The 55,508-nt window shown below is 63.3% G+C and carries 57 protein-coding genes and 1 pseudogene (1 of these 58 running past the window's edge); 33 read left to right on the forward strand and 25 right to left on the reverse strand.

Translation table 11 applies throughout. The features are described from left to right. Positions 1-122: 122 nt before the first annotated feature. From tnpA to tnpC, 3 genes are all read left to right on the forward strand, one after another. A complete protein-coding gene (gene tnpA, locus AC1DW2_RS30140; RefSeq protein WP_144030647.1) occupies positions 123-575 on the forward strand; it encodes an IS66-like element accessory protein TnpA in 453 nt (150 codons plus the stop codon). Beyond that, on the forward strand, positions 572-928 hold the full coding sequence (tnpB, locus tag AC1DW2_RS30145; RefSeq protein WP_007606730.1) for an IS66 family insertion sequence element accessory protein TnpB: 357 nt from the start codon (positions 572-574) through the stop codon (positions 926-928). The genes tnpA and tnpB overlap by 4 nt, the downstream gene beginning before the upstream one ends. 69 nt (positions 929-997) lie before the next feature. Further along, positions 998-2,527 (forward strand): IS66 family transposase, encoded by a 1,530-nt coding sequence (gene tnpC / locus AC1DW2_RS30150; RefSeq protein WP_477007820.1) that lies wholly within the window; start codon positions 998-1,000, stop codon positions 2,525-2,527. A 630-nt stretch (positions 2,528-3,157) separates the two neighbouring features. Here tnpC and AC1DW2_RS30155 read toward each other — a convergent pair. Then, positions 3,158-3,583: a hypothetical protein gene (locus AC1DW2_RS30155; protein WP_283016706.1), complete on the reverse strand. Its 426-nt coding sequence runs from the start codon at positions 3,581-3,583 to the stop codon at positions 3,158-3,160. A 701-nt stretch (positions 3,584-4,284) separates the two neighbouring features. Here AC1DW2_RS30155 and AC1DW2_RS30160 point away from each other — a divergent pair. Beyond that, on the forward strand, positions 4,285-5,475 hold the full coding sequence (locus AC1DW2_RS30160) for a sensor histidine kinase (RefSeq protein ID WP_283016712.1): 1,191 nt from the start codon (positions 4,285-4,287) through the stop codon (positions 5,473-5,475). A 45-nt stretch (positions 5,476-5,520) separates the two neighbouring features. On the opposite strand, the pseudogene AC1DW2_RS30165 reads toward AC1DW2_RS30160, so the two are convergent. Continuing rightward, positions 5,521-6,222: pseudogene (locus tag AC1DW2_RS30165) on the reverse strand (sensor histidine kinase); the annotation flags it as partial. Here AC1DW2_RS30165 and AC1DW2_RS30170 point away from each other — a divergent pair. Then, the gene (locus AC1DW2_RS30170; protein ID WP_477007821.1) at positions 6,121-6,564 is read left to right on the forward strand and encodes a HEAT repeat domain-containing protein; all 444 of its coding nucleotides are present in this window, start codon (positions 6,121-6,123) and stop codon (positions 6,562-6,564) included. The pseudogene AC1DW2_RS30165 and the gene AC1DW2_RS30170 overlap by 102 nt on opposite strands. A 137-nt stretch (positions 6,565-6,701) precedes the next feature. Here the strand turns inward: AC1DW2_RS30170 and AC1DW2_RS30175 are convergent, their stop codons facing one another. Together AC1DW2_RS30175 and AC1DW2_RS30180 are read right to left on the reverse strand one after the other, a co-directional pair. Continuing rightward, positions 6,702-7,118 carry a hypothetical protein gene (locus AC1DW2_RS30175; protein ID WP_283016709.1) on the reverse strand — a complete coding sequence of 139 codons (417 nt, stop codon included), beginning with the start codon at positions 7,116-7,118 and terminating at the stop codon, positions 6,702-6,704. A gap of 7 nt (positions 7,119-7,125) precedes the next feature. Then, a complete protein-coding gene (locus AC1DW2_RS30180) occupies positions 7,126-7,401 on the reverse strand; it encodes a hypothetical protein (protein WP_477007822.1) in 276 nt (91 codons plus the stop codon). 624 nt (positions 7,402-8,025) lie between these two features. Here AC1DW2_RS30180 and AC1DW2_RS30185 point away from each other — a divergent pair. The 3 genes from AC1DW2_RS30185 to AC1DW2_RS30195 all read left to right on the forward strand — a co-directional run bounded on the left by AC1DW2_RS30185 (position 8,026) and on the right by AC1DW2_RS30195 (position 8,913). Beyond that, positions 8,026-8,154, forward strand: coding sequence for a hypothetical protein (locus tag AC1DW2_RS30185; protein ID WP_283016701.1), 129 nt, complete (start codon positions 8,026-8,028; stop codon positions 8,152-8,154). 140 nt (positions 8,155-8,294) lie between these two features. Next, positions 8,295-8,510, forward strand: a complete 216-nt coding sequence (locus AC1DW2_RS30190) for a hypothetical protein (RefSeq protein WP_208088241.1) — start codon at positions 8,295-8,297, stop codon at positions 8,508-8,510. A 154-nt stretch (positions 8,511-8,664) separates the two neighbouring features. Next, entirely contained in the window at positions 8,665-8,913 is a 249-nt protein-coding gene (locus AC1DW2_RS30195) for a hypothetical protein (protein WP_283016700.1), read from the forward strand. Positions 8,914-8,952: 39 nt separating this feature from the next. Here AC1DW2_RS30195 and AC1DW2_RS30200 read toward each other — a convergent pair whose 3' ends face one another. The 3 genes from AC1DW2_RS30200 to AC1DW2_RS30210 form a co-directional block, all read right to left on the reverse strand. Next, positions 8,953-10,194, reverse strand: coding sequence for a tyrosine-type recombinase/integrase (locus AC1DW2_RS30200; protein ID WP_477007823.1), 1,242 nt, complete (start codon positions 10,192-10,194; stop codon positions 8,953-8,955). A gap of 1,570 nt (positions 10,195-11,764) precedes the next feature. After that, positions 11,765-12,040: a hypothetical protein gene (locus AC1DW2_RS30205; RefSeq protein ID WP_244623311.1), complete on the reverse strand. Its 276-nt coding sequence runs from the start codon at positions 12,038-12,040 to the stop codon at positions 11,765-11,767. Between the two features lie 94 nt (positions 12,041-12,134). Continuing rightward, the gene (locus AC1DW2_RS30210) at positions 12,135-12,719 is read right to left on the reverse strand and encodes a TetR/AcrR family transcriptional regulator (protein ID WP_223154007.1); all 585 of its coding nucleotides are present in this window, start codon (positions 12,717-12,719) and stop codon (positions 12,135-12,137) included. Positions 12,720-12,883: 164 nt separating this feature from the next. Between AC1DW2_RS30210 and AC1DW2_RS30215 the strand changes: the two genes are divergently transcribed. Next, positions 12,884-13,858 (forward strand): alpha/beta fold hydrolase, encoded by a 975-nt coding sequence (locus tag AC1DW2_RS30215; protein ID WP_354123670.1) that lies wholly within the window; start codon positions 12,884-12,886, stop codon positions 13,856-13,858. A gap of 122 nt (positions 13,859-13,980) precedes the next feature. On the opposite strand, the gene AC1DW2_RS30220 is transcribed toward AC1DW2_RS30215, so the two are convergent. Beyond that, positions 13,981-14,220, reverse strand: a complete 240-nt coding sequence (locus tag AC1DW2_RS30220; RefSeq protein WP_028152628.1) for a hypothetical protein — start codon at positions 14,218-14,220, stop codon at positions 13,981-13,983. A 343-nt stretch (positions 14,221-14,563) separates the two neighbouring features. Here AC1DW2_RS30220 and AC1DW2_RS30225 point away from each other — a divergent pair, with 343 nt between their 5' ends. The 3 genes from AC1DW2_RS30225 to AC1DW2_RS30235 all read left to right on the forward strand — a co-directional run bounded on the left by AC1DW2_RS30225 (position 14,564) and on the right by AC1DW2_RS30235 (position 18,016). Next, positions 14,564-15,472, forward strand: a complete 909-nt coding sequence (locus AC1DW2_RS30225) for a dihydrodipicolinate synthase family protein (RefSeq protein ID WP_028152627.1) — start codon at positions 14,564-14,566, stop codon at positions 15,470-15,472. A gap of 144 nt (positions 15,473-15,616) precedes the next feature. After that, positions 15,617-16,588, forward strand: a complete 972-nt coding sequence (locus AC1DW2_RS30230) for an SDR family NAD(P)-dependent oxidoreductase (protein WP_071913278.1) — start codon at positions 15,617-15,619, stop codon at positions 16,586-16,588. 309 nt (positions 16,589-16,897) lie between these two features. Next, the gene (locus tag AC1DW2_RS30235) at positions 16,898-18,016 is read left to right on the forward strand and encodes an alpha/beta hydrolase family protein (protein WP_028152625.1); all 1,119 of its coding nucleotides are present in this window, start codon (positions 16,898-16,900) and stop codon (positions 18,014-18,016) included. 116 nt (positions 18,017-18,132) lie between these two features. On the opposite strand, the gene AC1DW2_RS30240 is transcribed toward AC1DW2_RS30235, so the two are convergent. Then, positions 18,133-18,639 (reverse strand): MarR family winged helix-turn-helix transcriptional regulator, encoded by a 507-nt coding sequence (locus AC1DW2_RS30240; protein WP_028152624.1) that lies wholly within the window; start codon positions 18,637-18,639, stop codon positions 18,133-18,135. Positions 18,640-19,046: 407 nt separating this feature from the next. Here AC1DW2_RS30240 and AC1DW2_RS30245 point away from each other — a divergent pair, with 407 nt between their 5' ends. Continuing rightward, complete coding sequence (locus AC1DW2_RS30245; protein WP_063982925.1) at positions 19,047-20,576, forward strand: porin; 1,530 nt, start codon at positions 19,047-19,049, stop codon at positions 20,574-20,576. Positions 20,577-20,844: 268 nt separating this feature from the next. On the opposite strand, the gene AC1DW2_RS30250 is transcribed toward AC1DW2_RS30245, so the two are convergent. The 3 genes from AC1DW2_RS30250 to AC1DW2_RS30260 all read right to left on the reverse strand — a co-directional run bounded on the left by AC1DW2_RS30250 (position 20,845) and on the right by AC1DW2_RS30260 (position 22,760). Further along, a complete protein-coding gene (locus AC1DW2_RS30250) occupies positions 20,845-21,348 on the reverse strand; it encodes a GcrA family cell cycle regulator (RefSeq protein WP_354123671.1) in 504 nt (167 codons plus the stop codon). 72 nt (positions 21,349-21,420) lie between these two features. Continuing rightward, positions 21,421-21,618, reverse strand: coding sequence for a hypothetical protein (locus tag AC1DW2_RS30255; RefSeq protein WP_007603456.1), 198 nt, complete (start codon positions 21,616-21,618; stop codon positions 21,421-21,423). Between the two features lie 200 nt (positions 21,619-21,818). After that, entirely contained in the window at positions 21,819-22,760 is a 942-nt protein-coding gene (locus tag AC1DW2_RS30260; RefSeq protein ID WP_085400755.1) for an acetamidase/formamidase family protein, read from the reverse strand. 232 nt (positions 22,761-22,992) lie between these two features. Here AC1DW2_RS30260 and AC1DW2_RS30265 point away from each other — a divergent pair, with 232 nt between their 5' ends. From AC1DW2_RS30265 to AC1DW2_RS30280, 4 genes are read left to right on the forward strand one after another with little or no spacing between them, the layout of a single operon-like run. Beyond that, entirely contained in the window at positions 22,993-23,709 is a 717-nt protein-coding gene (locus AC1DW2_RS30265) for a YdcF family protein (RefSeq protein WP_223154008.1), read from the forward strand. Between the two features lie 60 nt (positions 23,710-23,769). Next, positions 23,770-24,552 (forward strand): DUF169 domain-containing protein, encoded by a 783-nt coding sequence (locus AC1DW2_RS30270; protein WP_166342045.1) that lies wholly within the window; start codon positions 23,770-23,772, stop codon positions 24,550-24,552. A 9-nt stretch (positions 24,553-24,561) separates the two neighbouring features. Beyond that, positions 24,562-25,740 carry a saccharopine dehydrogenase family protein gene (locus tag AC1DW2_RS30275; RefSeq protein WP_135215973.1) on the forward strand — a complete coding sequence of 393 codons (1,179 nt, stop codon included), beginning with the start codon at positions 24,562-24,564 and terminating at the stop codon, positions 25,738-25,740. Between the two features lie 29 nt (positions 25,741-25,769). Further along, on the forward strand, positions 25,770-26,945 hold the full coding sequence (locus AC1DW2_RS30280; protein WP_354123673.1) for a saccharopine dehydrogenase family protein: 1,176 nt from the start codon (positions 25,770-25,772) through the stop codon (positions 26,943-26,945). Positions 26,946-27,085: 140 nt separating this feature from the next. Here the strand turns inward: AC1DW2_RS30280 and AC1DW2_RS30285 are convergent, their stop codons facing one another. Further along, the gene (locus tag AC1DW2_RS30285; protein ID WP_354123674.1) at positions 27,086-28,282 is read right to left on the reverse strand and encodes an FAD-dependent monooxygenase; all 1,197 of its coding nucleotides are present in this window, start codon (positions 28,280-28,282) and stop codon (positions 27,086-27,088) included. Positions 28,283-28,429: 147 nt separating this feature from the next. On the opposite strand from AC1DW2_RS30285, the gene AC1DW2_RS30290 reads away from it, so the two are divergent. Continuing rightward, positions 28,430-28,900 (forward strand): MarR family transcriptional regulator, encoded by a 471-nt coding sequence (locus tag AC1DW2_RS30290; RefSeq protein WP_049803079.1) that lies wholly within the window; start codon positions 28,430-28,432, stop codon positions 28,898-28,900. A 66-nt stretch (positions 28,901-28,966) separates the two neighbouring features. On the opposite strand, the gene AC1DW2_RS30295 is transcribed toward AC1DW2_RS30290, so the two are convergent. The 3 genes from AC1DW2_RS30295 to AC1DW2_RS30305 all read right to left on the reverse strand — a co-directional run bounded on the left by AC1DW2_RS30295 (position 28,967) and on the right by AC1DW2_RS30305 (position 33,198). Continuing rightward, the gene (locus tag AC1DW2_RS30295) at positions 28,967-30,229 is read right to left on the reverse strand and encodes an O-antigen ligase family protein (protein WP_354112942.1); all 1,263 of its coding nucleotides are present in this window, start codon (positions 30,227-30,229) and stop codon (positions 28,967-28,969) included. Between the two features lie 164 nt (positions 30,230-30,393). Next, complete coding sequence (locus tag AC1DW2_RS30300) at positions 30,394-31,944, reverse strand: undecaprenyl-phosphate glucose phosphotransferase (RefSeq protein ID WP_354234578.1); 1,551 nt, start codon at positions 31,942-31,944, stop codon at positions 30,394-30,396. Positions 31,945-32,064: 120 nt separating this feature from the next. Further along, positions 32,065-33,198, reverse strand: a complete 1,134-nt coding sequence (locus AC1DW2_RS30305) for a glycosyltransferase family 4 protein (RefSeq protein WP_354112940.1) — start codon at positions 33,196-33,198, stop codon at positions 32,065-32,067. A gap of 201 nt (positions 33,199-33,399) precedes the next feature. Between AC1DW2_RS30305 and AC1DW2_RS30310 the strand changes: the two genes are divergently transcribed. Further along, the gene (locus tag AC1DW2_RS30310; RefSeq protein WP_354123676.1) at positions 33,400-35,682 is read left to right on the forward strand and encodes a GumC family protein; all 2,283 of its coding nucleotides are present in this window, start codon (positions 33,400-33,402) and stop codon (positions 35,680-35,682) included. 193 nt (positions 35,683-35,875) lie between these two features. Here AC1DW2_RS30310 and AC1DW2_RS30315 read toward each other — a convergent pair whose 3' ends face one another. Continuing rightward, positions 35,876-37,057: a GNAT family N-acetyltransferase gene (locus AC1DW2_RS30315; protein ID WP_354112938.1), complete on the reverse strand. Its 1,182-nt coding sequence runs from the start codon at positions 37,055-37,057 to the stop codon at positions 35,876-35,878. A 112-nt stretch (positions 37,058-37,169) separates the two neighbouring features. Here AC1DW2_RS30315 and AC1DW2_RS30320 point away from each other — a divergent pair, with 112 nt between their 5' ends. Then, positions 37,170-38,213, forward strand: a complete 1,044-nt coding sequence (locus AC1DW2_RS30320) for a polysaccharide deacetylase family protein (protein WP_354112937.1) — start codon at positions 37,170-37,172, stop codon at positions 38,211-38,213. Here the strand turns inward: AC1DW2_RS30320 and AC1DW2_RS30325 are convergent. Further along, positions 38,210-38,425: a DUF2842 domain-containing protein gene (locus tag AC1DW2_RS30325; RefSeq protein ID WP_014494810.1), complete on the reverse strand. Its 216-nt coding sequence runs from the start codon at positions 38,423-38,425 to the stop codon at positions 38,210-38,212. The genes AC1DW2_RS30320 and AC1DW2_RS30325 overlap by 4 nt on opposite strands. 110 nt (positions 38,426-38,535) lie before the next feature. Between AC1DW2_RS30325 and AC1DW2_RS30330 the strand changes: the two genes are divergently transcribed. After that, positions 38,536-39,618, forward strand: a complete 1,083-nt coding sequence (locus AC1DW2_RS30330) for a COX15/CtaA family protein (RefSeq protein ID WP_354112936.1) — start codon at positions 38,536-38,538, stop codon at positions 39,616-39,618. Positions 39,619-39,623: 5 nt separating this feature from the next. Here AC1DW2_RS30330 and AC1DW2_RS30335 read toward each other — a convergent pair whose 3' ends face one another. From AC1DW2_RS30335 to AC1DW2_RS30350, 4 genes are all read right to left on the reverse strand, one after another. After that, the gene (locus AC1DW2_RS30335; protein ID WP_063982941.1) at positions 39,624-39,968 is read right to left on the reverse strand and encodes a hypothetical protein; all 345 of its coding nucleotides are present in this window, start codon (positions 39,966-39,968) and stop codon (positions 39,624-39,626) included. 118 nt (positions 39,969-40,086) lie between these two features. Continuing rightward, on the reverse strand, positions 40,087-41,367 hold the full coding sequence (locus AC1DW2_RS30340; protein ID WP_028149015.1) for an O-acetylhomoserine aminocarboxypropyltransferase: 1,281 nt from the start codon (positions 41,365-41,367) through the stop codon (positions 40,087-40,089). 127 nt (positions 41,368-41,494) lie between these two features. Continuing rightward, complete coding sequence (locus tag AC1DW2_RS30345; protein WP_135215985.1) at positions 41,495-42,079, reverse strand: CoA-binding protein; 585 nt, start codon at positions 42,077-42,079, stop codon at positions 41,495-41,497. 123 nt (positions 42,080-42,202) lie between these two features. After that, positions 42,203-43,027 (reverse strand): enoyl-CoA hydratase, encoded by an 825-nt coding sequence (locus tag AC1DW2_RS30350; protein ID WP_135215986.1) that lies wholly within the window; start codon positions 43,025-43,027, stop codon positions 42,203-42,205. A gap of 86 nt (positions 43,028-43,113) precedes the next feature. Between AC1DW2_RS30350 and AC1DW2_RS30355 the strand changes: the two genes are divergently transcribed. From AC1DW2_RS30355 to AC1DW2_RS30380, 6 genes are all read left to right on the forward strand, one after another. Further along, positions 43,114-43,542, forward strand: coding sequence for a PaaI family thioesterase (locus AC1DW2_RS30355; RefSeq protein ID WP_135215987.1), 429 nt, complete (start codon positions 43,114-43,116; stop codon positions 43,540-43,542). A gap of 158 nt (positions 43,543-43,700) precedes the next feature. Next, a complete protein-coding gene (gene rplM, locus AC1DW2_RS30360) occupies positions 43,701-44,165 on the forward strand; it encodes a 50S ribosomal protein L13 (RefSeq protein ID WP_008137961.1) in 465 nt (154 codons plus the stop codon). A gap of 1 nt (position 44,166) precedes the next feature. Further along, entirely contained in the window at positions 44,167-44,646 is a 480-nt protein-coding gene (rpsI, locus tag AC1DW2_RS30365; protein ID WP_007611021.1) for a 30S ribosomal protein S9, read from the forward strand. A 230-nt stretch (positions 44,647-44,876) separates the two neighbouring features. Next, positions 44,877-46,097 (forward strand): GGDEF domain-containing protein, encoded by a 1,221-nt coding sequence (locus AC1DW2_RS30370; protein WP_135215988.1) that lies wholly within the window; start codon positions 44,877-44,879, stop codon positions 46,095-46,097. Between the two features lie 70 nt (positions 46,098-46,167). Beyond that, on the forward strand, positions 46,168-46,404 hold the full coding sequence (locus AC1DW2_RS30375; RefSeq protein ID WP_014494818.1) for a hypothetical protein: 237 nt from the start codon (positions 46,168-46,170) through the stop codon (positions 46,402-46,404). 99 nt (positions 46,405-46,503) lie between these two features. Then, positions 46,504-46,800 (forward strand): antibiotic biosynthesis monooxygenase family protein, encoded by a 297-nt coding sequence (locus tag AC1DW2_RS30380; protein ID WP_028155908.1) that lies wholly within the window; start codon positions 46,504-46,506, stop codon positions 46,798-46,800. A 70-nt stretch (positions 46,801-46,870) separates the two neighbouring features. Here AC1DW2_RS30380 and AC1DW2_RS30385 read toward each other — a convergent pair whose 3' ends face one another. Then, the gene (locus AC1DW2_RS30385) at positions 46,871-48,004 is read right to left on the reverse strand and encodes an AI-2E family transporter (protein WP_354112935.1); all 1,134 of its coding nucleotides are present in this window, start codon (positions 48,002-48,004) and stop codon (positions 46,871-46,873) included. A 137-nt stretch (positions 48,005-48,141) separates the two neighbouring features. Here AC1DW2_RS30385 and AC1DW2_RS30390 point away from each other — a divergent pair, with 137 nt between their 5' ends. Then, the gene (locus AC1DW2_RS30390) at positions 48,142-48,858 is read left to right on the forward strand and encodes a hypothetical protein (protein WP_135215990.1); all 717 of its coding nucleotides are present in this window, start codon (positions 48,142-48,144) and stop codon (positions 48,856-48,858) included. A 90-nt stretch (positions 48,859-48,948) separates the two neighbouring features. Next, entirely contained in the window at positions 48,949-49,722 is a 774-nt protein-coding gene (locus tag AC1DW2_RS30395) for a gamma-glutamyl-gamma-aminobutyrate hydrolase family protein (RefSeq protein ID WP_071913319.1), read from the forward strand. 50 nt (positions 49,723-49,772) lie between these two features. On the opposite strand, the gene AC1DW2_RS30400 is transcribed toward AC1DW2_RS30395, so the two are convergent. Next, complete coding sequence (locus AC1DW2_RS30400) at positions 49,773-50,750, reverse strand: GlxA family transcriptional regulator (RefSeq protein WP_071913321.1); 978 nt, start codon at positions 50,748-50,750, stop codon at positions 49,773-49,775. A gap of 151 nt (positions 50,751-50,901) precedes the next feature. Between AC1DW2_RS30400 and AC1DW2_RS30405 the strand changes: the two genes are divergently transcribed. The 4 genes from AC1DW2_RS30405 (at position 50,902) to AC1DW2_RS30420 (ending at position 54,707) form a co-directional block, all read left to right on the forward strand. Beyond that, positions 50,902-51,159 (forward strand): tautomerase family protein, encoded by a 258-nt coding sequence (locus AC1DW2_RS30405; RefSeq protein ID WP_071913326.1) that lies wholly within the window; start codon positions 50,902-50,904, stop codon positions 51,157-51,159. 171 nt (positions 51,160-51,330) lie between these two features. Then, positions 51,331-52,734, forward strand: a complete 1,404-nt coding sequence (locus tag AC1DW2_RS30410) for an NfeD family protein (RefSeq protein ID WP_085400722.1) — start codon at positions 51,331-51,333, stop codon at positions 52,732-52,734. Beyond that, a complete protein-coding gene (locus AC1DW2_RS30415; protein ID WP_477007824.1) occupies positions 52,731-53,492 on the forward strand; it encodes a slipin family protein in 762 nt (253 codons plus the stop codon). The genes AC1DW2_RS30410 and AC1DW2_RS30415 overlap by 4 nt, the downstream gene beginning before the upstream one ends. A gap of 81 nt (positions 53,493-53,573) precedes the next feature. Beyond that, the gene (locus AC1DW2_RS30420) at positions 53,574-54,707 is read left to right on the forward strand and encodes an asparaginase (protein WP_135215991.1); all 1,134 of its coding nucleotides are present in this window, start codon (positions 53,574-53,576) and stop codon (positions 54,705-54,707) included. A gap of 114 nt (positions 54,708-54,821) precedes the next feature. On the opposite strand, the gene glnA is transcribed toward AC1DW2_RS30420, so the two are convergent. Next, positions 54,822-55,508: the final stretch of a type I glutamate--ammonia ligase gene (gene glnA, locus AC1DW2_RS30425; RefSeq protein WP_063982953.1), read on the reverse strand. It continues 723 nt past the right edge of the window; the window shows 687 of its 1,410 coding nt (coding positions 724-1,410); the start codon falls outside the window, past its right edge — the gene reads right to left on this strand; the stop codon is at positions 54,822-54,824.

Here is a 55,508-nt window from a genome sequence, read left to right on the forward strand (position 1 = left end):
GTAAGCGCTGTTTCGGTCCCACCTTCCATTGAAGGCGTCGAGCGAGGAAGCGCTGTTTCGGTCCCACCTTCCATTGAAGGCGTCGAGCGAGGAATGATCGATCTCTGATTGGAGATCGGCTTGTGTCTAAGCTTGAACATATGCTTGAGCCCAGGACCTCGGTTCGTCTGGTCGAGGTCATCACGGAGAGCGGCCGACGCCGGCAGTTCTCGGCCGACGACAAGGCGCGGTTCGTCGAGGAGACGCTGGCCCCGGGAGCCGTGGTATCGGAGGTCGCGCGGCGGCACGGATTGTCGCCGCAACAGCTGTTTACGTGGCGCCGGCAAATGCGACAGCCGGTTGCGATCCCTGTGGCTCCCGAGCCGCAGACGTTCGTGCCCGCTGTCGTTACCCCATCGTCCACGCCGCCGGAGCGCTCACCGCGGCAGCGCCGACGCCTCCGGAAGGCGCTCGAGGGCGCCGAGAACAGCAGCATCATCGAGCTCGAGATCAACGGCGTCGCGGTCCGGGTCGGCCGCGGCGCGGATGCCGCGACGATTGCGGCCGTGATCCATGCGCTGAAGACCTGCACGTGATCGGTCCGACGGGCGCGGTGCGGGTGATGGTGGCGACCAGGCCGGTCGACTTCCGCAAGGGTGCCGAAGGGCTCGCGGCCCTGGTGCGTGAGAGCATCCAGGCCGATCCGTTCTCCGGCGCCGTGTATGTGTTCCGCGCCAAGCGCGCCGACCGGGTAAAGCTGATCTATTGGGACGGCACGGGTGTGTGCCTGTTCGCCAAGCGGCTTGAGACCGGTTCGTTCTGCTGGCCCAACGTGCAGGACGGCGTCATTCGCCTGACCGCGGCGCAGCTGTCAGCCTTGCTCGAAGGACTAGACTGGAAGCGCGTCCACGCCGCGCGCGAGACACCGTCGCCGATCCAAGCGAGTTGAACTGCGGCACAGTGAATCAGTATGCATGTCGCGCTCGCGGGATGCCGCGACGCATGGTGTAATCGCATCATGGCGACGACGGCCGACACGCTTCCGGACGATCCCGGCACGCTCAAGGCGATGCTGCTGGCCGAACGGGCGCGCGCCGCGCGGCTCGAGCAGATCATCAAGGAGTTGCAGCGTCATCGCTTCGGCCGCCGGGCCGAGACGCTGCCGGAGGACCAGTTGCTGCTCGGCCTGGAGGAGGTCGAGCAGGTCGAGGCGAGCAGTGATGCGGCGACCGATGCAGCCAATGCTGCCGAGCGATCGAGCCGAGCCGCACGGCGCCGCAGGAACAGAGGAGCGTTGCCGGCGCATCTGCCGCGGGTCGAGATGCTGGTCGACCTCGACGATCACGCCTGCCCGTGCTGTCAGCAGGCGCTGCACCGGATCGGCGAGGATGTGAGCGAACGACTGGATATCGTCCCGGCCCAGTTCCGGGTCCTAGTCGTAAGGCGGCCGAAGTATGCCTGCCGGGCCTGCGAGACCATGGTACAGGCACCGGCGCCAGCGCGGCTGATCGAGGGCGGGCTACCGACCGAAGCCACCGTGGCGCAGGTACTCGTCGCCAAATATGCCGACCATCTGCCGCTGTATCGGCAGGCTCAAATTTACGCCCGCCAGGGCCTCGAGCTGGATCGCTCGACCCTGGCCGATTGGGTCGGGCGGGCAGCCTTCCTGTTGCGGCCGGTGCATGAGCGACTGCTCGCGAGGCTGAAGCAGTCGCCAAAACTGTTTGCCGACGAGACCACCGCCCCGGTGCTCGATCCCGGACGCGGCCGCACCAAGACCGGCCAGCTCTGGGCCTATGCCCGCGACGACCGGCCCTGGGGCGGCACGGACCCGCCCGCCGTCGCCTATGTCTACGCTCCCGATCGCAAGGCCGAACGGCCGATCGTCCACCTCGCGGGTTTTGCCGGCATCCTCCAGGTCGACGGCTATGCCGGCTATCGGGTCMTGGCCGAGCGCGGTGACGTAGAACTGGCGTTCTGCTGGTCCCATGTGCGCCGGCGCTTCTACGAACTCGCCGCGGCCGGTCCCGCACCGATCGCCAGCGAGGCACTCGAACGTATCGCCGGGCTCTACGTCATCGAAGCCGAGATCCGCGGCCGCACCGCCGACGAGCGTCGCGCCGTCCGCCAAGAGAAGAGCCGGCCGATCGCCGACGAGTTCGAACCCTGGMTGCGCGCCAAGCTTGGTCTGATTAGCCAGAAGACCAAACTCGCGGAGGCCGTCCGATATGCGCTGTCGCGTTGGGACGGGCTGACGCGCTTCATTGCCGACGGCCGCGTCGAGATCGATTCCAACGTCGTCGAGCGCGCTATCCGCCCAATCGCGCTCAACCGCAAGAACGCCCTGTTCGCTGGCTCGGACGGCGGCGGCGAACACTGGGCCGTCATCGCCTCACTGATCGAAACCTGCAARCTCATCGGCGTCGAACCCCACGCCTATCTCGCCGACGTCATCACCCGCATCGTCAACGACCACCCGAACAGCCAGATCGACGAACTGCTACCCTGGGCCTATCTCGCTACCCAAGAACGCTGGCGCGTGGCCTGAGAACATCGCTTACGATCATCAAATCGTCAAGGCTCGTTGTGTTGCGCGACGGAATTACGTTAGACGATCGTTTGGAGACAAATTCACCTAAGAGGGTTTCAGCAGACAAAATCGGTCAGCTCAATCAAGCTTAAGCGTCAGCTCGCAACGGCGACCTAGCAGGAAGCATCAAGAGCATCAGCGAGTCGAGCGGCGGTTTTGGGGTCAAGGCGGAACAGCTTTATAGCCTTTGCGACACGGGTCGTAGGCGGTCTCACTGCTAAACTTAGGCCTTAGGCTCGTCCGGAAAATCGAAGCTGAGAAAAATGAGGGTGACCGCTCCGACGATCAAGAGCACGACGCACAGCGCCGCGATTCCGTAGGGCCACACTTAGGTCTCCGTTGGAAAGAACGAAGCCGACGCGCCGAGTATAATGGCACGCCGGCGTCGCCATGCTGAATCCGGACAGGGCAACTCGTCCGGTGACGGCAGCGTAATCGGGCAACCGACGAGCGCAATCGAAGGCTGAAATTAAGCTTGAGCGGTAGGGTAAATGAGGGAGGAACTGCCCGACAAGCGAAGGCGTGTGCCCAGAGGAAGAAGCCGATGACCTGTTCGACTAACTTTCATGTCAAGACGCGAGGATCGGACTAGATCACAAACGTCGTACCAAGATTAAGGACCATCTTTACCATCCACTGGCCCCTGATCGTAAAGGTCATCGGGTTCGTGTTGGGTAAATCGAAATTAAAAAAGACGCTTCCACTCTTATTGAATGCCACGCCGGACAAGTCATCTGGTGAAAAGGACACGTTTTGCGTGACGTCACCGCGATGCCCCTTAATGTCCTTCAACGAAAATGGGCCGCTGAAGGTGCGCATAAGTTGCGTGTCTAATTGGAAGTCCGTGTCCGCAACACCACTTCCCGAGATTGGTCCGGAGCAACCCAACAGTGCTGCGATGTTAGCTACCCTGCTGCCAATCTTAAACGATATCGATGCGGTGCCCGACGACGTGCGTACCCTCAGCACGTGCGCAGCAATAAACCAGTCGTCCGCCTTTGTGTCTGCTGCCACGGCCGCCTCCCGCTGTAACTGAAACCTCTCGCCAGCGACTGGAGATTAACCGTCCTGATGTCATACCCATGTGAAGAGGTTCACACGACGTAAAACGACATCGGGTGATGCGCCCATTGTGTTGTTCAACAGAAAGGCCGCAGCGGCGAACCACTGCGGCCTGCTGCCGGGTTAAAATTTATAAGTGAAATATTGAGTCCAGCCCCGGCGAGATGAAGCCTACAGCGCGGGTGCCTGGGCGCAATGTCGTCGATGTTACACTGTGGGACAATTAAATGCGTCAGCTTCGCTGACTGAGGTGGGACTCGCCGGGGCTGGCGAAGGCGAGCCCTCAACCCCAAGGCCGCGAAAGCTAAAAGCTCCGGCTGCCTTGACGGACGCAGTAGTCTGCACCTGATCGGCGCAGATGCGAGCGTTAAAACAATATCGAAATTTGGCGGCTCCCTCAACGAAGCCAGCGTCAATTTACCGCTGATGCCCCAGGCCGATATCCGTCGCGCCCCTTGCCATAGCTCTATGGCGTGACCAGCCACCGGTGACAGGGGCTCATTAATCCTCCGGGCGCAGCGAATTAGCTCGCTATCCGTCCTCGAAAGGCGCAGCACTGCTCTAGCCATAATGCTCAGCGATGGCCGGATGACCCCGCAATTGCCGCCGTCACCCTTGCCTCGGCAATTTGGGGGCAGCTAGTGAGGCTATCCATGTCGACAGGTTCGATTCCCTTGCCGAACGTGCTTATCGTCGAAGACGAGATGGTCTTACGCATGCGCGCGGTAGACATCGTAGAAGATGCGGGGTTCAATCCCGTCGAAGCCGTCAATGCGGACCAGGCGATCTCTATTCTTGAGTCCCGCTCAGATATCTCCCTACTGTTTACCGATATTCAAATGCCCGGTAGCATCGACGGCTTGACACTCGCCCACGCCGTGCACAACCGCTGGCCAGCGATCAAGATCATCCTGGTTTCCGGTCAAGTGATGCCCACCGATTCGGAAAGGCCGGCGGACAGCCGATTCTTTGCCAAACCGCTCGCTGTCGACCAGATGATCACCGAATTGCAAGCAATGGTAGGTACAGGCGCCCTTTTGATTGTTCCTGACGCAACCGGATTGCCGGCAAACCAATCGCTTCCCGCCGCTCTGCCAACCACCCCGTCGTCGCGTTCCGCACAGGAGGTGGTTTTGTCGGCGGAGAACCACAGCCTTCGGTTACTGCTGGAGCAAGCCGGCATCGATGCGGAAACTCTGCTTGTCCAGGCAGGTATCGATGCCAAGGAGCGAGAGGTCGCCGACAAATTGCAGAAGCTGATTCTTGGCGAACTTCATCATCGCATCAAGAACACCCTTGCCACCGTGAGCGCGATCGCCTCGCAGAGCTTTCGCGCAGCTTCCAGTGTCGAGGACGGCCAAACGGCCATGGAGGGCCGGCTAGGCGCGTTGGGACGAGCCCACGACCTGCTGATGCAGGTGAACTGGGCAAGCGCGAGTCTTACCCAGACTTTCCAGAGTGCCACAGAGCCCTACGACAGCCAGGGAGCCAGGCGCTTCCACTTCAACGGGCCCGATCTGAGGATTACCTCAGGCGCGGTTATAGCGCTCGCTATGACTTTCAACGAATTGTGCACCAATACGACGAAATTCGGCGCTCTCTCTGGCCCGGCCGGTCGCGTTGAAATCGCGTGGACGATAGATGAGTTGAAGCAGAGGCTTTACTTGGTCTGGACCGAAAGCGGAGGTCCCGAGGTCGCGCACCCAACCCGACGAAGCTTTGGCACCCGCATGATGAAATCTCTAGGCCAGCAACTGAACGGCGAGGTGCAACTTGCTTACGAAACATCCGGTTTTAGATACTCGCTGGATGTGCCGCTTGGTTCCGTCGCGGCGCCCGCGTGAAGGAGGTGATCGTCCGCTCTTTGGTACCATTGAGACATGCAGCCTTTACCTTGTCAGGCGGTCTTTGACCATGTGAAGCGTGACGATCACGCCCTCCGCACTCCAATCGCACGAAATCGAGCCGCCAAGCTGGGCCGTCATGCTGCGATTGAGCAGCTTGCTTCCATATCCACCTTCACCAATCGGAGACGCGACGGGCGGGCCGCCGCGCTCGGTCCAGACGACTACCACCTCGGTATCATGCGCGGCGCAGGATATATCCAGTGTGCCGGTTGGTGAGGATAGCGCGCCATACTTCAGTGAATTGGTGGCCAGCTCATGGACAACGAGCGCGAGCGTTGTAGCCGCTTGCTCGCCGACGCCCATGCGGGGGACTGAGACGCGGACGCGACCGCTAAACGCTCCCAAGTCGTCATAAGGCGCAAGCAGTACGGTCAAAAGATCGCCTAACAGCGCCGCTTTTCCACCCTGACCGGGAAGGGGCCGGACAAGATCATGGGCGCGACCTAGCGCCGTCAGCCGATGCGTAAGTTCTTTCGCCATGTCGGCGGTCGTCTTGGCGGACCGCGAAGTGATGGCGGTGAGACCGGATGCAATGGCCAGTAGATTTTTCACCCGGTGGCTCATTTCGCCAGCGAGCAACTCATGGCCTTCCTCAGCTTGCTTGCGTCCCGTCACGTCGATGAAAATTCCGTACATGATGCGACCAACAATGCCCGCGTCATTTCCCTGGCCGCGAGCGGAAAGCTGAACGATGCCGATGAGCGCGTCAGGTGCTCAGCTTTGCACACGCTAGCATGCGACCGGTGTAAGGAAGGGGCCTGCAAGCCCGAGGAAGGTGAAGTGCTTCCCAAGGCAATAAGATTGCTTGCGCGCGACCCCGATGCGCACGTCCGCGCAATGGCGATAGAAGTGGTCGGACAATTCGTTCACACCAATGCTCTTGCCGCTGCGGCAGTCTCCGCTGCACAGCAAGATGATGAAAATTCAACCGTTCGCAAGAAAGCCGGATGGTATGTGCCGGGAGGTCCGATCTACAGGCGGACCAAGCCGAGGCTTGGTACAATAGGTGCTGAACAGTCTCGCTAAGTCGGCAACGGGTCAAAATGCGAAGCACTCAGCGTGAGCAAATCCAGTCCGTTCCGACCCACTAAGCGGACCTCAAAGAGAGGTGTCGGCACTTCGCATCTCGGCCATGAGTAGACATGCGCCGAGACTGGTTAGGATCAAGAGCTTCCGTCGTTGCCACGGAAGAAATAAACCCTGGTCAAAAAATACACCAAGCAGAGGAAGAAGCCCTCAAAAAACAGCAGCGTGGCTATGAATAAAATCGGCTCTCCGGATGGAACAATCGTTCTGGTGAAGCCCAGCTTTTCCCAGCCGATTGTCAGGCGTCCGAATAGATATGGATACAGCGCAACCGAGATCGCCCCCGCTGCAAGTCCTGCGATCGCAATCCACTTCTCCCATAGGGGCCGAGCAGCCAATCGCCTGAGATTCTCTGTTCTCATTTTCTGGCGTTCGGCATCGCTCATCAGCAAGACACGGCCGTCAAGAATACCGACGTTGGCCAGCCATCGTTTCCATCGCGACAAAGTTGCGAAGCGCTGAGCTTGGCTTTCTTCGAAGTCTGTTTCGTTCATAGCAGGCTTACGCGCGTGTTCCCATGTTGATCAAGGAAAGTGTTAGCTCTCCATAGCCGAGTTCTGAATACAATTCCGAGTCGACCGCAAAGGATGCGTAGGCGCCGACGTTACCGGCAAAACAACGCTTCGCAGTCGTCGAAACTCTCCGATAAATTTCTTGGTAGTTTTCGGGATATGTCTGGACGATCGGTGCAGCTTTAGCTTCGAGTTCGGCCGGTGTCGAAGAACAGCCCGCAAGTAGCAATGTGGCGCAAACCGCCACGATTCCCAAATTACGCATATTGGTCCCCCAGACCCAAGGCGCCACCATAGAGCGAGGGAGGTGGGGAGGGCAACCGCCTCGGATTGGACTTTAGACCGATTTGTTGCGCTAAGCTCGGCTCATGACCGCCCCTCCAGCCATCTGGAAGTGATGACGGTCCCAGAGACCACATAATCTCCGCATGCAGCGCAGTGAAAACCATCGCCGTCATGAGTTTTCGGTAGCGGCTCAGCAAGTTTCCCGCAGACTGCGCAACGCATCGCTTCACTCCAGTTTGAGTTGGCGAGACCAGGGCGCGCTAGAATCGGCGAGACCATTCGTCCAGCAGTCTTTCGATCTTGATCAATAGCGCCATTTCAGCCGCGCCAGCCTCGATCTTTTTCTTCGAACGTCGGAGAAACACCGTTAGATCATCAGCAAAGTCAAAGGGTCTACGTGGTGATGTGGATTTAGCCAACTTCCAATAGGGCAGTCAAATGAGCCGGACGACAGTGGAAGTAAATGACTGACTTAGATCTTAATGCTAGCGCGGGTATCGATCTCTCCACGCATTTCTGTGCAAAGACCTACTATACCGGCCTAAGAGACGCGGGCTGCGACCCCGTCGTTTACGCTCTTCACATCCATCTCGGGGAGTCCTCGGTGAGCAACCTCAACAAATGGGCTGCGCGGCACGATCCGGACGGCGCGCTGAGGCTGGAGTGTGCGCGCGCTGCGTGGGCCAAGCGGACTTCAGACGACGAGATCATTGCGCTCGGCATCCGTCAGTAGCTGAAAGGTCACTGGCCCGCCTCAGCGCAAGTTGGGGCGGGCTTATTGTGCTACTTAGCTTTGTCTTCTGCTGATATTGCGGATTCCATGCTAAAATCGAACAGCAATTTTTCAGTAAATATTTCAGGAGGGGTCCCGGAATGACTAAGCTGATTTTGATTGCTTTTGTTGCTTTGGTTCTGACCGCCGCCGTTGGACAGGCTCAGCAGGGCGCGCTTCGCAACCCGCAAAAATGGGAGAAGTGCCGGCAGCTCGCTACCGAACGCGGCTTTTCGAGCGCAGGCGGAATAATGAAGGGACAAGGTCGCGCCAAGAGAGAGTTTGTGCGAGCCTGCATGCAGGGGAAGCAAAGCTAACTGGCGATTGCTGCGCTAAACTATATCATCGGCGGCCGGTCGTACCTGACACCCATCGAGCCCGCGCCGCCGAGGCCCGCTCCAGTCGCGAAGCTGGGGCGGGCTACCGCTTTCCCCGGAAGCGCGCTAAGCGTGCACCAGCAGGGGACGTCACATGTCAGACAAGGCCCGCGAGTTTATCGATTTCTGGGCTGAGAACAGCATCCACGCTGTCGAGCAGTACCGGACTGCGGGCGCGTCGCAGGATGTGGCGGAACTAACGCGGCGTCTCATCGGAGCTGCCAAAGGGCAGGGCATTTCGGAGGCCGATTTGCGGGCGGCGATTGGCGACATCGCCGCCTACATCGAAGAGCTTCTGAGGGCTGCGAACACGGCTGAAAGCGAGCGACGTCAGTCTACGTAGGTGCGCCGCAACCCTTGCGGATGGTCAGTCTCCTTCGCGCTATTTCCCGTTCAGTGCAGCAGCGATCTTGCCGCCGATGGCCTCCACCGCCCGGCGCGCCGCCTCGTCAGCCAAGTGAGCGTAACGCTGCGTCGTGCTGGGATCGGCATGACCGAGGAGGGTACCGATAACCGGCAGGCCCATCTGGTCGCCGATTCCAACGCTGGCAAAGCTATGCCGCAAGTCGTGGATCCTGACGCCGCTCACACCAGCCCGCTTGCAAATGGCAGTCCATGGGCGCTTCAGGTCTGCGCGCGGTTTCTCATTCTTAGTCCCGGCCGATTCGCCGGCAATCACAAATGCGCCCAGCCTGGTCAGGGACTTGATGATGTCGAGAGCGGCGGTCGGTAGGTAAATCGATTTCTTGCCGGTTTTGCTGTCGGCCAACCGCAACACACCGCGGTCCAGATCAACTTCAACCCAGCGCAGGTGCAGAATTTCCCGCAAGCGAGCGCCCGTGAGCATGAGCAATCTGACGGCCGCGGTGGCATAAGGTGACATTTTCACAAGCTGCCCCACAGGTGCATGCTTGGCGTCCCCTGCATCTACCGGCAGGCCCACGGTCTCGGCCTCTATCATGGCGTTGCCGATCGCCAGCAGCTCGGCGGTAGTGAGGAAGCGTTCGCGACCCTCTTCCTCGTTTAACTTGACTCCGGACGCCGGGTTCATGCCTTCCGGCACGTGACCGTGGCGTGAGCCCCAGCCGTAGGCCGCAGACACCAGCTTGATTGCCCGATTGGCGGATACGCGGGCCTCGCGCGACATCAGGGCGTGCGCGCGTTGTACATCAACCCGTGTCAGCACCACTGCCTTGGTTGAGCCCATCCGAGGCTTAACGTGCTTCTTGTGCAGCATGCGGTAAAGGCCGGCGGTGGACGCTTTTTTGTGCTCGGCGACGTATTCCTCGATGTATTTTGAGACCAGTTCCTCAACCGTCAGGCTGGCCCGCTCGTCGCTTCGGTTTTGAGCAAGGTCCTTTCCCAGTGCAGCGTTAGCAATCGCCTTACGGGCCGCCTCGCGGGCCTCATTGGCCTTCAGGGTGCCGACCCGGCCCAGCTTCAATCGCTTCTTGCTGCCGCCGGCTACGGGGCGGAATTCGGCGAAATATGTGCCCGTGCCCGTGGTGGTGCGATAGAGCCCGAAGCCAGCCAGTTCATCGTCGAAGTAAAAGGTTGTTTTATTCGGGACCGCAGACTTCATCAGCGCGGCTACGCTATCGGTCGAAATCCTGATCTTGGCCATGCCCCACCAAATTTATAGCCAGTATGTAGCCAGCAGTCTGGCTATTGCTCCGAAAAAGGCAAGTGGTCATTGGTTTGATTGTGTTGGATTTGTAGGGGTTTTCTACGTTTCATCCAACGTCAGGAATGGCTATAAAACAGGTCGTTTATAACTGGGAGACTAGGGGTCGGAGGTTCAAATCCTCTCGCTCCGACCATTTTTTCCAACTCATCCGTGGATTGACCGTCGGCGTGGAGTCTGCTCCCGCTGCGTGACGCATGCGCGACGACCGGTAGCGGGCGGCTGCTTCTGGGGGCGGAAAATTAAAATGTCGAAAACAACCCCATGCACAGTAGCGAACCCATTGGCGAATTATGTTTTTCCGAAGTGGTTTGACGCGTCGGGCAAAACAGGGGCATGATGTCACCATGCCAGCCTGTTGGACGGGGGAATATTCACGGCAGCTGCTTCAATGCATTGCGTCGCAGGGACTTGGGAGGCGCGACGTCCGGAGCGGAGTTGTCTTCTCCCCGCGCTATGATGTGTAACCTGTCATGGCGGCAAGCAAGTAGCGTGCGCGCCGCGCGAGTTTCACGGTAGTCAACCTCCCGGTTGCGAAGGCGCTCGGCCTGGTGCTTCCAACTTCCGTTCTGAGCCGCGCAGACGAGGTGATTGAATGACATCTTGCTGATGAAGTTCACCAGGCCTCATGTCTTGCGTCGGGGGTTGCTAGGATGGGTAGGTAGCCCGCTGCCCTTGGCGAGGTCGCGGTCCAGTTTAAACGGTTTGGTAAGAATGGAGTCTTGATATTGGGACGGGCTTGGGGACTCACGGGGTCCCTTAGATGGAGCGTTCAGCGCGATCCAAACGAAAAGTAAGTCGAAAGCGCTGGGTTGTTTGTTACGGTAATTTTTCTATTGAATGTCGAGACGAAGATGGCGCGAAGAATTTGGCAGCCAAGCTCCGTAAGCGCCGATACCGTGTCACAGCCCGGACAGCCGATGGCGTCTCGCCTTCGTGGCGAGTAGAGCCAGACGAAATCGACGAGTGGATATCTTCACCCACGCGCCCTAGTCGCTCGCCGCGGGTTCGGCCTACGAAGAATCGATGATTTGCGAAACACTCGAGTTGGATCGCGGCTTCAGCACGTTGGTTTCGCCCGCGTCTAGTTCAACCTCGGACACACTCTAGCCCCGATTTGGCTGCTGGAATGCTGGCTCTCGCGACTCATCTGGAGTTGCAGCCAACTTGGGTCGAGATTGGTTCCGCAGGAGGAACGAGCGCTCCTGCAGCTATCCAGCGATCGGTCTTGCGTGTGATCCATCGCAAGGCCTGTGAAGGCCCCGGTCTTCCCCATTGGCTGGGGCCTTCCTTTTGCGCCAGATCACAAAAATATTGGCATCGCGGCGTCTGAGGAACGACTCTCCAAGGGAGAGATTGAAAAATCGGTCTGTGGCGAATCTGGACCTCCTCAAGGTCTCGCCATCCACCCGGAACGGCCCCACCGTCCGACGCGCGTTTGGCGATGGGCCGGTTTTCGTAGGTATTCACTCAACTCCCGCCGGCTCACAAAGTCGGCGGGGTTTTTGAGCTAGCCGTCTTGGCATCGGACTCCGAAGTTGTCGCAGGTGCGAGCGAAGGCATCTGCAGCATTTGCGTCTTCAAAGCAAAAAAGTGTGCCGACGTCGGCACGATCGATCCACCAGTCGACCTTGTTCGCCCTCGCAATGCGGGAAGCCTCTCCGCGCAGTAGGTCGAGCTGTCTTCCGGCGGCATGGACTATCAGGCAATTTTTCTTGGGCATATGTTTTGTCCTCAATAGGAAAGCTGAATTGATCGCCATCAAAAATGGAAAACTCATGGCCATGGGCTCGGCTCAATGCCGCCCGCAGATAAATCAACTGCTTAGCGGGATGCCCGCTCTCCCGCGTAGAGCGGGCATGAGGCGACGTTTTCGCAAACTACCTCAAATATCCCACCACCATCCGCGTTGTCTCGTCCACCAGCGTCCGCACCATCTTCTCCGAGAGCATCTCGGCCTGGTTCAGCACCGTGTTGTGCGCGACCGCCTCGATCGCACTGACGCAGATGAAGGTCGCCAGTCCCGGGTCGATCTTGCGCATCTCCTTGCGGCGGCTTTCGAGATAGGCGCGCACGAGGGTGTGGACCTCGCGGTTGAAGGCTTCGACGTCCTTGAGCTGGCCGGTGCGCGGGATCTGCTCGGCAAGCACCCGATGTAGTTTGGGATCGATACGGTGGGCTTCGATCGCGACGGTGACGAGGCGGCGCACGGCTTTGTCGATCGGCAGGTCGGCGACCTCGGTGAGGGCGGCACGGACGATGCCCATGATCTCCTCGTTGTGACGGTCGATCACGGCGGCGACGAGCGCCTCCTTGCTGGGAAAATACTGATAGAGCGAGCCGACGCTGACGCCGGCGATTTCGGCGATCCGGTTGGTGCTGGCTTTCTCAAAGCCTTCGCGGACCAGAATGCGAGCGGTTGCCTCGACCAGCGCGTCGACGGTGGCGCGCGATCGCGCTTGCAAGGCATTTTTCCGGGGTTTTGTTGGCGGTTTGCGCGCCATGGGCCTGCGATCCGAATGCGAGTAGGAAAAGCGAGCGAATGCTCGCATTATATCCGCATGTGGCGGCGGTCGACACAAGCCTTTTCGTCGCCCATACAGAGAGCCCGGTCTGGAGGAGACCTGACATGAGCGTTGCAAAGATCGCATCGGCCTTCCAGTTCTGTCCGGGCGGCCGGCTGTTGAGGATGCGGCCATCCGGCGATCCCGCGCCGAGCCTGCAGAGTCGTTGCTTCAACGCGCTGTTGCGGCAGCTTCCGTTCAAGAAGCACCTTGCCTCGGCCGAGGCCGTGCAGGCGCATGTGCAGAAACTCGCATTGCAGCCGGCCTCCTACGAGCCGACGGGTTTGGGCCGCGGCGTCGAGGTGACGTTGACCAAGATGGGCGGATGGCCGGTCTATTACACGGCGCCATCATCGGGCCATGAGGGCTGCAACCACGTCATGTTCCTGCACGGCGGTGGCTTCATCAACGAGATCGTGCCGGCGCATTGGCGCTTCGTCGGCCAGATGACGCGCAAGGCGCGCGTCGTCTGCGTCGTGCCGATCTATCCGCTTGCGCCGCATGCCACCGCCAAGGATCTCGTGCCGGCGACGGCCGAACTGTTGCGGATGCTGCTGGAGGATGTCGGGCCCGCAAAGGTCACGGTGGTCGGCAATTCCGCCGGCGCGGGACTGGCGCTCGCTGCCTGCCAGTGGCTGCGCGACCGCCGGCATCGGCAGCCGGGCCGGCTGATGCTGATCTCGCCGGCGGCCGATGCATCGGTCAGCCGTCCGGAGCAGGTCGAGATCGCAGGCCGCGATCCGATCCAGGACATTCCGGGGATCATTGAGGCGGGGCGGCTCTATGCCGGCGAGCTCGATGTCGGCCATCCCTTCGTCAGCCCGCTCAACGGCGCCTTCCGTTCGCTCGCGCCGATGACAATCTTCTCGGGCACGCGCGATCTGCTCTATCCCGATAGCGTCGATCTCGCGGAGCGCGCGAGGGCGGCGGGCGTGCCGGTCGAGCTGCATCTGCTCCGTGACCAGCCGCACAATTTCGCGCTGATGCCGACGCCGGAAGGGCGACAGGCGCGTGCGATCATTCTGCGTGCAGTGGCTTAAAGGGAAGGCGTGATCGTCGTCACAGGGGCGCGCCGCCGCAATGGGGTCTGGCGCTAGCGGTGCCCGCGCGGAGAGACCAGGCTACCTCCGGGGCGTTTCCTCATCCGTAGTCTTGCGGGGCCTTAGGCGTGGCCCTTGATCTCGTAGTGACCCGGCACGCATTTGTAGCGCTCGAGGCGCCAATTGGCGTGATAGATCGGATGCTCGCCCATCCATTTGGCAAGCGGGGCCTGTGCGCCGATCGCGCACTGCATCATCGACATCTCGGGCGTCATGTTGCTGTCGGTCACGATTTCCTCGATGCAACTGCCTGAGCTGGCTGCGCTCAGCCGGCAGAGCACGGCAACCACGGTCACGAACATTCCTGTCACCTCATCGGTAGTTTCAGACCACGAAGAGGATGCAAGCGGAGTGCCAGAGCCTGTGACACAAACAACACGCTGATCTGGCCGACTCGACCCAGCGTCCAACCTCATTTGATGATTCGGATTGTAAAAAAATTGCCCCTAAACCGAAGCCGGGCAAATACGGGGAATCCCCAAGGAAAAAGGGCGAGGAAGGATCGCAGGAATGAGCGATTGTGGGGGCAGCGCCGCGCGAACCGCCCCTTCACAAGGCCCGCGCAGCCGATAGGCTCGGAAGCGGGCGGATACTCGTCAAGAGAGCGGGACCGCCACAGGACCAAAGGAAACGCGAGGGCAGACCATGAAGGCACGACCGACCGGCGTGATCCCGCCGATGACGACGCCGTTCCGGAAGGACGGCGAGATCGATCTTGGGCTCGTGGCGCCCCAGGTCGACTGGATGATCGGCGCCGGCGCGCATGGCGTCGCGGCCGGCGGCTCGACCGGCGAGGGACACACGCTCGATCACGAGGAGTATCGCGACCTGATGGCCGCGACGGTCGAGGCGGTGAAGGGACGCATTCCCGTGATCGCCGGCATCATCGTGGACTCCACGCGCGATGCGATCCGCCGCGGCAAGCTCGTGCGCGACATGAATGTCGCAGCACTCCAGGTCACGCCGGTGCATTATCTGTTCAAGCCCGACGACGAGGCGATGGTCGCGCACTTCCGCGCCATGGCAGACGAGACCGGCATGCCCATCATCATCTACAACGTGGTGCCGTGGTCCTATCTGTCGCCGGCGCTGCTGGTGCGGATCATGACCGAGGTGCCGCTGGTGGTGGGCGTCAAGCAGAGCGCGGGCGATCTCAAGCTGTTCGCGGATCTCATGATGATGGCGCCGGACAAGCTGATCTACAGCGCGGTCGATGCCCTCATGTATCCGTCCTACACGCTCGGCGCCCATGGCTCGATCGCCGCGATCCTGACCGCGGCGCCGCATGCCTCCGTCGCGCTGTGGGATGCGGTGAAGGCGGGCGACCATCCGCGGGCGCTCGACCTGCACAAGAAGCTGTTGACGCTGTGGAACGCCGTTATCGCCGACAATCTGCCGGCCTGCACGCGTTACGCCCAGACGCTCCAGGGCTTGCCCAGGACCTATCCGCGCGCACCGATGCCGGAGGCCTCGCCGGCGCAGCAGGCCGCCACCCGCAAGGCGCTGGAGGCACTCGGCGCGTTGAACGGGGTGCGTGTCGAAGCGGCCGAATAGTCCGCCGGCCGAAATTATCGATGTCGAATGGCAGCGCCGATCCGCTTTTACCTGCGGATGCGGCGCTGCTACATTTTGCGCGCGCCGCGATGCGCGGCGCTAGCTGTGAAGAAACATACCGACAAGGGGAGGGACCGAAGTCCCATGAAGGATTTTGCAGGAAAGATCGCCGTCATCACCGGCGGCGGCACGGGGATGGGACGCGAGCTCGCACGGCAGCTCGTCGCGGAGGGCTGCAATGTCGCGATGTGCGACGTCTCGGAGGCCGCGATGGCCGAGACCAAGCGGCTCTGCGAGGTCGAGAAGCTGCCGCAGGGCCTGCGGGTCACGACCCATGTCGCCGACGTCTCGATCGAGGATCATCTCAAGCGGTTTCGCGATGAGCTCGCCGAGCAGCAGAAGACCGACCGGATCCATCTCCTGTTCAACAATGCCGGCATCGGTGGCGGCGGCAGCCTGTTCACCAACACGCGCGAGCAGTGGGAGCGTACCTTCAACATCTGCTGGGGCGGCGTCTATCTCGGCGTGCGCACCTTCCTGCCGATGTTGGTGGCGGCGGACGAGGCCCACATCGTCAACACCGCGAGCGTCAACGGCTTCTGGGCCTCGATCGGAATGGGGCAGGCGCACACCGCCTACAGCTCGGCGAAGTTCGCGGTGAAAGGATTTACCGAAGCGCTGATCAACGACCTTCGCCTGCACGCGCCGCATGTCAAATGTTCGGTGGTGATGCCCGGCCATATCGGCACCTCGATCGTCTCCAATTCGCGCAAGGTGCAGAGCGCCGACGGGTCGGAGCGGCTCAATGCCGATGAGGTCGCGCTGACCCGCAAGCGCATGGTCGCGGCCGGCGTGCCGGATGCTGACAAGATGTCGGACGAGGACATCCAGGCTGCGTTCGCCGAACGCGCCCGCAGCTTCCTCGAGGACGCGCCGACGACGGCTGCGCAGGCCGCGAAGATCATCCTCAACGGGGTCAAGGCGGACCGGTGGCGCATTCTTGTGGGCGAAGACGCAAAGCGCCTTGACGAACGCGTGCGCGCAACGCCGGAGCAGGCCTACGACCGCGCCTTCTATGAAAGCTTTACGCAGGAAGTTGGCTGGCGGCTCGGTTGATTCGGTTTGGCTGAGACTGTCAACGAACGTCCGCGTATGTAGGTATGACGACCATCATGGCAAGAGGTGCGGACGTATTATTACACAGATAATTTACATGTTACGCAGGTAACTTTACGTGCCACCTCTTGCCACTTTCCGACGCCTTATGACGATTTGGAATGTCACGCATGCGACATGCTCCGTCGTTCAAGCAATGTTCAAGCGATGGTGATGTGAAACGGGTCTCATTCGGCGCACGGCAGCTTGGTTGGTGAACCAAAATAGTTTAGTCGATCAGGGGTAACGCCATCATAAAGCGTAGCTCCGATGATACCCGCATGCCTCTCCGACGACTGGATCCTCTGCCCGGAGAGAGAGGATATTTCCGCTGAATTCACGCGGCTCCTCACCGCGGCGCAGGAGGGTGGCGCCACCATCGCAGAATGCCTGATGATCGCGCGGCAGCTCAAGCAGGGCGGTGAGCAGTCCTGGCACCGCGAATGGAAGCGGCTGGCGCAAGCCAACCGGCAGCGTGCCGAGGCGGCGTTCGCGGAAGGCCACATGGCGACCGCGCAGCGCAACTGGCTGCGGGCGATGAACTACTACGGCGCGGCCGCGATGCCGCTGGACCAGGCCGACGAGCGCCGCTGGGTCGCGGTGCTCGCCATGCAGGAATGCGCGCGCCGCTTCCTCACCGCGCGCGGTCCGGCTGGCGAGGTCGTCACGATTCCCTGGGCCGATGACGGACACGTTTTGCAAGGCTATTTCCTGCCTGCGTCCCCGGCCGGCAAGCGGGCTCCGACCGTGATCTGCATCGGCGAGCCCGGACACCGCAAGGAAGAATTCCTGTTCAAGCTCGCGCCGCATGCGCGCGAACGCGGACTGTCGATGCTCGCGCTGGACCTGCTCGGCGACCAGCGTGACGACTATACCGACACGCTCCTGCAGCGCCGCGACCTCGAGAGCTCGATTGCCAGCGTCATGGATTATCTGGAGACACGCGGCGACGTCGATTTCGATCGCGTCGCCATCGTGGCCGACGGGTGGGGCTCTTCCTTCGTCGCGCGCGCGGTGTTGCAGGAGCCGAGGCTCGCCGCGGCCGTCTGCGACGGCGGTCTGTGGGACCTGCACGAACGATCCTTCTTCGCCAGCCGCTTTGCGATGAGCGACCTCAGCATCGTCCCGGTGCCGTCGGCGCCGTTGATGGCCTCGAGCGTCGACTGTCCGGTGCTGATCACGCTCGGCGAGGACGGCTGGCTCAAGGCCGACCGGGCGCGCCAGATCGTGCAGAAGTCGCGACTCGGCAGCTCCGACATCGTGCTGAAGGTGTTCACCGCGCAGGAGACCGGCGCGGCGCAGGCCCATGCGGACAATCCCAGCCTTGCCAACGAATACATCTTCGACTGGCTGGAATCGCAACTGGGCGCCACGGGGCGGCGGATCTGAACGCCGCCTGCTGTCTTAAAGCGCGATGAGATTGGGATGAATCGTCATCGCGATTTAGGTTGTTGCTTGGGCATGATCCTTTCGGAAAACCGCTTCGCACTTTTCCGGATCATGTTTTAGTAGTCGAGGGATATCCTGACGCAGGCCTTTTCGAGCCGGGTCTTCAGCGTCGCCAGCTTGCCGGTGAATTCGGTCAGTTCGTTCTCGTCGAATTCCTGGAAGACGAATTCGCGGATCGTTTTGTACTGCTCGTTGAGGCTTGCGATGTGCTTCTGCGTCTTCTCGACCAGCGACAGCCGCACCACGCGGGCGTCGGTCGGCGAGGGCCGCCGCCGCAGCAGGCCCTTCTTCTCCAGCAGCTTGGACTGGGTGGTGACGAAGGACGGATCGACGTGGAGCAGCTTGGAGACCACGTTGACGGGCACGCCGTCGTCCTTGTCGAGGTCGGAGATCGCCATCAGGATCAGCCATTGCGGACCGCTGATGCCCAGCGTTCTCGCCCAGAACTGACGCAACTCCTCCAGATACATGTTGATCGACGAAATTTCCCAGGTGAAACGCCTGATGATATCGAGATTGCCGATGGAGCGGAGGCGCGCCCCTTCCTTCCTGGTCGCTGACACAGCGTCACTCCCGTGATCTGATTCTTTTCCGGCCGGTGTCTTGCACGGCCATAGTCCACGCAAGTCTGCCCTGACGCAAGTGCAGAGCAGGGTAATTTTGTCACTAAAACTACAAAGATGATCAGCTCAGCATATTCCCTCACTCGCGGTGTTGCGCGCGGGGCACAGGTTTAGTGAAACAACAAAGCTGACTAAATAAACTATTTTGATTAGCGGAACGGCGCAGGCATATTGGCCCGTGACGGTGGGGGGTACTCAATCGTCCCGTTGCAGGTGGTTCGCTCACGTCCCTCGCGTCGATGCGGGTGTGTCCAAAAGCGCGAAGCGGCCGAGCGGATTTGAAAAGACGGGGATCTGGGGGGCCTCACGGTCCGGTCTCCGTAAAATGAGCAACTTGGAGGTTTTATATGAAAGTGGTGAAGAGCCTTTTGCTCGGCACTGCGGCGGGTCTGATCGCCGTCGGCGGAGCACAAGCGGCCGATCTTCCGGTCAAGGCCAAGGCGGTCGAGTACGTCAAGATCTGCTCGCTCTACGGCGCGGGCTTCTACTACATCCCGGGCACCGACACCTGCATCAAGCTCGGCGGCTATCTGCGTGCTGAAGTCGCGCTCAATGCCGGCGGCAACTACAGCGCCGCCTACAACGGTGTTTCCGGCGCGAACAACCGCCTGTCGAACTACTATTTGGCGCGCGCTCGCGAGGACCTCAACATCGATACCCGTACCGCGACTGAGTACGGGGTGGTTCGCACTTACTTTGACGCGGTGTTCACCTGGACGACCGATAACTATACGGGAAGCGGCTCGGCAACAGGCGCGACCGTTTACTCGCAACTCGGAAGCACGGGCGTGTCTGCGCCGAACAACGCAAGCTCGGGCACGATCTCGGGTGGTACGCTCGGCGTCTACTATGCGTTCATCCAGTTCGCCGGCTTCACCATGGGTAAGTCCGTGTCGCAGTTCGACGCGCCCTGGACCAACTATCCCGGCAACAACTTCGACCAGCTCGTCGGTGGCAGCGGCTCCGTGAACGGCGTCGCCCAGTTCACCTACACGGCCGATTTCGGCCAGGGCGTGACCGCGACCGTTTCGGCGCAGGACCAGACCCAGTTCTTCACGACCAACATCTGGAACACCGCCGGCATGTCCACCAGCGGCGTCCTCGGCGGTGCTTACGGCTCGAACGATATCGGCGGCACTAGGTCGCCCGACATCGTCGGCATGGTTCGTGTCGACCAGGCCTGGGGCCTGTTCCAGGCGTCGGTGGCTGCGCACGACAACCACGTCGCCTACTACGGCGCGTCCGAAGTCACCGGTCATCCGGAAGACAAGTGGGGCTGGGCCGTTCAGCTAGCTCTGCAGATCAAGAACATCCCGACCGGTGCTGGCGACGTGATCAACATCTCGGGCGTCTATACCGACGGCGCGAGCCGCTACAACTTCCAGTCGCTGGCGGCGACCAGCTACTCGATGTTCGGCGGTTCGGGCAGCGCGTATCAGAGCATCGGCTTTGCCGGCGTGTCTGACGCGGTGTTCGGTCCCAACGGCCAGCTCGAGCTGACCAAGACCTACGGTTTCCGTGGTGCCTACACCCACAACTGGAACCCGTACTGGAATACGGCGCTCTACGGCGCGTGGGCTGCGGTCAACTACAGCGGCACGGCGAAGGGCCTGATCTGCGGCAGCGCTGCGTTCGCCTCGCTGACCGGCACCTGCAACCCGGACTTCAACATCGGCCAGATCGGCGTCATCACCCGCTGGACGCCGGTCAAGAACCTGACCTTCTCGGCTGACTTCGTCTACAGCCACCTCGACCAGAAGTACTCGGGCGTGATCACCACCCCGGCGCTGGCGTCGGTTGCCAAGCCTGCGGCAACCTACGAGCTGAAGGACCAGGACACCTACAGCCTGCTGCTGCGCGCCCAGCGCAACTGGTAAGCTGAAGACCGTTCCGATCTGATAGAGCCCCGGCGGGAAACCGCCGGGGCTTTTTCATGAAAATGGCCTTCGGAAAATCCGGCAACACGTTGCAAACGACGAAGACGAGCTATGCGAATCGATCGCCCTCAAACTTATTTACTTACCTGAGTAGATCAGCTATCTTGTTTTCAGCCGATTACGAAAGTCACGGCTCTTAGCTTCATGCTAAGCCTCCAGAAACCTCCGGTGATGCCCCGCCGGAGGTTTTTCGTTTTGCGGATTTCCTTCAGCCGCGCATCACACGGGCGCGCGAGTTCGGCCGGTAGGCGAGGCGGCTGTGGCCGACGCAGTAGGACTGGCCGTCGGGCGCGGTATTGCCGCAGAAACAGAAGTCGTCCGCACCCGGCGTCGAGATCGGCCAGCGGCAGCGGTTGTCTGAGAGCTCCAGCAGCGAGCAGCGGTTGGCATCGTCGATTGGACCCGCAACCACAGGTGTGTCGGTGTCGCCGTAGATCGTGGCGAGCATCTCATATTGCAGCCGCGGTACGGCTCTCGTCCCGCGCCGCGGCGCGAGGCTCCGCACGAGCTTGCGCTCGTCGCTCGTCCTGCCGCGCGTGAGATTGAGCCGGGACAGCTTGCCGATCACCGCGTTGCGGCTGACGCCGATGTCGGCAGCGATCTCGCTGCAGGTGAGGCCGGCCTCGAAGTGCTGCTTCAGAAGTTCAATTCGTTCGTTGGTCCAGGTCGGTGAAGAAGCAGTCGGTGAAGAAGTTGGTGAGAGAACAGGCATTGTAACGGTCCCAGGTTGCAGATGTCGGCCATCCGCCTCTCGAGATCCGTCCGCCTCACGTCCGGCGCGCCCTCACGTTCTGCCGTTGTCGCGAATCGACAGAAGCCCGTCCTTGATGGCGAGACGGATGCCTTCCTCGATCAGTGTGCGTGCGACGCCGGGAACGCTGGTGCCGTGGGTGCCCTGTCTCACCAGTTTTTCCAGATAGGTGATGGTCGAGAGCGCCAAGGTTACGGGAATGCGGTCAGTCTCGGCTTTTTCGGTGGCCATGGCCCGAACGCTAACCTCATACTAGGATACTTAAAAGTAACGATTAAGACTCTATTTAGGTTCAGGGGTGGAAGTCAAATCCGGGCAAGACCGGTGTTTCAGCTCATTGGAATCGCTCGGGAAATCAGGCGCAGCTCCGCGCGCCGCGCGGGATGCCGAGCGGCGGCGGAGTGGGGACGGGGCCGGGCAGGCGGGTGGAGCTAGCCGTGCACGATCGCCTTTTCGATCATGCAATGGATGCCTTTGCAGCCGTTGACGGTCTGCGTCACCCGCAGGTCGGCGGCCAGGCTGCACAGCGTGTAGGCGTCCTCGCGCGACAGGTTTCGCGTCTCGCCGAGCAGCACGATCATGTCGCGCAGCGCGCGCACCACGCACTGGTCGAGGTCGGGGTCCATGGCCATGGTCATGTAATGCGTCGCCGTTTCGGCGCGGGGATAGTCGAACCTGAGGTCCTTGCGCAGCGTCAGGCGGAAGCGGCCCTGAAGCGCGGTCTCGATCGCGGTGACGCAGACCTCGCCGTCGCCCTGCACACCATGGCCGTCGCCGCAGGAGAACATCGCGCCCGGGACGAACACCGGCAGATAGAGTGTCGCACCGGCCCCGAGCTCCTTGTTGTCGAGATTGCCGCCCATTGCGCGCGGCACGAGCGAGGAGATGCGGCCCCAGGCCGATGGTGGCGAGACGCCCATCACGCCGAAGAACGGCTTGAGCGGCAGATCGAGGCCCCAGGGCATGCGGCCGACCATCCGCGACCGGTCGAGCGGGATGTTCAGGATGCGCGTTTCGTGGAAATCGTCGGGCAGGGTGCCGGACAGCGGCTTGATCATGTTCCAGCCCCAATCCTGCCGGAGCTGGACGTCGAGGATCTCGACCGCGAGCACGTCGCCGGGCTCGGCACCCTCGACTGCGATCGGGCCGGTGAGGATGTGGCCGGGCAGCATGCGCTCGTTTTTGGCGTGAACCTCGAACATCTCCGGCGGAATGTGAAATTTGGTGCGGTCGGGCAGCATGTCGGGCCCGCCGCTGATGGTGTCGACCGTCACCTCATCGCCGCTTTTGACGGTGAGGACGGGTTTGAGCGCGGCTTCGAAGAACCCCCAATGGCAGGTCTCGGGGCTCGAATGCAGGTGGTGATGGGTCATTGGCCGCGTCCAATCGGTTTCATCAGAACTCGTCATGAGAACCTGTTATGCCCGGGCTTGACCCGGCGATCGATCCTCTTTCAAGAAGATTTCTGAAGATGGACGGGCCGGTCAAGCCCGGCACGATCATTCCAGCGAGGCTCCCCTGTATTTCGTTCTTTCCAAGACCCTCGGCACCGCTCTGCTGCCGATCAATCTCCTGATCGAGCTCGGAATCCTGTCGCTGCTGCTGATGGCGACGCGGTTTGCTGCGGTCGGCCGCAAGCTCGCCGTGACCACGCTGGTGCTGCTGGCGCTGGTCGCGTTCTCGCCGATCGGCAATCTTCTGCTCTATCCGCTTGAGTCGCGTTTCCCGGCGTGGGACCCGTCGCGGGGCGCCCCCGACGGCATCATCGTGCTCGGCGGCTCGATCGACACCGATCTGTCGGCGGCGCATCGCACGCCCGTGGTTGCGCACGCGGCCGATCGCATGCTGGCACCGGCCGACCTCGCGCGGCGCTATCCGAACGCGCGTATCGTCTTCACCGGCGGCTCGGCGAATCTGGTCGCGACGGAGGCGAGGGAGGCCGACTACACCGCGCCCATACTGGAAAGCCTGGGCATACCGAAGGAGCGCCTGATCCTCGAGCGCGACTCCCGCAACACCTGGGAGAACGCGATCTTCACAAAGCAGCTGGTGACGCCGAAGCCGGGCGAACGCTGGCTTCTGGTCACGTCGGCTTTCCACATGCCGCGCGCAATGGGCATTTTCCGCAAGGCCGGGTTCGATGTCGAAGCCTATCCGGTGGATTGGCGGATGGGTGGGCGCGACGGGCTCTTCGCCTTCACCCGCAATGGGGCAGATGGTCTCGGCAAGACCGACGTCGCCGTGCGCGAATGGATCGGCCTTTTGGCGTATCGCATCATGGGGCGGACCGGCGAGTTGCTTCCGGGACCGGGCAAGGACTAAAACGGGAGTCGCAAAACAAGAACAGAGTACCGGCGCGCGATCGCCGGTCGGGAGGACGCCATGCAACAGCAGAGCGCAGACAGGATCGATCTTGCCGGCCTCGTCGCCGACCTCAACAGCCTGCTGCGGCTGAAGACGACGGTGATCGGCATGAAGCTGTTCGCGAGCGCCGCCGACATGGAGGCGATCCCGAAAATCCGGCGGCCGAACGCGGTCCACACCACCGACCAGATCGTCAGCATGGCTGCACGTCTGGGCTGGACGGTCGGCATCACCGCCGACGATCTTGTCGGCGCGCAGTGTCGCGCCGTGATCGGGCTTGCGCCGCAGGACGAAAAATGGCTCGCCGGCGAAAACTATGTCGGAGTCTGGCACGGCACCGCCGAGGACGCGCGCAAGCGCCAGGAGGCGCTGGACGTGGTTCCGTTCGGGCAGTATCAGGCGCTTGCGGTTAGTCCGCTCGCCAGCGGGCGGCTCGATCCGCCCGACATCTGCCTGGTCTATGCAACGCCGGGGCAGATGATCATCCTGATCAACGGGCTGCAATATACCGGCTACAAGAAGTTCGAATGGGGGGTGGTCGGTGAGACCGCCTGCGCGGATTCCTGGGGGCGGGCGCTGAAAACCGGCGAGCCCAGCCTGTCCTTGCCATGCTATGCCGAACGGCGCTATGGCGGCGTGCCGGACGAGGAGATGCTGATGGCCTTGAAGCCCTCGCATCTTGCCAAGGCGATCGAGGGCATGAAGGCGCTGGCCAAGAACGGCCTGCGCTATCCGATTCCGCCCTATGGGATTCAAAGCGACGTCCGCGCCGGCATGGGCGTGAGTTACGCGAAGAAATAAAGGTCGACCATGAGCTCAGCGAAATTCGACATCGTCGTCTACGGTGCGACCGGTTTCACCGGCCAGCTCGTCGCCGAATATCTGACTCAGCATTACAAGGGTGACCACGCGCTCAAATGGGCGATGGCAGGCCGTAGCCTCGGCAAGCTCAAGTCGGTACGCGATGCGATCGGCGCGCCCGGGAATACGCCGCTGATTGTCGCGGATGCGTCGGACGCGGCCTCGCTGAAGGCGATGGCGGAGCAGACGATGTCGGTGATCACCACCGTCGGCCCGTATCAGCTCTATGGCGAGGAGCTGTTAGCTGCCTGCGTTGCTACCGGCACCGATTATTTCGATCTCTGCGGCGAGCCGATCTGGATGCGGCAGATGATCGACAAGTACGAGGCGGCCGCCAAAGAGAGCGGCGCGCGTATCGTGTTTTCCTGCGGCTTCGACTCCGTGCCGTTCGAGCTCGGCGCGTTTGTCGTGCAGGAAGAGGCCAAGCGCGTGTTCGGCGCTCCGGCCTCGCGTGTGAAAGGCCGCGTGCGCGACATGCGCGGCACGCTCTCGGGCGGCACCGCAGCGAGCGCCAAGGCGACCTTCGATGCGGTCGCAAAGGACATCAGCCTGATCGCGATCCTGAACGATCCGTTCGCGTTGACTCCGGGCTTCACCGGCCCGAAGCAACCGAAGGGCAACAGGTCGCTGCTCGAGGAGGACCTGCAATCCTGGGCCGCGCCGTTCATGATGGCACTGATCAACACGCGCAACGTCCATCGCTCCAACATGCTGATGGGCTTTCCCTACGGCCAGGACTTCGTCTACGACGAGATGGTTCTGACGGGTCCCGGCGAGAAGGGCGAAGCCAACGCGCAGCGCGTGGTGGCAGCCAACGCCGAGAAGACCGGTCCGAACGCGCCGAAGCCGGGCGAGGGGCCCTCGAAGGAAGAGCGGGAGAACGGCCGCTTCGACCTGCTCTATGTCGCGATCGCGCCCGACGGCCGCATGGTTCGCGCCGGCGTCACCGGCGACCGCGATCCCGGCTACGGCTCGACCTCGAAGATGATCTCCGAATGCGCGATGTGCCTGTTGCGCGATGTGACAGATGTCCCGGCCGGATTCTGGACGCCGGGCGCGGCGATGCAGCACAAGCTGATCAAGCGGCTGCGGGATAATGCTGGGCTGACGTTCGGAGTGGAAGCATAAGGTCCACGGCTCCCAAGGAAGCGTGATCCGTGTCCGCGAAGTTCGACATCGTCGTCTACGGCGCAACGGGATACACCGGCCAGCTCGTCGCCGAATATCTCGCTGCAAGCTACGCCGGTGACGGCGCGCCGACATGGGCGATGGCCGGGCGCAGCAGGGACAAGCTCGCCTCCGTTCGCGATGCGATCGGCGCACCCGCTGACACGCCGCTGATCGTGGCGGACGCAGCCGATCCTGCGTCGTTGCGCGCGATGGTCGATCAGGCGAAGCTGGTGGTCACAACGGTCGGTCCCTACCAGCTCTACGGCTCCGATCTGCTTGCCGCCTGCGTCGCGTCGGGCACCGACTATATGGATCTCTGCGGCGAGCCGATCTGGCTGAAGCAGATGATCGACAAGCATGAGACGGCAGCCAGGGCGAGCGGTGCGCGCATCATGTTCTCCTGCGGCTTCGATTCCATCCCGTTCGAGCTCGGTGCGTTCTTCGTGCAGGAGGAAGCCCGTCGCGTGTTCGGAGCGCCGGTGCCGCGCGTCAAGGGGCGCGTCCGCGACCTCAGCTGGAAGTTCTCCGGCGGCACCTCGGCGAGCGCGAGGGTCACCTTCGAAGCTGTCGCGCAGGATCTCAGCCTGGTGTCGATCCTCAAGGACCCCTTCGCATTCACGCCCGGCTTCGAGGGGCCGAAACAGCCGCGCGGCAACAAGCCCGTTTTCGAGGAAGACCTGCAATCCTGGTCCGCCCCGTTTGCTATGGCGACGCTGAACACGCGCAACGTCCATCGCTCCAACATGCTGATGGGATTCCCGTATGGCCGGGATTTCGTCTACGACGAGATGGTGCTGACGGGGACGGGGGACGAAGGGCAGGCCAACGCGAAGCTCGTCATGGCCGCCAATAGCGAAAAGACCGGCCCCAAAGCGCTCAAGCCCGGCGAGGGGCCGTCGAAGGAAGAGCGCGACAGCGGTCATTACGACGTGCTCTATGTCGCGATCGCGCCCGACGGCCGTCAGGTTCGCGCGGCGGTGAAGGGCGATCTCGATCCCGGCTATGCCTCAACGGCGAAGATGGTTTCCGAATGCGCGATCTGCCTGTTGCGCGACACGCCTGATGTCCCGGCCGGTCTCTGGACGCCGGGCGCAGCGATGCAGCACAAGCTGATCAAGCGGCTGGTCGATCATGCCGGGCTGAGGTTTGAGGTGGAGGGCTAGGCGCTTTTGCGTGCCTAAATGACGGTGTCGTCGCCCGGCTTGACCGGGCGACCCAGTATTCCAGAGACAGTATTGTTGAATCGAGAAGCCGCGGCGTACTGGATCGCCCGCCTTCGCGGGCGATGACGGTGAGATTGCCGTTACGCCGCCCGCGCGTCATACGCGTACATGAACTCCATGCTCTTCGAGCCCAGCGGCAACAGCCATTTCATCATCTGATTGCGGAGCCATGCGCCGGTGGCGCTGAACTCGCGCTTGCTGTTGCCGTTGCGGCGCGCCATCGCGACGATCTTCTCGGTGCGCGGCCGCCGCTCGGCCTCGAAGGCCTGGAAGGTGGCGCCGAGTTCCTGGCCCTCCTGCATCAGCCGCGCGAGCCGCATCGCATCCTCGAGCGCGAGCGAAGCGCCCTGGCCCGCGTGGGGGCTGGTCGCATGCGCGGCATCGCCGATCAGCAGCGAGCGCTTGCGCGACCAGGTCGGCAAGGTCGCGACGTCGAGCGTGTCGGTGACCACGATGTTCTCGGCCGCGTCGATGATATCGGGGATCGGATCGTGCCAGCCGTGATGGAAGCCGCGCAGATGCTGCTTCAGCGTCGCGTGGTCGAGCGCGCGGAACATCGCCGCGTCCATGCCGTGCGCGGGCTGCGTGCTCCACCACATCACACCGTCGTTCGGATCCGGGCTGCAATAGCCGTAACCGAAGAAGCCGCTCTTGCCGAACGTGGTCTCGACGTGCCGGCCGATCGGCCTGCCATCGAGGACGGCGTGCGGCACGAAGCCGCCGAACCCGATCAGCCCGGTGTCGAACGGTTGCGGACCGTCCGGCACGACCTGGCGGCGCACGACCGAGTGCACGCCGTCGGCGCCGATCAGGAAGTCGCCTTCGGCCGTGGTGCCGTCGGAGAAGTAAGCGATGATCGGCTGGTCGCCGCGGTCCTCGATCTTGATCAGGCGCTTCTCGAAATAGAGCGAGACGCAGGCGCACCAGGCCTTGTCGATCAGGATTTCGTTCAGCGTGGCGCGGCAGACGTTGACGGCCGGCTGGCCAAAGCGCCGCGCCATGTCGCGGTTGATCGAACCGAGCCGTTCGCCGCTCTGCGAATAGAAATCGAAGGATTCCGCGATCGAGCCGCGGCTGATCAGCTCGTTCGCGAGCCCGATCTCGTCCAGCACATGCATGCCGTTCGGTGCGATCTGGAGGCCGCCGCCGATACCTTTCGAATAGGGCCAGGCCTCGTAGATCGCGGATTCGATGCCGGCGCGGCGCAGCAGGATCGCGGTGACGGGCCCGGCGATACCGGCGCCGATGATCAGGGCCTTGCGGGGACGGTTGGACATGGCTTGCTCCCGACGTTTCCGTGGTGCTAGGAGAAATTACGGTTGCTAAATCTCTTAGTAGCTAAGATATACATCGACTAAGATATGAGGTCGGCCTTGTCAAGGACGAAGGCGCGCGCGGCGCTGTTGCAGGAGCTCGAGGAGGCGATGCGGCGGTCGTCCGCGCAGGGCGTGCTCTATGGCCAAACGGTTGCGAACGTTGCCGGAATTGCCAATTCCGACCTCGAATGCATGGACATCCTTTATCTCGAGGGCCGCGTCACCGCGGGCCGGCTCGCCGAGGTCACGGGGCTGACGACGGGCGCCATCACCGGCGTGGTGGACCGACTCGAGAAGGCCGGGCTGGTACGCCGCGAACGGGACGAGAAAGACCGCCGCAAGGTCTTCATTTCCGTCGTGCCCGAGACGGCTATGAAGATCGGCCAGCTCTACGTGCCGATGCAGCAGGCGATGGAGAAGGTGTTTGGCGCCTATTCCGACGAAGAGCTGCGCCTGCTGCTGCGCTTCGCGACGGAGGGTTACAAGGGCGTGCTCGCGGCAACCGAGGCACTGAAGGGACTTCTCGACACGCCGCCGGAAAAGCGGCCCGATCTCAAGCTGAAGAAGCTTCGCCGCTAGAGCGTTTTCGAGCGAAGTGGATACCGGTTCGCGTCAAGAAAACGCGTCAAAACAGAAAGTCAGACATTACCGTTCCGATTCCATCGGAACGGTAATGTCCTTGATCTTGTAAGCCTGCGCAGCCGCGATCATGCCCCACATCGCGCCCAGCATCATCCAGAAGTGCCGCCAGTGGTCGGTGTCGATCACGAAGCTCTCGCCGACGGTGCCGACGAAGGCGGAGAAGATCGCGAGATAAGCGCGCTGCCAGGGCACACGAACGAAGATGTGCCTGATACCCATGATCACGGTGGTGAAGACCAGCGCCGGATAGCAGACGCCGGAGAGCCAGCCGCCGGACATGAAGGCGTTGAGGTAGGAGTTGTGGGTGTCCTCGGGGAAGTAGCGGTGGAATTGCAGGGGGCCGATGCCGAATGGCAGGTCGAGCGCCATCTCCGCGCCGAGGATATGCCGGCCGAACCGGCCGAAGCGGCCTTCGTCATAGCTCTGGTCGAAGCTCGCGCGCTGCTTGAACATCTCGGCGGTGGAATCGAATGACAGCAGCACCGCAATCAGCACGAGGCCCAGCACCGCGGCGACGATCGCCATGACGACGATGCGCGAGCGCTGCGCGTTGGTGCGGCTGGTCAGCACCATCAGCGCCAGCATGAAGGCGGAGGTCAGCACCAATCCGCCCCAGGCGGCGCGGGAGAACGCGAGCAGGATCGCCAGCGACATGATGCCGAAGGCGATGACGTTGCGGAACGCCTTGGCAAACTTGTCGGAGACCACGCTCTGGAGCGCGAACAGCGCCGGGAGGATCAGGAAGGCACCGAGCACGTTCGGGTCCTTGAACGTGCCGCGCGCGCGCCCGTAGAGTGTGAGGAGATCGTCTCCGCCGGGAACCAGATGGAAGTAGCCGGCGACCGCAGACAGCGAGGCGACCATCGCGCCGACCACGAGGCCGCGGCGGAGCATGTCGAGCCGGGCCGCGGTGTCTTCCGAGGTGACCATCGCGAAGAACACGACGGTGACCGCCATGTACCAGGAGGTCGCAATCCAGCTCGCCACCTCGGACTGTTCGTACAGCGGGACCGCGCTGATCGTGTAGCCGACATTGAGCAGGACCAGCATCAGGATCAGCGGCATCAGCACGAGCCGCAGGCGCAGACCGGTCGCGAAGAAGGTGACGGCGGCCAGCAGCGTCACGATCTCGTAGGGGCTCGGCTCGATGAAGACGATGGCGCCGGAGGCGCCGGTCAGCCACACCAGCGCGCGCTGGATGGCCAGCACGCCGGGCGCAGCGCGAACCGCTGCATTCATCTCCCCGACTGTTGCCGCATACGCCATCACATGCTCACGCTACTCGTATACGCACACAACTTCCAACGTCATGCCCCGCGAAAGCGGGGCATCCAGTACTCCGAGCCGTTCGTGGCAGTTTCTACTGCCGGCGATTACTGGATCGCCCGGTCAAGCCGGGCGATGACAGTGAGGCTCGGGTACGACAAAACTCAATACGCGTTCTCGTTCTTGGTCAGCAGCGAGACCGGCGTCTTCAGGAGAATGACGAGGTCGAACAGCACCGACCAGTTCTCGATGTAGTAGAGGTCGAATTCGACGCGCTTCTGGATCTTCTCTTCATTGTCGATCTCGCCGCGCCAGCCGTTGATCTGGGCCCAGCCGGTGATGCCGGGCTTGACGCGGTGACGAGCGAAATAGCCGTCGACGGCTTCGTCGAAAAGGCGGCTCTGGAGCTTGCCCTGCACCGCATGCGGACGCGGGCCGACCAGGGACAAATTGCCTGAGAACACCACGTTGAAGAGCTGCGGCAGCTCGTCGAGGCTGGTCTTGCGGATGAAGCGGCCGACGCGGGTGACGCGCGGATCGTTCTTGGTCACCACCTTGGAGGCGGTCGGGTCGGCCTGATGATGGTACATCGAGCGGAATTTGTAGACGTCGATGCGCTCGTTGTTGAAGCCGAAGCGCTTCTGACGGAACAGCGCTGGGCCGGGGCTGTCGAGCTTCACCGCCAGCGCCACCAGTCCCATCACCGGCAGGGCTGCGAGCAGCGCGAGGCCACCGACGATGCGGTCGAACAGCCACTTCATCACCAGGTCCCAGTCGGTGATCGGCGCCTCGAACACGTCGAGCGTCGGCACCTCGCCGAGGTAGGAATAGGAGCGGGGACGGAAACGCAGCTTGTTGGTGTGCGCGGAGAGCCGGATGTCGACAGGCAGCACCCAGAGCTTCTTCAACATCTCCAGGATGCGCGTCTCCGCCGAGATCGGCAGCGCGAACAGCACGAGATCGACCCGGGTGCGGCGGGCGAATTCGACGATGTCGTCGACCTTGCCGAGCTTGCGCGCGCCGGCGCAGGTGTCGAGCGCGCGACTGTCGTTGCGGTCGTCGAACACGCCGAGCACGTGGATGTCGGAATCCTCCTGGGCATTCAGCGCCTCGACCAGTTGCTCGCCGTTGCTGTCGGAGCCGACAACGATGGTGCGGCGGTCGAGCCGGCCCTGGCGTGCCCAGGCGCGCACCAGCGAGCGCAGCACCAGACGTTGGGAGATGAGCGCGGCGAGCCCGAGGAAGTAGAAGGCGGCAAGCCACAGCCGCGACATTTCGCTGCCGAACTTGGCGAAGAAGGATACGCCGATGAACAGCAGGAAGACGAACGACCAGGAGGAGATCATCCGCGTCATCTGCCGGAGCTGACCGCGAAACAGCTGCACCTGATAGATGTCGGCGGCCTGGAAGCAGACCACGGCGGCGACCGCGACGGCGATGATCTGCGCGGGATAAACCCAGCTGAAGGAACCGGCGAGCGGCATGACATAGCCGACATAGAGCGCGATGCCGACGAGGCTCAGCAGGGCGAAATCGGCCAAGCGGACGAAGCCGGTGATCACGATCGGCGAATAGGCGCGGGCGACCTTCTGGTTGACGATTTCGAGCGCGGCGGGCAAGAGCCGGCGACGGCGCTCCACAAACGGTTGATCAGCCGGCTTCGCCGCGGCGCTTGTGGCGGCGTCGAGCATCGAGCGTGCGTTGAGCGGTTCCACGGGCGTCCACGTCCATTCCAAAAAACCCGCGGGTCGCAGCGTTGCGCCCCGGGCGAGCATCCCCTGGCACGTCGATTATCGGACAAATCGGAAGATTCTCTAAAGCGGTCTTAAGGATGGTTAATGATTGGCAAATGCGTCGCGATAACCCGCGAGCACGCCGTCAACCATCGCCTGCTGGGAGAAATGCGCGGAGATGCGCTCGCGCAGGGCGGATGCGCGCTGCGCGGTCGCCTGCGGATCGTCGAGTGCGGCCGCGATCGCTTCGGCCATGGCCTCGGCGTTGCTCGGCGCAAACAGCGCCGGGCTGTCATGCCCAAAAATCTCGGGGATGCCGCCGACGCGGGCCGCGATCATGGGAATGCCGGCAGCTCCAGCCTCGATAACGACGTACGGCATTGAATCGCCGCGCGAGGGCACGACCAGCAGCCGCCCCTTGGAGAAGCCGTAGCGCGCCTTGACGTGACCGATGAAGCGGATGGCGCTGGAGAGACCGAGCTTGTCGACCTGCGCCTTCAGCGCCGCCGTCTCCTCGCCGTCGCCACCGAGCGTGAGCGTGACCTTCTTGCCGCTCTCGTGCAGGCGCGCCACCGCATCGACCAGCAAATCCGCGCCCTTGATGTGCCTGAACTCGCCGACATAGGCGAGATCGGTGGCATCGTCGGCGATGCCAACAGGCTCGAATTCTTCCGGCGTCACGCCATTGAAGACGCAATGCACCACGCCCTTGGGCGTGCCGACGATGCGCTGATAGGTGTCGCGCGCAAACGCGCTCTCGAACAGGAACAGGTCCGTCGCGTCCATCAGCGTGCGTTCGAGCCGCGCGTAAAACTCGCCCTTGAAGGTGTTGAGGGGATAGTGCAGCGAGCCGCCATGCGGGGTGTAGATGCGGATGGTGTCGTTGGATCGTCGCCGCATGCGGACGAAGGCGCCGGCCTTGGCTCCGTGGCCGTGCGTGACGTCGGGCTTGAGCGCGGCGATCAGGCGCCGCATTCGCAGCCACACCAGAAAATCGTCTGGCGACGGTTCGCGGCGGATCGTCAGCCGGTGCACGCCGAGCTTCAGCCGCGGTGCGAGCTCGGCCAGCGCCTTGTCCGCGCGCTCGCCGCCGGTGAGGCTGTCGGCGAGAATCCCGACGTGATGACCGCGATCGACCTGACCGTTGGCGAGGTCGAGGATGTGGCGGAAGATGCCGCCCACGGGAGCGCGCACGGCGTGCAGGATGCGGAGCGGCCGGTCGGGAGAGGGGGGCATGATCAGAACCAGCGCTCGACGGCGAATGCTCGAACAATTCTCGAAATATCGAGATGGATTAAGAGCCCTCGTGGTTAACAAACGGTGTCGGCGCCGCGCGCGCCGGTCGCGGCAGGGCGCGATTAACCCAGCAGCAACCTTAATGGAGTGTAATCGCCCCGGTTGAGGTAGAGTCGCAGCGTTGCCCTGCGGGAGTGTTCGATGCGTTTAGCGTTCTGGCGTGCCGGCAAGGACAAGGCAGTGGTCGAGCGGGCTATTTCGAAGCCCAAAGCCGAAGCCAAATCGACCGAAGCCGCGCCCGAGATTGAAGCAGAGCTTGCGCCCGTTGCTGCGAAGCAGGCACAAGCCGAATCCGGCGACATCGATTTGCACGCGCTCGGCGCGGTGCTCGCCCGCAAGCGCGGCTGGATCATCGTGCCGACGGTGCTCGCGCTGGTCGCGTCGATCGCCGCCGTCAATCTCGTTACCCCGCGTTACAAGTCGGAATCCCGTATCCTGATCGACGGCCGCGAGAACGTGTTCCTGCGGCCGAGCAGCGACCGCAGCACCGAAGAGCGGCAGTCGCTCGATCCCGAGGCGGTGACCAGCCAGGTGCAGCTCGTGCTCTCGCGCGATCTCGCGCGCGAGATCATCAAAAAGAACAAGCTCGCGGAACGCCCCGAGTTCGATCCGGTGCTACAAGGCATTTCGCCGCTGAAGTCGCTCGCAGCGATGATCGGCATCGGTCGCGATCCGTTTTCGATGACGCCGGAAGAGCGGGTGCTGGATGCCTATTACGAGCGGCTCCAAGCCTACGCCGTCGACAAGTCGCGCGTGATCGTGGTCGAATTCCAGTCCGCCGATCCTGACCTTGCCGCGCGCGTCGCCAATTCGATCGCCGACGGCTATCTCGTGCTCCAGCAGAATGCGCGCCAGGATCAGGCCCGCAGCGCCAGCCAGTGGCTTTCGGGCGAAATCGAAAATCTGCGCAAGAAAGTCTCCGACGCCGAAGCCAAGGTCGAGGACTTCCGTTCCAAATCGTCGCTGTTCGTCGGCACCAACAACACCACGCTCTCGAACCAGCAGATGGGCGAGGTCAATACCCAGCTCAACAACGCGCGCTCGATGAGGGCGGATGCTGAATCCAGGGCGCGGCTGATCAAAGAGATGCTCCAGAGCGGCAAGCCGATCGAAGCGTCCGAGGTGGTGAATTCCGAACTGATGCGGCGGCTGTCCGAGCAGCGGGTGACGTTGCGGGCGCAGCTTGCCGAACAATCGTCCACGCTGCTCGGCAATCACCCGCGGATCAAGGAGCTGAAGGCGCAGCTCGGCGACCTCGACAACCAAATTCGCGACGAAGCGGCCAAGATCTCGCGCTCGCTCGAAAGCGATGCGCGGATCGCCGGTGGCCGGGTCGACGGCCTGACGGCGAGCCTCGACCAGCTCAAGAAGCAGGCGACCTCGACCAACGGTCAGGACGTCCAGCTCCGCGCGCTCGAGCGCGAAGCCAAGGCGCAGCGCGACCTGCTCGAGACGTATCTTGGGAAGTATCGCGAGGCCAGCACCCGCGAAAGCATCGATACCGCGCCGGCGGAAGGCCGCATCATCTCGCGCGCCATCGTCTCGAATACGCCGGCCTATCCGAAGAAGCTGCCGATCGTGCTGATTGCGACGATCGCGACGCTGCTGCTCTCGTCCGGCGTCGTCGTCACCGGCGAGCTGCTGCGCCAGACCGCGCCACGCGCGGTGGCGGTGTTCACGCCGGCGCAGACGCAGGCGCCGGTGCGCCAAGAGCCGGTCGTCCAGCCGATGGCCGAACCGATGGCCGAACCGATGCTCGATCCGGTTGTGGAAGACCTTGCGCCGCTTCAGCCCGAGATGGCGGCCGATGCCGACGTCACTGAATTCGCCGAGATCGAGCATCTTGCCGACAGCCTGCGCGCTGCGGGACCGGCGGCGAAGAAGGTCACGGTGCTCGGCACCGCGGCCGGCGAAGCCATCACGCTGTCGACGCTGACGCTGGCCCGGCACCTGGCGCGCGATGCGCGCGTCGTTGTGGTCGATCTCGCCGCATCCTCGCCGACCATCGCCGCGGTGTCCGTGGATGCTTCGGCTCCCGGCCTCGCCGAGCTGATGCAGGGCGAGGCCTCGTTCGCGCAAATCATCACCCGGGACAAGCTCTCGCGGCTGCATCTGGTCATGGCCGGCCGTCCCGGCTTCGACCGCAGCCTGCTGCAATCGCCGCGGGTGACGCTCGCGATCGATGCGCTGCTTCGCGCCTACGACCACGTGCTGGTGGACGCCGGCAGCGCCTCGGACCTCCCGGCCGAACTGCTGACCGCGCATGCCCGCGCCGTCGTGGTGCCCGACGCGTCGATGGCGCCGGATGCCCGCACGCTGATGTGCGAGCAGCTGAAGGCGGTCGGCTTCAGCGAGGTGACGATGCTGAGCAAGCCGGTGCAGCCGTCGGACGCGGCCGAAGCACCGCGCGTGGTCGCGGCGTAATCTCGCCCTCTGCCCCTGCGGGAGAGGGTGGCATCGCGAAAGCGAAGCCGGTGAGGGGTCTTTCTCCACGAGCTCGGAATCGTAGGGTGGGCAAAGGCGCATTTGCGCCGTGCCCACCACCTTTCAACGATTGCGGGAGACGTGGTGGGCACGCTTCGCTTTGCCCACCCTACGAGACCAGAGGCTGTGACGCCTACCCGAACGTCTGCCGCAGCCGCCGCGCCAGATCGAACAACATCTGGTTCTGCTTCACCAGCCGCTTGCCGTGGCTCAGCGAGGACATCGCCATCGCCGCGAGTTTTCCGCGCGCGGTCAGGGGCACGAAGCTGTCGAAAATGTCGTCGTCGTCCTTGCAGAACATGCGCTTGTAATCGTCCGAGCCGATGCCGAGATCGAGCGAGCGGTAGCCGCGTTCGGCGTAGCGGTCGATGATGTAGCGCATCAGGATCAGCCCGGGGCTGTAGCGGGCGTGCTCGGACATCGTGTAGGTGTTGAACATCATCGAGAAGCGCTGGCCGTCGGCGACGCCGGCGAAGATCGCGATCACCTCGTCGTCGCATTCGAGCGCATGAATATCGATGACGCGGCCTTCGCCGCGCGCAGACAGGCACGCGCTGCGGATGAACGCTTCGACGCCGGGCTCGGCAAAGACGTTGGGCAGTTTCTGTTCGGCCATCCGCGCCGGCTTGACCCGGAAGAACCAGTCGAGCAGGCGGGTGACGTCCGCATCCGTAGTGGCGAGGTGATAACGATAGCCGGCAAGCGCCTGGAGCTTCTTTTCCTTGCTCTTGAGGCGGCGGCGAAAGGAGTTGCTGATCCGCGATGCGGGCGGCCCGCCCGGCTCCATCGCCAGGAGAGGGCAGCCGTTGATCGCACTCTGCCGCGGCAGCTGCGCGAACGGGTTGTGCTGGTCGTGCCAGCGCAGCGGCTGCTGCGTCAGCGCGAGCACGTCGGCATGCTCGCGCATCGGCGCAAGCAGCGCGTCGAGATCGGCGATGGCGACCTCGGCGGCGAACTCGGCGTTCCACAGGCCCATGTTGAAGGTGGTGTGCTTGCCGCCCATGAAGCAGGCCGTGCGCACGCCGTGGCCTTGCCGCAGCGAGAGTGGCAGCAGCAGGAGCGGCTGGCGCTCGGCGTCGCGGGCTATTACGATGAAGGGACCGGCGCCTTCGTGGCTGCCGACCAGCCGTTGCCATGGGCTGAGCAGGTCGAAGCGCTGGTAGGGCGTGAAGAGCTGGCCGCTCTCCTCGAGCGCGCGCCAGACCGTCTCGGCCTCGGCCAGATCGGTGACGATATCGACATGCGCGATACGGCTCGCTTTCGACCGCGCTGGCGATTCTGCCGTCCGGCTTTGCATCGCCGCAGCCATGGTCATTCACGAAACCTGTCGAGAAACGAAAAATTTGCGCAGTTCGGCCTGTGGCCGACCTTTGCAAAGAAATGTCAACAAAGGGTAATGACAATCAGGCGAACGCGAAGGTGGGATATTGGCATCCGACGACAGATGGCTGGAGCGGTTGCGGCTCGAGCTGGCCTGGTTCACCGGTCAGGCTGTGCTGCGCAGCCGCGGCGCCGGCGCGATCCTGCGCTTTCAACACGTGCGGCCGCGGCGGCGCGGCGCGTTTCAGCCGCTGCGTGAAAGCGAAATCAGTCCGCAATTCCTCGATCGCGCCATTCATGCGCTGAAGCGGTGGGGGTATGACTTCCTCGGCATGGACGATGTCTGCCGCCGCGCGGTGACGCTGCCGCAGAATCGGCGCTTCGTGGCGCTGACCTTCGACGGCGCCAACAAGGACCTCATCAGCTTCGCCTATCCGGTGCTGGCGCGCCACGCCGTGCCGTTCACGATCTATGTGCCCACCGCGTTTCCCGATGGAGTCGGCGATGGCTGGTGGCTCGGGCTCGAGCGGATGATCGCGCGCGAGAGCCGCATCAACCTGATGATGGGCGAGAAAGAGCAACGTTTCACCGTCACGGGCAACGCCGAGAAGCAGGCGCTGTTTTCGTTCGTCGAGAGCTGGCTGCGCTCGTTGCCGCCGGCGGATTTGTCGGCCGCGATCGCCGATCTCTGCACGCGCTACCGGATCGACCTCGCTGCGCTCACGCGCGAAGCCTCGATGGATTGGGAGGATCTGGTAAAGCTTGCGGCGGATCCGCTGGTCACGGTCGGCAGCGCGACGGTGAACTATCCCGTTCTCGCCAACATGAAGGACGCCGCCGCGTTGCGCGAGATGACGATGGGCAAGGCGGTCGCGGAAGCGGCCTTCGACCGCGATATCAGGCATCTGGCCTTTCCGTTCGGCGATCGCTCGTCTTTCCGGCGCAGCCACGTCGTCATGGCGGAAGAGGCCGGCTTTGCCAGCGCCGTCTCGACCATCTCTGGCATCGTGGACGCGGAGGGGCGCACCAATCTGCACGCACTGCCGCGGATTTCCTGGGACGGCCGGATACAATCACTGCGCATGCTGCGCGTGCTGGTGTCCGGTGTTGCCTTCGCGCCGGTGAAACCGACCGGCAGCGTTACGAATTAAGATTTGACGCGATCCGGCCGCTGCATCCAACTCACGATCGGCATCGCCGGCAGCACCCAGCCCATGCCGACCACCACGTAGTAGATCGCCTGCCGCCAGCCGGACTCGGCGATCCACGGCATCTGCGCCAGCGCCATGCCGAGCAGGGCCCAGACAGTGGCCAGCACCAGGAGCAGGATGGCGCCGAGGAACTTGCGGGTGCGGATCGTCATGGCGGAATGCTGCGGCCTTCGCGTAACTTGCGCTGCGGGAGCGGGGGACTATAAGGGGCACGCAGTCCGGTTCAAGTCTCTTTGCAACAAGGCTTGGTTTTGCCCCTGAAATGACGACGATTTTCGCTCCGACCAACCCGCATCGCGCCGTGCGCTGGTGGTTGATTTCCGTGGCCGCCCTCATCGCGCTGATGGTGCTGGTCGGCGGCGCGACGCGGCTGACGGAATCCGGCCTCTCGATCGTCGAATGGAAGCCGGTCACGGGCAGCGTGCCGCCGCTGTCGGAGGCGCAGTGGACCGAGGCCTTCGAGGCCTACAAGAAGATCCCGCAATACCGCGAGCTCAACGCCGGCATGAGCCTGTCCGAGTTCAAGGAGATCTATTGGTGGGAATGGAGCCACCGCTTTCTCGGCCGCTTCATCGGCGTTGCCTATCTCTTGCCGTTCCTGTTCTTCCTGTGGCGCGGCGGCCTGTCGGGCGAGTTGAAACGGCGGCTGTGGCTGCTGTTCGCGCTTGGCGGACTCCAGGGCGCCGTCGGCTGGTGGATGGTGGCCTCGGGTCTCACGGAACGGGTCGAGGTTTCGCAATATCGGCTCGCGACGCATCTGATGCTCGCGCTGCTGATCTTTGCCGGCATCGTCTGGACGGTGCGGCGGCTCGCCGAGCGTCCGCAGATCGTTGCGCCCGCGCGGCTGAGATTCACGAGCGTGCTGCTACTCATCGTGACCTTCGTCCAGATCTATTTCGGCGCGCTGGTCGCGGGTCTGCGCGCCGGGCGTGCCTACAACACCTGGCCGCAGATCGACGGCGCGTTCATTCCCGCAGGCGACCGGCTCTGGTTCGAGACGCCGTGGTGGCGCAACATGTTCGACAACGTGCTGACGGTGCAGTTCGAGCACCGCATGACGGCCTATGCGCTGTTCGTGCTGGCGGCGCTGCACGCATTCGATGCGGTGCGTTCACGCGCGGGCCGAGCTGCGAGCGGCGCGCTGTTGCTGCTGGGCGCGGTGGGCCTGCAGGCGGTGCTCGGCATCCTCACGCTGCTCAACCAGGTGCCGATCGATCTCGCGCTTTCGCACCAAGCGGTTGCGATCGTGGTGCTCACGCTTGCAGTGATGCAGGTGGAGCGGCTGGCCTCGCGACAATCTGCACAGGCGCAGCCGCGCGCGGTTCCGGTCGGTCAGGCCGGCTGATCAGGTCAGCAATAGCCGTAGACGCCGCACGCGTAGGGCAGGCGCCAGAAATAGCCGACCTGTGGTCCGCCGTAGTACGGGCCCTGATAATCGTAGCTCCAGGGCCGGCCATAATAGCCCGGCAAGGTGCTGGAGCCGGGCAGGAGCGGCGTGCCCGGCAGGTTGCGGATGTAGCTGCCGATGCCATAGGCCGGCGAGATCAGCGCATCCGGATCGGTCTCGACATAGACCTGTGGCGGGTCCTGCGGCGGCACGGCAGCGCGCCGTCTCGCTGTGGCCGGCAGATCGGCGGCAACGGCAGCTGAGACCGTCAGCATGGCGGCAAGGGCAGGCACCATCCAGCGCAGCATCGTCGGCTCCGAATCAAAGGGGCGATCCAAGGACGATGTATGCGGTAGATATGGTTAATGACTGTTAACGCGGGCTGTCATTCCGGGGCGAGGCAACGCCCCGGAATGACCAGGAAAGCTACGCCCCCAGCGCCTGCTCCAGATCGGCGATCAGATCTTCCTTGTCTTCGATGCCGATCGAGAGCCGCACCACGTCGGGGCCGGCGCCGGACTTCACCTTGGCGGCGTCGTCGAGCTGGCTGTGCGTCGTCGAGGCCGGGTGGATGACCAGCGAGCGGGTGTCGCCGACGTTGGCCAAGTGCGAGAACAGCTGCAGCTTCGACACCAGGCTGACGCCGGCGTCATAGCCGCCCTTCAGGCTGAAGGTGAACACGGCGCCTGCGCCCTTCGGCGCGTATTTGCGTGCAAGCTGGTTGTACTTGTCGCTTGCCAAGCCCGCATAGCTCACCGAGGCCACCGCCGGATGGCCGGCGAGGAATTCTGCAACGGCCTTGGCGTTGTCGCAGTGCTTCTGCATCCGCAGCGGCAGCGTCTCGATGCCGGTCAGGATCATGAAGGCGTTGAACGGCGACAGCGCGGGTCCGAGATCGCGCAGGCCCAGCACGCGGCAGGCGATCGCGAAAGCGAAATTGCCAAAGGTCTCCTGGAGGCGGATGCCGTGATATTCGGGCCGCGGCTCCGACAGCATCGGATATTTGCCGCCCGTGGACCAGTCGAACGTGCCGGCGTCGACGATGATGCCGCCGAGCGAATTGCCGTGGCCGCCCAGGAATTTCGTCAGCGAGTGCACGACGATGTCGGCGCCATGGTCGATCGGGCGGATCAGGTAGGGCGAGGCCAGCGTGTTGTCGACGATCAGCGGCACGCCCGCCTTGCGCGCCACCGTCGAGATCGCCTCGATGTCGGTGATGCTGCCGCCGGGATTGGCAATGGACTCGATGAAGATGGCCTTCGTGCGCGGCGTCACCGCGCGCTCGAAGCTTGCGATGTCATCGGAATCCGCCCACACCACGTTCCAGCCGAAGCTCTTGAACGCATGCGAGAACTGGTTGATCGAGCCGCCATAGAGCTTGCGCGCGGCGATGAATTCGTCGCCGGGCTGGAGCAATTGCTGCAGCACCACGACCTGTGCGGCGTGGCCCGAGGCGACCGCAAGCGCGGCGGTGCCGCCTTCGAGTGCGGCAACACGCTCTTCCAGCACCGCGTTGGTGGGATTGCCGATGCGGGTATAGATGTTGCCGAATGCCTGCAGGCCGAACAGCGAGGCGGCGTGGTCGGCGTCGTTGAAGACGAAAGAGGTGGTTTGATAAATCGGGGTCGCGCGCGCACCGGTGGTGGGATCGGGTTGTGCACCGGCATGCACGGCGAGGGTTGAAAATCCCGGAAGGCGATCGCTCATTGAGGGCGTCCTGTTCTTGTGATCTGAAATCGCGCGGCATGCTGATCGGCGACGCGCCCGCCGTCAAGGCGCCGCTTCACATCACGGCGCTACGATTGTCACGTTCGCGCAACGGAAGTTTATTGCGTCAGCTTTGCTCGGTCTTGTTCTTTGCAGCGCGATCGGAAGCTGCGGTGTCGCCGCCGCCGACACTCATCCGATTGAGGGATAGCTGCATGCCTTGCGTCGGCGCCGGCGGCCGTTTGGAGCTCAGCGTGCGTGAATTGACGCCCATCCAGGAAATCTCGGACGACAAGCGGCCATATTCGATCTTGGGGCAGCGGTTCATCACGACCTTGATCCCGGCGGCCTCGGCCTTCGCCGCGGCTGCGTCTTCGCGCGCGCCAAGCTGCATCCAGATCACCTTCGGCAGCGGATCGAGCGTGAGCGCTTCTTCGACCACCGGCATGATGTGGCTGGAGTTGCGAAAGATGTCGATCATGTCGACGGGGCGGCCGATGTCGGAGAGCGAGGCGACAAACGGCTTTCCGAGCAGATCCTTGCCGACATGGCCGGGATTGACCGGGATCATGTCATAGCCGCGCTGCGCCAGATATTTGAACGCAAAATAGCTCGGCCGCACATTGACGGGCGAGGCGCCGACCATCGCGATCGACTTCACGCTGTTGAGGATGCCGCGGATGTAATTGTCGGGATAGGCGTCGTGGTTCATCTTTTTCTTTCTCTGACCCTCATGGTGAGGAGCGCGGCCCGCGCGTCTCGAACCATGAGGCCACAGTCGGGCCTCCATCCTTCGAGACGCCGCGTTCCGCGGCTCCTCAGGATGAGGAGTTGACTATTCATCCCGCCATGTCGGCGTGCGCTTCTCGATGAACGCGCCGATGCCTTCCTCGGCGTCGCGCGCCATCATGTTCTCGGTCATCACCTCTGCCGCATAGCGATAGGCGTCCGCAAGGCTCATCTCGGCCTGGCGATAGAACGCCTCCTTGCCGAGCTTGACGGTGTAGGCCGACTTCAGCGCGACCTGTTCGGCGAGGGCAATTGCGGCCTCGCGCTCGGTGCCGGCCGCGACCACGCGGTTGATGAGCCCGATCTCGCGGGCGCGCGTGGCCGCGATCGGCTCGCCGGTCAGCAGCATTTCCATCGCCTGCTTGCGCGGCACGTTCCGCGACAGCGCCACCATCGGCGTGGAGCAGAACAGGCCGATATCGACGCCCGGCGTGGCGAAGCTCGCCGCTTCCGAGGCGATCGCGAGATCGCAGCTTGCCACGAGCTGGCAGCCGGCCGCGGTCGCAATGCCCTGGACGGCCGCGACCACGGGCTTCGGCAAATGCACGACCGCCTGCATCATCGCGCTGCAGGCGGTCATCATCTCGGCAAAGAAGGCGCGGCCGCGATCCGGGTCAGTGCGGCGCGCGGTCAGCTCCTTCATGTCGTGGCCGGCGGAGAAGGCGGGGCCGTTGGCGGCGATCACCACGCCGCGGACCGCCTTGTCGTCGCGGATCTCATTGAGCTCGGCATGCAGGCTTGCGATCATCGCCTGCGACAGGCTGTTGCGCGCGGCCGGACGGTTCAGCGTCAGGACCGCGATGGGGCCTATGGTCTCGCGCAGCAGGCTCGACGGTTGCGGGGAGGGGGCGCGGGCGGCCTGGGCGGACATCGAAGCGTTCCCGGTTGGATTCTTGCAATTGGATGACGCAGATAACTTAATGTAACAGGGGATGCGAAGCGAGGGTGAGGCGAAGCATGGCGTTAGCGAAAATGAGCGTGGCGGAGGTCGAGCAGTTTCTCCGTGACGAGTTTCCCCAGGCCTTCAGCGGCGATGACATCACGATCGAGAGCGCCGACGGCCAGACCTGCCTTTTGCGCCAGCGCTACAGCGAAAGGATGCTGCGGCCGGGTGGAACCGTGTCCGGCCCGACGCTGATGGCACTGGCGGATTTCGCGATGTACGTGGTGCTGCTGTCCGCGATCGGGCCGATCGGGCTCGCGGTCACCACCAATCTCAACATCAACTTCCTGCGTAAGGGGCTACCGGGACAGGACGTGCTCGCGGAAGCGCGGCTGCTCAAGCTCGGCAAGCGCCTGGCGGTCGGCGAGGTGAAGCTGCTGTCCGGCACGTCGCCCGATCCCATTGCCCATGTCACCTCGACCTATTCCATTCCAAATGTTTGAGCTTTTCGCAGGTAATATAGTACCATAATTTTAAGATATTGATTTTGCTATTGTAATTCCCGCTATGGGGCATTGACCGTTGCGCGTCTCTTCTCTAGAAAACCGCCCAGTCCGGCGCGGTGTTCGCGCCGATATCTCCCGTCCACGGAAACTCCGATATGAAAACCTTTTCGGCAAAGCCGGCTGAGGTGACGAAGAAGTGGGTACTGATCGACGCCAAGGGTCTGGTCGTCGGCCGTCTCGCAACCATCGTCGCCATGCGCCTGCGCGGCAAACACCTCCCGACCTACACCCCGCACGTTGATTGCGGCGACAACGTCATCATCATCAACGCGCAGCATGCGGTCCTCACCGGTCGCAAGCGCGAGCAGAAGACCTATTACAAGCACACCGGTTACGTCGGCCACGTCAAGGAGCGCACCGCGCGCCAGATCCTCGAGGGCAAGCATCCCGAGCGCGTGCTCGAGAAGGCCGTCGAGCGCATGATCCCGCGTGGTCCGCTCGGTCGCGTCCAGATGGGCAACCTCCGCGTCTATGGCGGCGCCGATCATCCTCACGAGGCCCAGACGCCCGAGAAGATCGACATCGCCAAGTTGAACCGCAAGAACACGAGGGCCGCATAACATGGCCGAATCCATCCAGTCGCTCGACCAGCTCTCGCAGCTCAAGACGGCGGCCGCGCCCGACGCGCCCAAGCACGAGAAGAAGGTCGACAAGTTCAACCGCGCCTACGCCACCGGCAAGCGCAAGGACGCGGTCGCCCGCGTCTGGATCAAGCCGGGCGCCGGCAAGGTCACGGTCAATTCGCGCGAGGTCGAGGTCTATTTCGCCCGTCCCGTGCTGCGCATGATGATCGAGCAGCCGTTCTCGGTGGCCGCGCGTTCCGGCCAGTACGACGTGATCTGCACGGTTGCCGGCGGTGGTCTGTCCGGCCAGGCCGGTGCCGTCCGTCACGGCATCTCCAAGGCGCTCACCTATTTCGAGCCGGAGCTGCGTACCGTGCTCAAGAAGGGCGGCTTCCTGACCCGCGACTCCCGCGTGGTCGAGCGCAAGAAGTACGGCAAGGCCAAGGCCCGCCGGTCCTTCCAGTTCTCGAAGCGTTAATCGCTTCGGTCACATTCGCCGCGAAAGCGGCTTCAATGAGATGCAAAAGGGCGCTGATTTCAGCGCCCTTTTTGTTGTTCGTTTGTATGCAAATTGATGACGTGTTTCCCGAAAACTTGGCCTCGCGTGAAAACCTGAATGGAACTCGCGGGACATAGCGTCGCATCTGGAAGGGCGCGCAAGTCGGCTGGGCCGATCGCGTAACTTGCTATGTCTAGAAGGGGGCCGACATGATGTCGCTCGATAGCATCACGCTCTATTTGGTCGCCACCATGGTTGCCGCACTGCTCGGCGCCATGATGGTGTTTTTCGGCAAGCAGGAGAACAGCCCCGCGCTGAAATGGTGGGGCACCGCGTATCTCCTCGGCGCAGCGTCCGTCGCGCTATGGACCGCGGCCGGCGACAAGCTCGGCCCGCATCTTTACCTTGCGCTGAACGCAGTCGGCTTCGTCGCCTGCGGCATGGTGTGGAATGCGGCGCGCGTCTTCCACGGCCGCAAGCCGAATTGGCCGGGTCTCCTTGTCGGCGCGCTGGCCTGGGCCGCCGCCGTGACGCTGCTTGATCCCGCCGCGTCCATGCTGCGCATGATCGTCGGCGCCGGCATCGTCTCGGTCTATGCGGCACTGACGGCGAGCGAGCTCTGGGTTGAGCGGCGCAAGAGCCTGCAACGGCGCTGGCCGGCCTTCGTGGTGCCGGTGATGCACGGCTGCGTGCTGATGCTGCCGATCGTGCTCGGCAGCTTCCTGCGTCCGAACGATGCCGGCTTCTCCAGCAGCATCTGGGTCACCGTGTTTGCGGTCGAGCTCATCCTTTATGCCGTCGGCACCGTGTTCGTGATCTTCATGCTGGTGTCGGAGCGCACGGTGACTGCGCACCGGACCGCCGCGTCCACCGATCCCCTGACCGGCATGCTCAACCGCCGCGGCTTCTCGGAAGCCTGCGGGCGCGTGATCGAGCGCGAAGCCAAGGCCGGCCGTCCCGTGACCGTGATGATCTTCGACATCGATCATTTCAAGTCGATCAACGACCGCTTCGGCCATCCTGCCGGCGACGAGATGCTGAAGCTGTTCTCGACCGTCGTCGTCAGCAACCTGCGCATGACCGACATGTCGGGCCGCATCGGCGGCGAGGAGTTCGCCGCCCTGCTGCCGTGTTCGCTGGAGGAGGGCGTGCTGGTTGCCGAGCGCGTGCGCGAGGCGTTCGAGACCTCCGGCGTCGTGGTCGATGAGGGCCCGGTCGACACCACCGTCAGCATCGGCGTTGCCGGCGGTCCGGCCGGCACCGAGCTCGAGGTGTTGCTGGCCTCGGCCGACACAGCGCTCTACCAGGCCAAGCGCGGCGGTCGTAACCGCGTCGAGGCGGCGGAGGAGCTGCCGCTGTCGCTGGAGAACTGGCGTCGCCAGAGCGCGGCGCGGGTTGGTGCGCCGCAGGCGCGTCCGGCCACCGCCTGAAGCCAAGAGGCGCCTCAAGAGGCGCCTTCGGTAATCCGCTGTTTACCATTCGATCCCTACCATTGCGGTCATGGAATCGATCCGTCGACAGAACCCGCAGGCTGCCCTGATGTCGCTTGAAGCCGCTGCGGCCTCGGCACGCGGCGGCTTCGCTTGCGTGTTCTCCACTGCGGATGAATACGAGCGCGCGCTGATCACCGAGCGCCGCGCGCAGGGGCGCTACACGCAAAGCCGTAGCTACTGGCCGCTCGCGCTGTTCATCGGTTGCGCGCTCATCGTGGCAGGCACCGCTCTGCTGTTCGCCTGAGAGCACGCATTTTTGACCGGTCAGGGCGCCGATTCGGTGCCTTTTTCTTCGTTGCGGTCTACGGTAGACACACCCATCAAACAAACAGGGTGGAAACCGATGATCACCGAGATTGCGCAAATCGACGTCAAGCCGGGCAGCGAGAAGGATTTTGAGGCGGCCGTCGCCAAGGCCAAGGCCGCCTTCGGCGGTTCGAAGGGCTTTCACGGCTTCGAGCTGCACAAGTCGATCGAGAAGCCGCAGCGCTACCGGCTGATGGTGAAGTGGGCGACGCTGGAGAACCACACCGTCGATTTCCGCGGCTCGGAGAATTTCACCGAATGGCGCGGCCTCGTCGGTCAGTATTTTGCTTCACCCCCGGAGGTCGAGCACACCGAGACCGTGCTGACGACCTGAGCGACTTCACGACGCCTTACGCGTCGCCTGAGCATGATCTTTCCGGAAAACCGCTGCGCATTTTTCCGGATCATGCTGCCAGGGGCGGCGCCTCATACGTCTTGAAGTGGTCGATCATGACCTTGGCGATGGCGACCAGTGGCAGCGCCAGCGCCAGGCCCCAGATGCCGAACACGACGCCGAGCAGGATCTGGAACGCGAACAGCGTGGCCGGCGGGATGTCGAGTGCCTGCCGCTGCAGGATCGGCGTCAGCACATAGCTCTCCATCGCGTGCACGCCCATGAAGAGGACGAAGGCCGACAGCGCCGGAATCCAGCCCGAGGCGAGGCTCGCGAGCACCACGACGACGCCGGCAATGATGGCGCCGACGGTCGGAATGAAGGCGAGCAGGCCCGCCTGAATCCCCAGGATGAACGAGCCCGGGATGCCGATGATGGCAAGCCCGATCCAGGTCACGATGCCAACCGCAATCATCACGACGATCTGCGCGATCAGCCAGCGTTCCAGCGTCTCGCTGATGCCGTCGATGATCAGGGTGACGCGGGTGCGATGCCTCGCCGGCGCCAGGAACAACAGGCCGTCGTGATAGACGCCGGGCTGGGCGGCGAAGGACAGCCCCAGGAACAGAACGATGAAGATGTTTCCCACGCCGTGGATGGTGCCGAGCAGGAGCTTGAAGGTCTGGCTCACGATCGCGCCACCGCTGGAGGCCAGCGCGCCGGCGCCGGGCAAGGAACCGCGCGGGGGTGCTGCTGGCGAGGGTGTCGAGTCCGATGGTGGATTGGCCGAAGTGTCGGACGCAGCGTTGCCGAGATCGAAGAAGCTGGTGTCGATCCCGTGGCTGTCCAGGAAGGTCTTCACGTTGCCGATCTGCGACTTGATGGTCTTGCTCAGCAGCGAGGCCTGCTCGGCGATGGTGGCGCCGCCGAGATAGGCGACGCCTGCGAGCAGCGCCGCAAGCACGACGCAGACGATCGCGAGCCGGACCGGATGCGGCAGGTGCACGCGGCGGCCGAGCGCGTTGGTCAGCGCGTTGAGGCCGACGCCGAGCAGCATGCCGGTGAAGATCAGCAGCAGCGTGGTCGCAAAATACCAGGTGAAGACCAGCATCGCCGTGAACAGCACGACACCGATGCCGCCGACCGAAATTGCCCAAGCCAGATCGGTGCGGGTCGTGGGGCGTTGGTCTGCGAGGATGGTCACATCATGTCCTTTTCGGCGGCTGCGGGCGGGGCACTCTTTCGACAAACGCGCTTTCGATCAAGACCGCGTCAACGCGCTGGTTTGACGCTGTCGCGCGAACGGTGCAGAGCGACGAGGAGAAAACAGGTGGGGGGCGCTTGAGTTTCATCAGCAAATGGGCCGGTCTGCTGGGGCTTCTGGCCGTGATCGTGATCGGTGACCAGATCCGGATCAACCGGCCCGGCCACAAATACCGCCTCACGGTTGAGGTGACGACGCCTGACGGGATCAAGACGGGGTCCGGTGTTCTCGCCGTGGTGCCTGACCGCAACTATAACCGCGGCGGCCGCACCACGATGCGCGGGGAGGCCGTGTTCGTCGATCTCGGCCAAGACGGCGGCAAAGGCAAGAACCTGGTGGCATTGCTGGCGCATCAGCAGGGCGGCAAGCTCGACCTCGACGACATCAACTATGTCGCGCTCCGTGCCTATGGCGCCGCGCGCGGCAACCGCGTCTCGTTCAACGACATCAGCCGGCAGGCCGGCATTGTCCCGGTGCAGGGGGAGCTGGTCCCCGTGCTCGTGAGCTTTGGCGATCCCAAAGACCCCAAGACCGCGCGCCTTGTCGCCGGCGACCATGCGGATACGGTTCTGGGCGACGGCTACGCCGTCCGCGGCCTCACCGCCGAGGTGGTACCCAACGGGTTTTGGCCGATCGATTTCGGCGGGGTGCTCGGGGAGCCCGTGACGCGCGGAATCGAGGCGAAATTGCCCTGGCTGGCCACGCCGGGCGACGTGGCGGCAACCGCGCTGAAGGCCGCCGGCCTGCCCGTCGTGGGGACAACCGAGGCCCGGGAGGCATTTGCGCGAAAATAGCATTGCCGTCCCGCGATCCCTTCTGTTGAATTTGTTCCATCCCGAGGGCATGTTTGGAGAATCTTCTTACGCGGGAGGTCGGAACGGGAGATGAGAAAGCCGGTCGTCGGCGTGATCGGGAACGCCCATCGCGTCGAAAATCGATTTCAGGTCCAGATGGTCGGCGAGCGCAATTTGCGCGCTGTGGCCGAGGTTTCCGGCGGCCTGCCGATGATGTTTGCGGGAGCGCCCGACATCACCGATATCGGCGCGCTGCTCGATGTGGTCGACGGGATCGTGCTCACCGGCGCCCGCGCCAACGTCCATCCGACCCGTTTCAATGTCGATCCGTGCGAGCGGCACGAGCCCTACGACATCCACCGCGACGAGGTGGCGCTGGCGCTGTCGGTCGCCTGCGTGTCCCGCGGCATTCCGCTGTTCGGCATCTGCCGGGGCCTGCAGGAGATGAACGTCGCCTTCGGCGGCTCGCTGCATCCGGAGATCCGCGAGATCCCCGGCCGCATGAACCACCGCATGCCCAGGCTCGAGAACGGCGAGATTCATCCCGATCCGACCGTGGTGTTCGCCGACCGTCACGACGTCGACCTCACGCCGGGCGGCGCGTTCGCAAAACTGCTCGGCTGCGAGAAGATCAGGGTCAATTCGCTGCATGGCCAGGGCATTCTCGATCCCGGCAAGCGCGTGCTGATCGAGGGCGTCGCCGAGGACGGCACCATCGAGGCGATCCGCATCGCGGAAGCCCCGACCTTCGCGCTCGGCGTACAATGGCACGCCGAATACGACCCGCAGCGCAATCCGATCAACCGCAAGCTGTTCGAGGCGTTCGGCGAGGCGATGGTTGTGCGCCAGCGCGCGGCGGCGTAGCAAGAAGCTCGCTCGCAGCCCTCGACTGAACGGCGCCTTGGTTTCGCGGCTTACGCCGTCTGCACCATCCGTCTTGCGCGATAGGCCTGCGGCGACATCAGGGTTAGCTTGCGAAACGCCTTGCGAAAGCTGCTCTCGTCCTCATAGCCGGCCGTGCGTGCGATGGTCTTGATCGGCTGCGCCGTCGTCTCCAGCAGCGTGCGCGCGTGCTCGACGCGGCGACGCATGATGAAGGCTTGCGGCGGCTCGCGCGTGAGCTCCTGGAACTTCCGGTTCAGCGTGCGCTCGCTGAGGCCGAGCGCATCGGCGAGGCGCTTGACCGTCATCGGGCTCTTGCCGGTGCGCCGAACCAGCAGGTCGGCCCTGGTCAGCAGCGGGTCCTGCGACAGCAAATAGCCGATGGGCATGAAGATCGATTGGGTGCGTTGCGCGGTGTCGATGACGACGTAGTCCGCGCAGAGCTTTGCAATCTCCTTGCCGTCGACCATCTCGATCAGCCTGAGCAGGAGGTCGACCCACGACATTGGTCCGGCCGCGCAGACGATGCGGTCCGCGACGGTGATGACGGCGTCGGCAGCGAGGTCGATGGTGGGATGGCGCTGCCGCAGCTCGCCTTGCAGCCACCAGGTGATGGTGGCGCGGCGGTGGTCGAGCAGGCCGCTGCCTGCAAGCAGGAACACGCCGCTGCAGAATGCGCCGATCAGCCGGCCGCTCGCATGCTGCTGCCGAAGCCAGGCGCCGGCGCGGGCATATTGCGGTTGCAGGCGTTCCGCCGTGACGTGATCGACGAGGTTGCCGGGGACGAGGATCGCGTCGAAGCGACCGCGTTTGCCGACCGCGCCATCGACGGCGACCATCTGGCCGCCGCCGGCGCGCACCGGCTTGCCGTCGAGCGAAAGCACCTCCCAGGCGAAGCGCGTTTTCGCACCGCTCTGCTGCATCACGTGATTGGCGAGCGACAGGATGTCGGCGACCCCGGCGATCGCCGAATGCATGCAGCCTTCCAGCGCCAGAATTGCGAGCTTCATGAGACCTCCAGGACAGGCGCGGCGATCCTAGCCGATCGGCGCGGGGCTGCGTGGCGGAAATTGCCCGATCTCTGTCTCATCCGCCACTGCCTTGCCGGCGCTGTCAGGTCCAGTCTCGTGCCGTCGTCACACGACATCATTGGAGAGAGACATGCCTTACGTCACCATTTCCACCGTCCGCGGCATCCTGGATGCCGGGCAAAAGAAGACCCTGCTCGAACGCGTCACCGATCTCCTGGTCGAGGTCGAAGGGCAGGGCAACCCGGATTTCCGCCGCAACGTCTGGGTCAGGATCGAGGAGCAGGAGCCGGCGCACTGGTCGCTGGGCGGCATGCAGCCGACGCCTGAGATCATCGCCGGCATGTTCGGCACGATCGGCGCGGATGGCGTGCGGGTCCGACGGCCGTAGCAGCGCAGCGTGCGCGGGCGGACCAGCCCAAGGCATGGTTCGCCACCGCCCTGTGCTCAATCGATCTGCGGGGCGATTTCCATTGCATCGCACAATCACGACCATGGCCTGCACGCGGCCGCATTGAGGTTCGCAAGACGCCCACCATATGTTCTGCAAGGGAGCCCTGCCGTGCAGACCATGAAGGCGGCCCTCGTTGCGGCGATTGGCGTCGTGGCTTTGATCTGCTGCCTCCTTCCCAGCTCAGCGGAGGAGAACGGCCGTCTTGCATTGATCGTTTCGATCGACGGAGCCATAGGCCCTGCGTCGGCCAGCTACGTGAAGGAGGCTTTGGCCAAGGCAAGCGAACGGCGTGCCGAGGTCGTGCTCCTGAGACTGAACACGCCCGGCGGCCTCAATTCCAGCATGCGCGAGATCATCGCGGATGTGCTGGCCTCGCCGATCCCTGTCGTCGGTTACGTCGCTCCCTCCGGCGCCCACGCGGCGAGCGCGGGGACCTATATCCTTTATGCGACCCACATCGCGGCGATGGCGCCGGGCACCAATATTGGCGCCGCGACGCCGGTGCAGATCGGCGGGCCGCTGCCGGGTCTTCCGAGCGGACCGGCGGACAAGGGCGGCAAGGACAAGAAGGACGGTGACCAGCAGAGCGAGTCCAAGGATCAGCCCAAGGATGCCATGACGGCAAAGGCGACCAATGATGCGGTTGCCTTCATCCGCAGCCTTGCGGAGCTGCGCAACCGCAATGTGGACTGGGCGGAGAAGGCGGTCCGTGAGGCTGCCACGCTCTCTGCGAACGCCGCGCTAGAGGCTCATGCCATCGATCTCGTCGCGCGCGATCAGGCTGAATTGCTGAGGCAGATCGATGGTCGCGTGGTCGAGGTCGCAGGCGGCAAGACGCAACGCCTGGTGACAAAGGATGCCGTCGTTGAAGCCATCGATCCCGGACCGATATCCCGCTTCCTGGCGGTGATCACCGATCCGAACGTGGCGTTCATTCTCCTGATGGTCGGCATCTACGGCTTGATCTTCGAGTTCATGTCTCCTGGAGCCGTCGCCCCCGGAGTCGTCGGCGCGATCTGCCTGCTGATCGGCCTCTATGCGCTCAATCTGCTGCCGATCAATTATGCCGGCCTCGCCCTGATGTTGGTTGGACTCGTGCTTCTCACCATCGAAGCCTTCAACCCGACCGTGGTAATCGGGCTCGGAGGGATCATCGCGTTCGTGCTGGGAGCGCTGATGCTTTTCAGGGGCGAGGCGCCGGGCTACCACCTGTCGTGGTGGGTGATCGGCATCACCGCAGCAGTGTTCGCCGGCTTTGCGCTCGTCGTGCTCGGTTCGCTTCGGCGCGTCGGCAGGGCTCCTGCACTGGTCGGCGCGCAGGCCATGCGAGGCTTGCCCGCCGAGGTTCTCGACTGGAATGGGAACGAAGGTCATGTCTTCGCCCATGGTGAGCGCTGGCAGGCGCGCGGCGCCGAAACGTTCAAGCCTGGAGAGACGGTCGAAGTCGCCAACATCGTCGACCTGACGCTGCTGATACGGCGCGCACCAACAGGCGAGGGAGGTACATCATGATGCTGGAATATCTGACCTATGCGGCGCTCGCGTTGCTTGTCATCATGTTCCTGTCCCAGGCTATTCGAATCCTGCGCGAGTACGAGCGTGGCGTCATCTTTACGCTCGGCCGCTTTACCGGCGTGAAGGGCCCGGGCCTCATCATCCTCATTCCGATCGTGCAGCAACTGGTGAAGGTGGATCTGCGGGTGATGGTGCAGGTCGTGCCGCCGCAGGACGTGATTTCGCGGGACAACGTCTCCGTCAAGGTCAACGCCGTTCTGTACTTCCGCATCGTCGACCCCGAACGGGCCATCATCAAGGTCGGCGACTACATGGCCGCGACCAGCCAGCTCGCCCAGACCACCTTGCGCTCGGTGCTCGGCAAGCACGAGCTCGACGAGATGCTCGCCGAGCGCGACAGGTTGAACGCGGACATCCAGGAGATCCTCGACAAGCAGACCGACGTCTGGGGCATCAAGGTCACCGGCATCGAGATCAAGGACGTCGATCTCAATGAAACCATGGTGCGCGCGATTGCTAAACAGGCCGAGGCGGAGCGGTTGCGGCGGGCCAAGGTGATCAATGCGATGGGCGAGCAGCAGGCTGCCGAAAAGCTCGTCGAGGCCGGCCGGATTCTCGCGCAGGAGCCTCAGGCGATGCAACTACGTTATTTCGCGGCCCTGCACGACATCGCGGGCGAACGGTCGTCGACCATCGTCTTTCCGCTGCCGACGGGCCTGCTCGACCATTTTGTGCCGCGGCGCGACAACMCGTAGCCATCAGCGGCAGGATGACCCATCTTCGGCCCAAATGGAGGTGTCGAATATTGCTCCCAACTTAAACGGGAGGAGAATTCGATGATGAAGCATGCCGCCAGACCAGCAAGCCGCCGCCGAAATCGGACATTGATGCTCACCGTCCCGCTGGTCGCCCTCGCACTTTGGTCGTGGGGGATCGATGCGGCGCAGGCCGCAGAGCCGGGCAAGGACGCGACGGCGGCTAGCCTGCCGCGCATTCTCGTGCTTGCGACGGGAGGTACCATCGCAGGCCAGGCCGACGCGCGCGCGACCGGCGCGTACAAATCCGGCCAGATCACCGGGGAGCAGTTGATGCAGTCGGTACCGGGCCTGGACAAGCTCGCGAAGCTGAACGCTGAGCAGATTTCGTCGATCGGATCCCAGGACATGAACGACAAGGTCTGGTTTGCCCTGGCCCGCCGCATCCAAGACGCCTTCGACAAGAATGAAGCCGATGGAATCCTCATCACCCACGGCACGGATACGCTCGAGGAGACCGCGTTCTTTCTCGACAATGTCGTGCGCGGCGACAAGCCGGTGGTGATCGTCGGTTCGATGCGTCCGGCCACGGCGGTGAGTGCGGACGGCCCCGGCAATCTGTACGAAGCGGTGCAGGTGGCGGCCGATCCGCGCTCTCGCGGCCGCGGCGTGATGGCCGTGCTGAACGACAAGATCCAAAGCGCCCGCTCGATCACCAAGACCAACACCACGAGCATCGAGACGTTCAGCTCCCCCAATGACGGCCCGATCGGCTATGTCGACACCGCCGGCGGCATCCGTTTCATGACCCAGGCCGCCGGCAAGCGCACGACCTATCCGCTCCCGGCGGGCGAGCAATTGCCGCGCGTCGAGATCGTCTACTCGCATGCCAACATGGACGCCGTTCCGATCGAGGACGCCATTTCGCACGGCGCCAAGGGCATCGTGCTGGCCGGCGTCGGCGACGGCAACACGTCGAAGCAGGCCCTCGATGCGCTCGAAGCGGCGGCGAAGAAGGGCGTCATCGTCGTCCGCTCGACGCGGGTCCGATCCGGCTTCGTCACCCGGAATGTCGAGGTTGACGACGACAAGAACGGGTTCGTCGTGTCCGAGGACCTCAATCCGCAGAAGGCCCGTGTTCTCACTCAATTGCTGATCGCGGGCGGGGTTACGGCTCCGGCCGAGCTCCAGCGCGCCTTCACTGCAACGTGGTGATTGGGCGCGTCGTGTCCTGCAGGGTGGGTTAGCGTAATCCACCCTGCGACTCCCCAAAACGAAAAGGCGCTCCTCGCGGAGCGCCTTTTGCTTGTCGCAGAGAGTTTGGGCCGCTTAGCCCGAATAGTACATGTCGAACTCGACCGGGTGCGGGGTCATTTCGAAGCGCTCGACCTCGGTCATCTTCAGCTCGATGTAGCTGTCGATGAAGTCGTCGTCGAACACGCCGCCGTTCTTGAGGAAGCCGCGGTCCTTGTCGAGGTTTTCGAGCGCCTCGCGGAGCGAGCCGCACACCGTCGGGATCTGCTTCAGCTCTTCCTTCGGCAGGTCGTAGAGGTCCTTGTCCATCGCCGGACCCGGATCGATCTTGTTCTTGATGCCGTCGAGGCCGGCCATCAGCATCGCGGCGAAGCCGAGATAGGGATTGGCGAGCGGATCGGGGAAGCGCACCTCGACACGCTTGGCCTTCGGCGAAGCGGTGTAGGGGATGCGGCAGGAGGCCGAGCGGTTGCGCGCGGAGTAGGCGAGCAGCACGGGAGCCTCATAGCCCGGGACCAGACGCTTGTAGGAGTTGGTCGACGGGTTGGTGAAGGCGTTGATCGCCTTGGCGTGCTTGATGATGCCGCCGATGTAGTGAAGGCAGGTCTCCGACAGGTCGGCGTACTTGTTGCCGGCGAACACCGGCTTGCCGTCCTTCCAGATCGACTGGTGCACGTGCATGCCCGAGCCGTTGTCGCCATAGACCGGCTTCGGCATGAAGGTGGCGGTCTTGCCGTAGATGTGCGCGACCTGGTGGATGCA

This window comes from Bradyrhizobium sp. P3_C3, assembly GCF_056402655.1.

Bases quoted from the DNA above. Each gene is read 5' to 3' on its own strand.
- rplM (WP_008137961.1), top strand. From the start codon at position 43,701: ATGAAAACCTTTTCGGCAAAGCCGGCTGAGGTGACGAAGAAGTGGGTA.
- AC1DW2_RS30350 (WP_135215986.1), bottom strand. From the start codon at position 43,027: ATGTCCGCCCAGGCCGCCCGCGCCCCCTCCCCGCAACCGTCGAGCCTG.
- AC1DW2_RS30265 (WP_223154008.1), top strand. From the start codon at position 22,993: ATGGCGACGCGGTTTGCTGCGGTCGGCCGCAAGCTCGCCGTGACCACG.
- AC1DW2_RS30160 (WP_283016712.1), top strand. From the start codon at position 4,285: ATGTCGACAGGTTCGATTCCCTTGCCGAACGTGCTTATCGTCGAAGAC.
- AC1DW2_RS30225 (WP_028152627.1), top strand. From the start codon at position 14,564: ATGAAGGCACGACCGACCGGCGTGATCCCGCCGATGACGACGCCGTTC.
- AC1DW2_RS30200 (WP_477007823.1), bottom strand. From the start codon at position 10,194: ATGGCCAAGATCAGGATTTCGACCGATAGCGTAGCCGCGCTGATGAAG.
- AC1DW2_RS30405 (WP_071913326.1), top strand. From the start codon at position 50,902: ATGCCTTACGTCACCATTTCCACCGTCCGCGGCATCCTGGATGCCGGG.
- AC1DW2_RS30250 (WP_354123671.1), bottom strand. From the start codon at position 21,348: ATGCCTGTTCTCTCACCAACTTCTTCACCGACTGCTTCTTCACCGACC.
- AC1DW2_RS30230 (WP_071913278.1), top strand. From the start codon at position 15,617: ATGAAGGATTTTGCAGGAAAGATCGCCGTCATCACCGGCGGCGGCACG.
- AC1DW2_RS30330 (WP_354112936.1), top strand. From the start codon at position 38,536: ATGACGACGATTTTCGCTCCGACCAACCCGCATCGCGCCGTGCGCTGG.
- AC1DW2_RS30260 (WP_085400755.1), bottom strand. From the start codon at position 22,760: ATGACCCATCACCACCTGCATTCGAGCCCCGAGACCTGCCATTGGGGG.
- AC1DW2_RS30335 (WP_063982941.1), bottom strand. From the start codon at position 39,968: ATGCTGCGCTGGATGGTGCCTGCCCTTGCCGCCATGCTGACGGTCTCA.
- AC1DW2_RS30315 (WP_354112938.1), bottom strand. From the start codon at position 37,057: ATGACCATGGCTGCGGCGATGCAAAGCCGGACGGCAGAATCGCCAGCG.
- AC1DW2_RS30220 (WP_028152628.1), bottom strand. From the start codon at position 14,220: ATGTTCGTGACCGTGGTTGCCGTGCTCTGCCGGCTGAGCGCAGCCAGC.
- AC1DW2_RS30355 (WP_135215987.1), top strand. From the start codon at position 43,114: ATGGCGTTAGCGAAAATGAGCGTGGCGGAGGTCGAGCAGTTTCTCCGT.
- AC1DW2_RS30340 (WP_028149015.1), bottom strand. From the start codon at position 41,367: ATGAGCGATCGCCTTCCGGGATTTTCAACCCTCGCCGTGCATGCCGGT.
- AC1DW2_RS30175 (WP_283016709.1), bottom strand. From the start codon at position 7,118: ATGAACGAAACAGACTTCGAAGAAAGCCAAGCTCAGCGCTTCGCAACT.
- AC1DW2_RS30205 (WP_244623311.1), bottom strand. From the start codon at position 12,040: ATGGCCATGAGTTTTCCATTTTTGATGGCGATCAATTCAGCTTTCCTA.
- AC1DW2_RS30195 (WP_283016700.1), top strand. From the start codon at position 8,665: ATGTCAGACAAGGCCCGCGAGTTTATCGATTTCTGGGCTGAGAACAGC.
- AC1DW2_RS30215 (WP_354123670.1), top strand. From the start codon at position 12,884: ATGAGCGTTGCAAAGATCGCATCGGCCTTCCAGTTCTGTCCGGGCGGC.
- AC1DW2_RS30420 (WP_135215991.1), top strand. From the start codon at position 53,574: ATGATGAAGCATGCCGCCAGACCAGCAAGCCGCCGCCGAAATCGGACA.
- AC1DW2_RS30275 (WP_135215973.1), top strand. From the start codon at position 24,562: ATGAGCTCAGCGAAATTCGACATCGTCGTCTACGGTGCGACCGGTTTC.
- AC1DW2_RS30375 (WP_014494818.1), top strand. From the start codon at position 46,168: ATGGAATCGATCCGTCGACAGAACCCGCAGGCTGCCCTGATGTCGCTT.
- AC1DW2_RS30310 (WP_354123676.1), top strand. From the start codon at position 33,400: ATGCGTTTAGCGTTCTGGCGTGCCGGCAAGGACAAGGCAGTGGTCGAG.
- rpsI (WP_007611021.1), top strand. From the start codon at position 44,167: ATGGCCGAATCCATCCAGTCGCTCGACCAGCTCTCGCAGCTCAAGACG.
- AC1DW2_RS30400 (WP_071913321.1), bottom strand. From the start codon at position 50,750: ATGAAGCTCGCAATTCTGGCGCTGGAAGGCTGCATGCATTCGGCGATC.
- AC1DW2_RS30395 (WP_071913319.1), top strand. From the start codon at position 48,949: ATGAGAAAGCCGGTCGTCGGCGTGATCGGGAACGCCCATCGCGTCGAA.
- AC1DW2_RS30345 (WP_135215985.1), bottom strand. From the start codon at position 42,079: ATGAACCACGACGCCTATCCCGACAATTACATCCGCGGCATCCTCAAC.
- AC1DW2_RS30380 (WP_028155908.1), top strand. From the start codon at position 46,504: ATGATCACCGAGATTGCGCAAATCGACGTCAAGCCGGGCAGCGAGAAG.
- AC1DW2_RS30180 (WP_477007822.1), bottom strand. From the start codon at position 7,401: ATGCGTAATTTGGGAATCGTGGCGGTTTGCGCCACATTGCTACTTGCG.
- AC1DW2_RS30235 (WP_028152625.1), top strand. From the start codon at position 16,898: ATGATACCCGCATGCCTCTCCGACGACTGGATCCTCTGCCCGGAGAGA.
- AC1DW2_RS30290 (WP_049803079.1), top strand. From the start codon at position 28,430: ATGCGGCGGTCGTCCGCGCAGGGCGTGCTCTATGGCCAAACGGTTGCG.
- AC1DW2_RS30255 (WP_007603456.1), bottom strand. From the start codon at position 21,618: ATGGCCACCGAAAAAGCCGAGACTGACCGCATTCCCGTAACCTTGGCG.
- AC1DW2_RS30170 (WP_477007821.1), top strand. From the start codon at position 6,121: ATGGCCTTCCTCAGCTTGCTTGCGTCCCGTCACGTCGATGAAAATTCC.
- AC1DW2_RS30190 (WP_208088241.1), top strand. From the start codon at position 8,295: ATGACTAAGCTGATTTTGATTGCTTTTGTTGCTTTGGTTCTGACCGCC.
- AC1DW2_RS30245 (WP_063982925.1), top strand. From the start codon at position 19,047: ATGAAAGTGGTGAAGAGCCTTTTGCTCGGCACTGCGGCGGGTCTGATC.
- AC1DW2_RS30285 (WP_354123674.1), bottom strand. From the start codon at position 28,282: ATGTCCAACCGTCCCCGCAAGGCCCTGATCATCGGCGCCGGTATCGCC.
- AC1DW2_RS30270 (WP_166342045.1), top strand. From the start codon at position 23,770: ATGCAACAGCAGAGCGCAGACAGGATCGATCTTGCCGGCCTCGTCGCC.
- AC1DW2_RS30325 (WP_014494810.1), bottom strand. From the start codon at position 38,425: ATGACGATCCGCACCCGCAAGTTCCTCGGCGCCATCCTGCTCCTGGTG.
- AC1DW2_RS30305 (WP_354112940.1), bottom strand. From the start codon at position 33,198: ATGCCCCCCTCTCCCGACCGGCCGCTCCGCATCCTGCACGCCGTGCGC.
- AC1DW2_RS30370 (WP_135215988.1), top strand. From the start codon at position 44,877: ATGATGTCGCTCGATAGCATCACGCTCTATTTGGTCGCCACCATGGTT.
- AC1DW2_RS30295 (WP_354112942.1), bottom strand. From the start codon at position 30,229: ATGGCGTATGCGGCAACAGTCGGGGAGATGAATGCAGCGGTTCGCGCT.